This is a genomic window from Cellulomonas sp. P5_C5 (assembly GCF_054049655.1).
In genome coordinates this window covers 1-45,154 of record NZ_JBFULY010000038.1, presented here as the reverse complement: position 1 = coordinate 45,154, position 45,154 = coordinate 1, and the positions used below count along the sequence as shown (strand labels likewise).

At 72.9% G+C, this 45,154-nt stretch carries 51 protein-coding genes; 29 read left to right on the top strand and 22 right to left on the bottom strand.

All coding sequences use genetic code 11. The annotated features are described in order from the left end of the window. Both ACXJKF_RS20550 and ACXJKF_RS20545 read right to left on the bottom strand, forming a co-directional pair. Window positions 1–792: cytochrome ubiquinol oxidase subunit I (locus ACXJKF_RS20550; RefSeq protein ID WP_456789584.1), on the bottom strand; the 792-nt coding region annotated here is incomplete at its 3' end. 121 nt (window positions 793–913) lie between these two features. Then, window positions 914–1,816: a bile acid:sodium symporter gene (locus tag ACXJKF_RS20545; protein WP_456789583.1), complete on the bottom strand. Its 903-nt coding sequence runs from the start codon at window positions 1,814–1,816 to the stop codon at window positions 914–916. Window positions 1,817–1,947: 131 nt separating this feature from the next. On the opposite strand from ACXJKF_RS20545, the gene ACXJKF_RS20540 reads away from it, so the two are divergent. After that, window positions 1,948–3,141, top strand: a complete 1,194-nt coding sequence (locus ACXJKF_RS20540; protein WP_456789582.1) for an MFS transporter — start codon at window positions 1,948–1,950, stop codon at window positions 3,139–3,141. Between the two features lie 9 nt (window positions 3,142–3,150). Here the strand turns inward: ACXJKF_RS20540 and ACXJKF_RS20535 are convergent, their stop codons facing one another. Genes ACXJKF_RS20535 through ACXJKF_RS20525 form a run of 3 tightly spaced genes read right to left on the bottom strand, consistent with a single transcriptional unit; the run spans window position 3,151 to window position 4,789 of the window. Continuing rightward, window positions 3,151–3,942: a pentapeptide repeat-containing protein gene (locus ACXJKF_RS20535; protein WP_456789581.1), complete on the bottom strand. Its 792-nt coding sequence runs from the start codon at window positions 3,940–3,942 to the stop codon at window positions 3,151–3,153. Window positions 3,943–3,965: 23 nt separating this feature from the next. Beyond that, on the bottom strand, window positions 3,966–4,253 hold the full coding sequence (locus ACXJKF_RS20530; RefSeq protein WP_456789580.1) for a transcriptional regulator: 288 nt from the start codon (window positions 4,251–4,253) through the stop codon (window positions 3,966–3,968). Continuing rightward, window positions 4,253–4,789 (bottom strand): hypothetical protein, encoded by a 537-nt coding sequence (locus ACXJKF_RS20525; protein ID WP_456789579.1) that lies wholly within the window; start codon window positions 4,787–4,789, stop codon window positions 4,253–4,255. The genes ACXJKF_RS20530 and ACXJKF_RS20525 overlap by 1 nt, the downstream gene beginning before the upstream one ends. 137 nt (window positions 4,790–4,926) lie before the next feature. Between ACXJKF_RS20525 and ACXJKF_RS20520 the strand changes: the two genes are divergently transcribed. Together ACXJKF_RS20520 and ACXJKF_RS20515 are read left to right on the top strand one after the other, a co-directional pair. After that, window positions 4,927–5,535: a ClpP family protease gene (locus ACXJKF_RS20520; RefSeq protein WP_456789578.1), complete on the top strand. Its 609-nt coding sequence runs from the start codon at window positions 4,927–4,929 to the stop codon at window positions 5,533–5,535. Continuing rightward, a complete protein-coding gene (locus ACXJKF_RS20515; RefSeq protein ID WP_456789577.1) occupies window positions 5,535–6,158 on the top strand; it encodes a ClpP family protease in 624 nt (207 codons plus the stop codon). The genes ACXJKF_RS20520 and ACXJKF_RS20515 overlap by 1 nt, the downstream gene beginning before the upstream one ends. Before the next feature lie 69 nt (window positions 6,159–6,227). Here the strand turns inward: ACXJKF_RS20515 and ACXJKF_RS20510 are convergent, their stop codons facing one another. The 4 genes from ACXJKF_RS20510 to ACXJKF_RS20495 all read right to left on the bottom strand — a co-directional run bounded on the left by ACXJKF_RS20510 (window position 6,228) and on the right by ACXJKF_RS20495 (window position 9,847). After that, the gene (locus ACXJKF_RS20510; RefSeq protein WP_456789576.1) at window positions 6,228–6,605 is read right to left on the bottom strand and encodes a helix-turn-helix domain-containing protein; all 378 of its coding nucleotides are present in this window, start codon (window positions 6,603–6,605) and stop codon (window positions 6,228–6,230) included. 179 nt (window positions 6,606–6,784) lie between these two features. Then, complete coding sequence (locus tag ACXJKF_RS20505; RefSeq protein ID WP_456789575.1) at window positions 6,785–7,636, bottom strand: ABC transporter permease; 852 nt, start codon at window positions 7,634–7,636, stop codon at window positions 6,785–6,787. Further along, the gene (locus ACXJKF_RS20500) at window positions 7,623–8,609 is read right to left on the bottom strand and encodes an ABC transporter ATP-binding protein (protein ID WP_456789574.1); all 987 of its coding nucleotides are present in this window, start codon (window positions 8,607–8,609) and stop codon (window positions 7,623–7,625) included. The genes ACXJKF_RS20505 and ACXJKF_RS20500 overlap by 14 nt, the downstream gene beginning before the upstream one ends. Beyond that, on the bottom strand, window positions 8,606–9,847 hold the full coding sequence (locus ACXJKF_RS20495; RefSeq protein WP_456789573.1) for a LolA family protein: 1,242 nt from the start codon (window positions 9,845–9,847) through the stop codon (window positions 8,606–8,608). Before ACXJKF_RS20495 ends, ACXJKF_RS20500 begins: the two co-directional genes overlap by 4 nt. Before the next feature lie 83 nt (window positions 9,848–9,930). On the opposite strand from ACXJKF_RS20495, the gene ACXJKF_RS20490 reads away from it, so the two are divergent. Genes ACXJKF_RS20490 through ACXJKF_RS20480 form a run of 3 tightly spaced genes read left to right on the top strand, consistent with a single transcriptional unit; the run spans window position 9,931 to window position 12,446 of the window. After that, a complete protein-coding gene (locus ACXJKF_RS20490) occupies window positions 9,931–10,584 on the top strand; it encodes a response regulator transcription factor (protein WP_456789572.1) in 654 nt (217 codons plus the stop codon). A gap of 49 nt (window positions 10,585–10,633) precedes the next feature. Next, entirely contained in the window at window positions 10,634–11,875 is a 1,242-nt protein-coding gene (locus ACXJKF_RS20485) for an ATP-binding protein (protein ID WP_456789571.1), read from the top strand. 31 nt (window positions 11,876–11,906) lie between these two features. Then, a complete protein-coding gene (locus ACXJKF_RS20480) occupies window positions 11,907–12,446 on the top strand; it encodes a DnaJ family domain-containing protein (protein WP_456789570.1) in 540 nt (179 codons plus the stop codon). A gap of 2 nt (window positions 12,447–12,448) precedes the next feature. Here the strand turns inward: ACXJKF_RS20480 and ACXJKF_RS20475 are convergent, their stop codons facing one another. The 4 genes from ACXJKF_RS20475 to ACXJKF_RS20460 form a co-directional block, all read right to left on the bottom strand. After that, a complete protein-coding gene (locus ACXJKF_RS20475) occupies window positions 12,449–12,679 on the bottom strand; it encodes a hypothetical protein (RefSeq protein ID WP_456789569.1) in 231 nt (76 codons plus the stop codon). A 66-nt stretch (window positions 12,680–12,745) separates the two neighbouring features. Further along, the gene (locus tag ACXJKF_RS20470) at window positions 12,746–14,233 is read right to left on the bottom strand and encodes an MDR family MFS transporter (RefSeq protein WP_456789568.1); all 1,488 of its coding nucleotides are present in this window, start codon (window positions 14,231–14,233) and stop codon (window positions 12,746–12,748) included. A 126-nt stretch (window positions 14,234–14,359) separates the two neighbouring features. Continuing rightward, window positions 14,360–14,695, bottom strand: coding sequence for a YciI family protein (locus ACXJKF_RS20465; RefSeq protein ID WP_456789567.1), 336 nt, complete (start codon window positions 14,693–14,695; stop codon window positions 14,360–14,362). An 83-nt stretch (window positions 14,696–14,778) separates the two neighbouring features. Continuing rightward, window positions 14,779–15,714, bottom strand: coding sequence for a DNA-3-methyladenine glycosylase family protein (locus ACXJKF_RS20460; protein ID WP_456789566.1), 936 nt, complete (start codon window positions 15,712–15,714; stop codon window positions 14,779–14,781). A 38-nt stretch (window positions 15,715–15,752) separates the two neighbouring features. On the opposite strand from ACXJKF_RS20460, the gene ACXJKF_RS20455 reads away from it, so the two are divergent. Beyond that, window positions 15,753–16,628 (top strand): DUF72 domain-containing protein, encoded by an 876-nt coding sequence (locus ACXJKF_RS20455; protein WP_456789565.1) that lies wholly within the window; start codon window positions 15,753–15,755, stop codon window positions 16,626–16,628. Here ACXJKF_RS20455 and ACXJKF_RS20450 read toward each other — a convergent pair whose 3' ends face one another. Next, complete coding sequence (locus ACXJKF_RS20450; protein WP_456789564.1) at window positions 16,629–16,997, bottom strand: RNA-binding S4 domain-containing protein; 369 nt, start codon at window positions 16,995–16,997, stop codon at window positions 16,629–16,631. 197 nt (window positions 16,998–17,194) lie between these two features. Here ACXJKF_RS20450 and ACXJKF_RS20445 point away from each other — a divergent pair, with 197 nt between their 5' ends. Continuing rightward, the gene (locus ACXJKF_RS20445; RefSeq protein ID WP_456789563.1) at window positions 17,195–18,373 is read left to right on the top strand and encodes a cellulose binding domain-containing protein; all 1,179 of its coding nucleotides are present in this window, start codon (window positions 17,195–17,197) and stop codon (window positions 18,371–18,373) included. A gap of 140 nt (window positions 18,374–18,513) precedes the next feature. Here ACXJKF_RS20445 and pgi read toward each other — a convergent pair whose 3' ends face one another. Beyond that, window positions 18,514–20,184 (bottom strand): glucose-6-phosphate isomerase, encoded by a 1,671-nt coding sequence (gene pgi, locus ACXJKF_RS20440; RefSeq protein WP_456789562.1) that lies wholly within the window; start codon window positions 20,182–20,184, stop codon window positions 18,514–18,516. Window positions 20,185–20,247: 63 nt separating this feature from the next. Here pgi and ACXJKF_RS20435 point away from each other — a divergent pair, with 63 nt between their 5' ends. The 4 genes from ACXJKF_RS20435 (at window position 20,248) to ACXJKF_RS20420 (ending at window position 23,281) form a co-directional block, all read left to right on the top strand. Then, on the top strand, window positions 20,248–20,562 hold the full coding sequence (locus tag ACXJKF_RS20435; RefSeq protein WP_456789561.1) for a hypothetical protein: 315 nt from the start codon (window positions 20,248–20,250) through the stop codon (window positions 20,560–20,562). After that, window positions 20,559–21,428 carry a PfkB family carbohydrate kinase gene (locus ACXJKF_RS20430; protein WP_456789560.1) on the top strand — a complete coding sequence of 290 codons (870 nt, stop codon included), beginning with the start codon at window positions 20,559–20,561 and terminating at the stop codon, window positions 21,426–21,428. Before ACXJKF_RS20435 ends, ACXJKF_RS20430 begins: the two co-directional genes overlap by 4 nt. A gap of 66 nt (window positions 21,429–21,494) precedes the next feature. Further along, on the top strand, window positions 21,495–22,631 hold the full coding sequence (locus tag ACXJKF_RS20425) for a sensor histidine kinase (protein WP_456789559.1): 1,137 nt from the start codon (window positions 21,495–21,497) through the stop codon (window positions 22,629–22,631). After that, a complete protein-coding gene (locus tag ACXJKF_RS20420; RefSeq protein ID WP_456789558.1) occupies window positions 22,628–23,281 on the top strand; it encodes a response regulator transcription factor in 654 nt (217 codons plus the stop codon). The genes ACXJKF_RS20425 and ACXJKF_RS20420 overlap by 4 nt, the downstream gene beginning before the upstream one ends. On the opposite strand, the gene ACXJKF_RS20415 is transcribed toward ACXJKF_RS20420, so the two are convergent. After that, the gene (locus tag ACXJKF_RS20415; RefSeq protein WP_456789557.1) at window positions 23,278–24,276 is read right to left on the bottom strand and encodes an LLM class flavin-dependent oxidoreductase; all 999 of its coding nucleotides are present in this window, start codon (window positions 24,274–24,276) and stop codon (window positions 23,278–23,280) included. The genes ACXJKF_RS20420 and ACXJKF_RS20415 overlap by 4 nt on opposite strands. Window positions 24,277–24,471: 195 nt before the next feature. Here ACXJKF_RS20415 and ACXJKF_RS20410 point away from each other — a divergent pair, with 195 nt between their 5' ends. The 6 genes from ACXJKF_RS20410 to nagB all read left to right on the top strand — a co-directional run bounded on the left by ACXJKF_RS20410 (window position 24,472) and on the right by nagB (window position 30,858). Beyond that, window positions 24,472–25,647 carry an ROK family transcriptional regulator gene (locus ACXJKF_RS20410; protein ID WP_456789556.1) on the top strand — a complete coding sequence of 392 codons (1,176 nt, stop codon included), beginning with the start codon at window positions 24,472–24,474 and terminating at the stop codon, window positions 25,645–25,647. A gap of 86 nt (window positions 25,648–25,733) precedes the next feature. After that, window positions 25,734–27,059: an extracellular solute-binding protein gene (locus ACXJKF_RS20405; RefSeq protein ID WP_456789555.1), complete on the top strand. Its 1,326-nt coding sequence runs from the start codon at window positions 25,734–25,736 to the stop codon at window positions 27,057–27,059. Window positions 27,060–27,226: 167 nt separating this feature from the next. Next, a complete protein-coding gene (locus tag ACXJKF_RS20400) occupies window positions 27,227–28,165 on the top strand; it encodes a carbohydrate ABC transporter permease (protein WP_456789554.1) in 939 nt (312 codons plus the stop codon). Between the two features lie 47 nt (window positions 28,166–28,212). Further along, window positions 28,213–29,085: a carbohydrate ABC transporter permease gene (locus ACXJKF_RS20395; RefSeq protein ID WP_456789586.1), complete on the top strand. Its 873-nt coding sequence runs from the start codon at window positions 28,213–28,215 to the stop codon at window positions 29,083–29,085. Between the two features lies 1 nt (window position 29,086). Next, on the top strand, window positions 29,087–30,076 hold the full coding sequence (locus ACXJKF_RS20390; protein ID WP_456789553.1) for an ROK family protein: 990 nt from the start codon (window positions 29,087–29,089) through the stop codon (window positions 30,074–30,076). Then, window positions 30,076–30,858 carry a glucosamine-6-phosphate deaminase gene (nagB, locus tag ACXJKF_RS20385; RefSeq protein ID WP_456789552.1) on the top strand — a complete coding sequence of 261 codons (783 nt, stop codon included), beginning with the start codon at window positions 30,076–30,078 and terminating at the stop codon, window positions 30,856–30,858. The genes ACXJKF_RS20390 and nagB overlap by 1 nt, the downstream gene beginning before the upstream one ends. A gap of 9 nt (window positions 30,859–30,867) precedes the next feature. Here nagB and ACXJKF_RS20380 read toward each other — a convergent pair whose 3' ends face one another. Together ACXJKF_RS20380 and ACXJKF_RS20375 are read right to left on the bottom strand one after the other, a co-directional pair. Continuing rightward, complete coding sequence (locus ACXJKF_RS20380; protein ID WP_456789551.1) at window positions 30,868–31,629, bottom strand: hypothetical protein; 762 nt, start codon at window positions 31,627–31,629, stop codon at window positions 30,868–30,870. Then, complete coding sequence (locus ACXJKF_RS20375; RefSeq protein WP_456789550.1) at window positions 31,626–31,994, bottom strand: PadR family transcriptional regulator; 369 nt, start codon at window positions 31,992–31,994, stop codon at window positions 31,626–31,628. Before ACXJKF_RS20375 ends, ACXJKF_RS20380 begins: the two co-directional genes overlap by 4 nt. Before the next feature lie 98 nt (window positions 31,995–32,092). Here ACXJKF_RS20375 and ACXJKF_RS20370 point away from each other — a divergent pair, with 98 nt between their 5' ends. Both ACXJKF_RS20370 and ACXJKF_RS20365 read left to right on the top strand, forming a co-directional pair. Next, on the top strand, window positions 32,093–32,467 hold the full coding sequence (locus ACXJKF_RS20370) for a DUF3039 domain-containing protein (RefSeq protein WP_056021576.1): 375 nt from the start codon (window positions 32,093–32,095) through the stop codon (window positions 32,465–32,467). Continuing rightward, entirely contained in the window at window positions 32,464–34,287 is a 1,824-nt protein-coding gene (locus ACXJKF_RS20365; RefSeq protein WP_456789549.1) for a DEAD/DEAH box helicase, read from the top strand. The genes ACXJKF_RS20370 and ACXJKF_RS20365 overlap by 4 nt, the downstream gene beginning before the upstream one ends. A 367-nt stretch (window positions 34,288–34,654) precedes the next feature. Here ACXJKF_RS20365 and ACXJKF_RS20360 read toward each other — a convergent pair whose 3' ends face one another. Next, a complete protein-coding gene (locus ACXJKF_RS20360) occupies window positions 34,655–35,998 on the bottom strand; it encodes a nicotinate phosphoribosyltransferase (RefSeq protein WP_456789548.1) in 1,344 nt (447 codons plus the stop codon). A 76-nt stretch (window positions 35,999–36,074) separates the two neighbouring features. Here ACXJKF_RS20360 and clpS point away from each other — a divergent pair, with 76 nt between their 5' ends. From clpS to ACXJKF_RS20325, 7 genes are all read left to right on the top strand, one after another. Continuing rightward, window positions 36,075–36,368, top strand: coding sequence for an ATP-dependent Clp protease adapter ClpS (gene clpS, locus ACXJKF_RS20355; protein WP_082571012.1), 294 nt, complete (start codon window positions 36,075–36,077; stop codon window positions 36,366–36,368). Continuing rightward, window positions 36,368–37,018, top strand: coding sequence for a DUF2017 domain-containing protein (locus ACXJKF_RS20350; protein WP_456789547.1), 651 nt, complete (start codon window positions 36,368–36,370; stop codon window positions 37,016–37,018). Before clpS ends, ACXJKF_RS20350 begins: the two co-directional genes overlap by 1 nt. Before the next feature lie 25 nt (window positions 37,019–37,043). Beyond that, a complete protein-coding gene (gene murI, locus ACXJKF_RS20345) occupies window positions 37,044–37,859 on the top strand; it encodes a glutamate racemase (protein WP_456789546.1) in 816 nt (271 codons plus the stop codon). Next, window positions 37,856–38,644, top strand: coding sequence for an MBL fold metallo-hydrolase (locus ACXJKF_RS20340; RefSeq protein ID WP_456789545.1), 789 nt, complete (start codon window positions 37,856–37,858; stop codon window positions 38,642–38,644). The genes murI and ACXJKF_RS20340 overlap by 4 nt, the downstream gene beginning before the upstream one ends. A 159-nt stretch (window positions 38,645–38,803) precedes the next feature. Then, window positions 38,804–39,610 carry a ribonuclease PH gene (gene rph, locus ACXJKF_RS20335; RefSeq protein WP_456789544.1) on the top strand — a complete coding sequence of 269 codons (807 nt, stop codon included), beginning with the start codon at window positions 38,804–38,806 and terminating at the stop codon, window positions 39,608–39,610. Next, complete coding sequence (gene rdgB / locus ACXJKF_RS20330) at window positions 39,607–40,221, top strand: RdgB/HAM1 family non-canonical purine NTP pyrophosphatase (RefSeq protein WP_456789543.1); 615 nt, start codon at window positions 39,607–39,609, stop codon at window positions 40,219–40,221. Before rph ends, rdgB begins: the two co-directional genes overlap by 4 nt. A gap of 30 nt (window positions 40,222–40,251) precedes the next feature. Next, complete coding sequence (locus ACXJKF_RS20325; RefSeq protein ID WP_456789585.1) at window positions 40,252–41,898, top strand: ABC-F family ATP-binding cassette domain-containing protein; 1,647 nt, start codon at window positions 40,252–40,254, stop codon at window positions 41,896–41,898. Here ACXJKF_RS20325 and ACXJKF_RS20320 read toward each other — a convergent pair. Next, the gene (locus ACXJKF_RS20320) at window positions 41,888–42,532 is read right to left on the bottom strand and encodes a Pr6Pr family membrane protein (protein WP_456789542.1); all 645 of its coding nucleotides are present in this window, start codon (window positions 42,530–42,532) and stop codon (window positions 41,888–41,890) included. The two genes, ACXJKF_RS20325 and ACXJKF_RS20320, sit on opposite strands and share 11 nt — an antisense overlap. Next, window positions 42,529–43,083, bottom strand: coding sequence for an NUDIX hydrolase family protein (locus ACXJKF_RS20315; protein ID WP_055921398.1), 555 nt, complete (start codon window positions 43,081–43,083; stop codon window positions 42,529–42,531). Before ACXJKF_RS20315 ends, ACXJKF_RS20320 begins: the two co-directional genes overlap by 4 nt. A 145-nt stretch (window positions 43,084–43,228) precedes the next feature. On the opposite strand from ACXJKF_RS20315, the gene trxA reads away from it, so the two are divergent. Next, window positions 43,229–43,597: a thioredoxin gene (gene trxA, locus ACXJKF_RS20310; protein WP_056021551.1), complete on the top strand. Its 369-nt coding sequence runs from the start codon at window positions 43,229–43,231 to the stop codon at window positions 43,595–43,597. Between the two features lie 126 nt (window positions 43,598–43,723). After that, complete coding sequence (locus tag ACXJKF_RS20305) at window positions 43,724–44,863, top strand: alpha/beta hydrolase (RefSeq protein WP_456789541.1); 1,140 nt, start codon at window positions 43,724–43,726, stop codon at window positions 44,861–44,863. A gap of 66 nt (window positions 44,864–44,929) precedes the next feature. Here the strand turns inward: ACXJKF_RS20305 and ACXJKF_RS20300 are convergent. Next, the coding region (locus ACXJKF_RS20300) for a non-reducing end alpha-L-arabinofuranosidase family hydrolase (protein WP_456789540.1) at window positions 44,930–45,154 on the bottom strand (225 nt) is incomplete at its 5' end.

Below are 45,154 nucleotides of genomic sequence, written 5' to 3'. Positions count from 1 at the left end.
GGGCTGGCACGTCTCCCACTGCCCCTCMGCCGCGGAGATCTTCATCGGCTGGTACGTCGCCTCGATCACGCCGAGGTGGCTGCCGATGCCGAGCGCCAGGAAGATCGAGGGCAGCAGCACGGCGATCGACACCTTCGCCGAGCGGGTGAACACCTCCGCGTGCTTCCCGCGCCGCAGGTACCACGCCGACACGGCCAGCATGAGGACCGACCCCGTGACCAGCGATGCGGTCAGCACGTGGGCGTACCCCCACAGGAAGACGGGGTTGGTCATCACCGCGCCGATGTCCGACAGCTCCGGCCGCCCGGTCTCCTGGTCGACGGTGTACCCGACCGGGTTCTGCATCCAGGAGTTCGCCGCCATGATGAACGCCGCCGAGCCCGCGGCCCCCGCCGCGACCAGCCACACGGTGAGCAGGTGGATCCTCGGCGGCAGGACGTTCCAGCCGAACACCCACAGGCCGATGAACGTCGACTCGAGGAAGAACGCGGCCAGCCCTTCCATCGCCAGGGGGGCTCCGAACACGTCGCCGACGAACCGGGAGTACGCCGACCAGTTCATCCCGAACTGGAACTCCTGGATGAGGCCTGTCACCACGCCGACGGCCACGTTGATCAGCAGCAGCGTGCCGAAGAACTTCGTCAGCCGCTTGTGGTCGGGGTTGCCGGACCGGAACCACATCGTGTGCAGGACCGCCACGAGGAAGCCCAGGCCGATGGTGACCGGCACGAAGAGGAAGTGGTAGATGCTCGTCGAGGCGAACTGCAAGCGGGCCAGGTCGAGGTCGGTCACCGGCCCTCCCCAGGTCGACGGTGCGGCTGCGGTCGACGTCCGAGGAGGGCGTCGACCCGGTTCGAGCGTCCCCCGGCCACGACGACCGAGCATCATCCCGTCGGGATGAAACGAGCTCGGCTCAGGGGACGGCGACGGGCTCGTCTGCCGGGACAGAACGTCGCCACAGCAGGACGAACGTCACGACGACGATGATCCCGATGGTGTTGAGGATCGTGATCGACACCGTGACCAAGGGGTCGGACACGAACGGGAAGATCATCATCAGGAGCATCGGAGCGATGTTCCGGACTGCCGTGGTCACCTCGCTCGCGTGCCGGATGCCCACGTCCTTGACCCGCAGGACGGTGACGAGCAGGTAGCCGCACCCGAGGCCGATGAACGGTCCCGCGATGGCCGCGACGTAGCTCTCCGTGCCCCAGCTCTGCACGAGCAGGTCCCAGTACGCCACGAGCGTGAAGTTCAGGTTGAAGAGCAGGCAGAGGATGGCGACCCGGACCGTCCACCGTCTCAGGGGTGCCGTCAGGTCTGGCCACCAGACCCGGAACGCGCACCCGAGCGCCATCGGGAGCAGCAGGAAGAGCAGCAGCGGCCAGGCCACGTCCCACGCGCTGGTCGTCAGCTGCGCGTCGACCGCCTCGATGGCCAGGGGCAACCCCACCGGGAGGGCGATGACCGTCCCGAGGGTCAGGACCACCAGCAGGGTGGTCGCGATCCCGGCGTCCGCCTTGGCCAGCTTGGCGAGGATCGGGGCGAACGGCATGCCCGCACTCAGTGCCGCGATGCAGAACCCGACCTTGATCTCGCCCGGGACGTTCGAGGCGACCGTCAGCAGGTAGCCGACGAACAGCAGCGGGATGACGACGAAGTTGACCACCAGGACCGCCACGGTGATCTTCCAGTGTGCGACGGCCTGCGCCACCACCTTGCCGACCGGCAGCCGCAGCCCCAGCCCGAACGAGTTGAGGATCACGAAGAGCAGGCCGAACCCGTTGATGAGCACGCTCTGATCCGTCGGTGTCACGACTGTCCACCTCACCGGTCGACTCGATCGGCGGTCGACCTGCCTTGATGCGAGTCTTCGCGGCCACCCTGTCGAGCGCATCATCCCGAGAGGATGACGACGGCGCTTCCCGGCGGTGCTGGACTCGCGTGATGACGACCGTCGATGMCGTTCCGCGCGCCCGGTCCGTCCTCGTCTACGGGGCCGGGCTGGTCCAGGGTCTGGCGCTCGTCTCCTTCCCTGCCGCGAGCTCGATCCTGCTCAGCCCGACCGGCTACGACCTCAGCACCACCCAGTACGGGCTGATGTTCGTGCCGCAGGTCGTCCTGGCCATCACCGGGGCGGCGACGTCCCCGCTGCTGGCCGCGCGGTGGTCGCTCCAGCGCGTCCTGCAGCTCGGGCTCGTGTCGAACCTCGTCGCGATGCTCCTGCTGGTGCTGAGCCAGGCCGTGTCGACGTCGCCGGCCGCCTACCCGATCCTCCTGGGTGCGACGGGTGCGCTCGGCTTCGGCTTCGGCACCACGGTCCCGGCGCTGAACACGTTCGCCGCTCGGCTGAGACCGGCCGACCAGGACCGGTCGATCCTCACGCTCAACGCGCTGCTCGGCACGGGGACCGCGCTGGCGCCGCTGCTGATCGCGCTGTTCCTCGCGCTCGGCGCATGGTGGCTCCTGCCGGTCCTCGCCGCCGCCGGGCTCGTGATGTTCCTGGTCCTCGCCCTGCGGACCGCGCTCGACGCCGGTCCGGCACCGCAGCACACCGCCGGGCAGCGGCAGAAGCTGCCCACCCGGTTCTGGTGGTACGCCGCAGCGGCGGTCCTGTACGGCGTGTGCGAGACGCTCTTCGGCAACTGGTCGAGCGTGTACCTCACCGGCGAGCGTGCCCTGTCCGCGCAGACCGCGTCGTTGGCGCTGGCCGCGTTCTGGGCCTGCGTGACCCTCGGCCGGGTGATCGTCGCCGCGCTCACCACGCGGGTCGCCGCGACGGTCGTGTTCGTCGTGCTGCCGGTGCTCATCGCCGGGTCCAACCTGGCGGTGTCGGGATCGCACGGCGCGCTCGCCGCCGTCCTCGCCTTCGCCGCCGCGGGGTTCGCCTGCTCCGCGATGCTGCCCCTCACCCTGAGCCTCGCCGGGCAGGAGTTTCCCCGGCTCGGTGCGACGTCCTCCGGTGAGCTCATCGCCGCCTACCAGGTGGGCTACGGGTTCGCCGCGTTCGGCGTCGCACCGCTGGAGTCCGCGACGGGCATCGGTCTGGCCGGCGTGTACCTCGTCGGCGCCGGTGTGGCCGTCGGCTTGGCGGTGGTCGCGCGCATCATCACCGCGCGCACGCCCCGGGCAGCCACCTGAGCGCCGCGCTCACCAGTGCGCGGGTGCGGCCAGGCCGTCGGGCAGCCGGGTCGTCCGGTCGCCGCGTGCGGAGGCCACCTGGGGCGGCGTCAGGAAGAGGGCGTCGGTGAGGTCCGCACCGCCCAGGCGCGCACCGCGCAGGTCGGCGCCCAGCAGGTCGGCCCGTCGCACGTCGGCGCCGCGCAGGTCGGCGCCGATGAGCAGGGCGCCCCGCAGGTCGGCCCCGTGCAGGTCGGCGCCGCGCAGCATCGCCCCGGTCAGGTCGGCACCGCGGGACTGCCGACCGTGCAGACCGTCCCGGGCGAGCGCGCTCACGCGCCCGAGCAGCTCGCCGACCCGGGCCTGGGCGTCCGCTCCGTCGCCCGCGTCCCGCAGGTCGGCCACGTCGGCCCGCAGGCGGGCGACCTCGTCGTGCAGCGGTTCCGCGGCGTCGATGGACAGCGCCCCTGTCAGGTAGAAGAGCAGCTCGTGCAGCCCGCGCATCGTGCCGAACACCGCGAACATGTCGGCGGCGATCCCGGGGTCGTCGCGCCACGTGCGGCCGTCGAAGAGCTGCTGGGTGACGAACTGGCCGGCGCCGAAGCACTCGTACACCGTGCAGCCCGTGAACCCGCTGGTCCGCAGGTCCGCGTGGATGCTGCAGCGGAAGTCCTCCAGCAGGTTCCGGCACGGGGTGCCCGCCGGCTTGTCGTAGGCGAAGTCCGACGACCTCTGGAACGAGTGCGCGACGCAGCACAGCCCGGCGCACCGCGTGCAGTCCGAGCGCAGCTCCCGCAGCGGGATCGGGGCGTGGTCGGTCACGAGGTCGACACTAGGACCGGTCGTCACTCCACCGCGTCGATCAGCAGCCGCACCGCTGCCACGTGCTCGCGCAGCGCCTGCCGGCCGACCGGGGTCAGCCCGACCCACGTGGTCCGTCGTCCCGCGTGGACGCCCTTGCGGCTGTGCAGGTAGCCGGCCTCGACCAGCGCCGACACGTGCTTGGACAGCACCGAGTCGCTGACCTCGAGCGCCGTCCGCAACGTCGCGAACTCCGCCTCCGAGACGGCCGACAACGTCGTGACGAGCTGCAGCCGCGTCGGAGCGTGGATCAGCGGGTCCAGCCCGGCCATCAGGCGAGCACCAGCAGTGCCGCGCACCCCAGGCACGTGACCACCGCGAGCGCGGCGAGCGCGCGGGGGGAGGCGCCGTGCGTGTTCGCGGCCGGGTCGTGCCGGTAGGCGCGCCACCACCGGCGGGCGCCGAGCGCGCAGCCGGCTCCCGCAGCCACGGACGCCACGGCGACCAGCCACCAGCGGGCGTCGAAGGCGGCCACGATCCCCACGGCGAGCGCGCCGAGGTAGACGACCGAGGCACCCGCACCGGCCGCGAGCACGACCTGGCTGGCCAGACCGTCCACCCGCACCCCGTTGATCCGGCTGAACCGGTGCAGGATCAGGGCCGCCACGCCCAGGAAGACCGCGACCCCCGCCAGCGCGATGGCGACGCCGGTGACCGTCTGTGCGGCGATCCCGTAGGAGGCGGTGCCGACCTGGACCGCGATCCCGGCGCCGAGGGCAGGGGAGAAACCGGTGGGCAGTCGCAGGCCGGCCGTCAGTCGTCGGCGTGCGTCGTCGGCCGTCGTCAGAGGGTCTCGGTTGCTTTCCATGGTGGAAAGTATGGCTTGAACTTTCCAGACTGGCAAGTATGCGTCTGCCGTCGGCAGATCCGCCGACGGCAGACCAGGGGTCCGCGGGCGGTCGGCGCGTGTGACGGTCGAGGGACCAGCGACCCACGGAGGCACCCATGACCACCGCACCCCCGACAGTGCGCCCCTTCGACGACGACCTGTCCACCCGCCTCCTGCACCAGCGCATCGTCGTGCTGGGCCAGGAGGTCGACGACCCCATCGCCAACCGCGTCTGCGCGCAGCTGCTCCTGCTCTCGGCGGAGGACCCCCGGCGGGACATCGCGCTCTACATCAACTCGCCGGGCGGCTCCGTCAGCGCTGCCCTCGCGATGTACGACACGATGCGGCTCATCCCGAACGACGTCGCGACGCTGGCGATGGGGCTCGCCGCGAGCGCCGCCCAGTTCCTGCTCAGCGCCGGCACCCCCGGCAAGCGGTTCGCGCTGCGGCACTCGCGCGTCCTCATGCACCAGCCGTCCGGCGGCATCGGGGGGACCGCGATCGACATCGCGATCCAGGCGCAGAACATGGCGCACGTGAAGCGGACCATGCAGTCGCTCACGGCCGAGCACACCGGGCAGAGCGTCGAGACGATCGAGCGCGACGCCGACCGGGACGCGTGGTTCACCGCCGAGGAGGCGCTGGCGTACGGGTTCATCGACCGTGTGGTCGAGCACCTCGACGACGTGCGCCCGGACGCGTCGATGCGACGGGCGGGCCTGTGATGGCCGGCCAGTACACGATCCCCGTCGTCATCGAGCAGCGTCCGACGGGCGAGCGTGCGTCCGACGTCTACTCCCGGCTGCTCACCGACCGGATCATCTTCCTGGGCACCGAGATCGACGACGGCGTCGCCAACGTGGTCATCGCGCAGCTGCTGCACCTGCAGTCGGAGAGCCAGGACTCACCGATCCACCTGTACATCAACTCGCCCGGCGGCTCCATCACCGCGCTGCTGGCCGTCTACGACACCATCCAGTACATCAAGCCGACGGTCGCCACGTTCTGCCTCGGGCAGGCGGCGTCCGCGGCGGCGGTGCTGCTCGCGGCGGGGACGCCCGGCAACCGGCACGTGCTGGAGCACGCGCGCGTGCTGCTGCACCAGCCGTCCGGCGGGGGAGAGGGCACCGCGGCCGACCTGGAGATCCAGGCCCGGGAGATCGCCCGGCTGCGCGAGCAGGTGGACGAGATCCTGCACCGGCACACCGGTCAGCCGCTGGCCAAGCTGCGCACCGACACCGAGCGCGACCTCATCCTCACCGCGCAGCAGGCGGTCGACTACGGGCTGGCGGACCGGGTGGTGACGACGCTCAAGGAGCTGCCGGACCTGGCACGCAGCGCAGGGTGAGTGGCGCGGAGCGGCACCCGCCCGACGCGAGACGCGGCTCGTCGACAGGACGAGCGATCGGCTGACCGCTCAGGCGGCGAGGAGGACGGCGGTGCCGGCGTCGCGGGGGGTGAGCGTCGTGACGGTGGCGAGCTCCGGCCCCGCCGCCGGTGCCGTCAGGTCCACCACGACGCGGCCCTCGGCGAGCGCCAGCTGCGCGTGTGCGGTGCCGACCAGGTCGACCAGCCGCAGCCCGAGCGCCCGGCAGACCGCGGCGAGGACCTCCGACGACGCCTCCTTGCGGCCGCGCTCGACCTCGGACAGGTACGCGACGGACACCCGCGCGTCCTCGGCGACGTCGCGCAGGGTCCGCCGCTGACGCTCCCGCTGCTCGCGCAGGATCGACCCCACGAGCCGCCGGAGCAGCGGCTCGGTGCGGTGCTCGAGGTGCGTCAGGTGCGGCGTCATCGCGTCCTCCGGGGTCCTGTGGTGCTCCCCGCCACGCTAGCCCGCGACGCCCGCTCGTCGAGCTCGCGACGCTTCTGCCCTGAGCGGACGGGCCTGAGCACGACCTCACCGTCGACCGAGCCCTGAGTGACGTGTCGGGGCGTCGTCGCAGCACTCAGGGCTCGTTCGCCAGCGGGAGGTCAGCTCGACACGTCCGCCGTCGTGAAGCGGCTCCACGCCAGCGCGCCGAAGATCGCCACCCACGCCGCCTGCAGGGCCAGGCCCTGGCCGAGCACGCCCCAGTCGGGCTCGAGCCGGAGGAACTCCGCGAAGTCGAGCCAGTGGTGGGTCAGCAGTGCGGGTGCGATCGACGCCAGCTGCGGGAGCTGGTCGAGGACGCCGCAGACGATCGCGGTGACGACCGTGGCGGCCATCGCGCCGACGGGCACCTCCGTGAGCGTCGAGAAGAACAGCCCGACCGCCACGAGCCCGGTCATGGACAGCCCGACGTAGACGACGACCGCGGCGATGCGCAGGATGCCGTCGCCGAGCGGGACGGTGGTCCCGGACAGCAGGGTGATGCCGCGCAGACCGAAGAACATCGCCCCGGCGACGATCCCGACGACGGCGATCGCGGTCACGGCGGCGGCCGCGAACGTCAGGGCGCCGACGGCCTTGACCGCGAGCAGCCGGCCCCGCGCGACGGGCACAGTCAGCAGGTAGCGCAGGGTGCCGGCGGCCGCCTCGCCCGCGATGGCGTCACCCGACGCGATCCCGATGGTCAGCGGCAGCAGGAACGGCAGGCACAGGAACAGGGACGCGACGACGAGGAACAGCCCGTTGCTGGTGACCCGCCCGACGAACCCCGGTCCCTGGCCGTCCAGGGCGGTGTCCTGCGAGAGGAACAGCACCGTGCCCAGCAGCAGGGGGACCAGGGCGAGCCCGGTCAGCAGGACCAGGTTGCGGCGCCGGCCGAGGACGAGCCGCAGCTCGGAGCGGACCAGCCGGAGCAACGAGCCCCGGCGGGGGGCGGCGGTCTCAACGAGCGACATCGAAGCCCTCCCCGGTCAGCTCGACGAAGATCTGCTCTAGGTTCGGCCGCCGGACCTCGAGGCCCAGCAGGTCGACGCCCGCGTGCACGAGCGCGGCCGACACCTTCTCGGGCGGCACGGCACCCAGCAGCGCGGACACCGTGACCCCGGCGGTCTGCAGGTCGGTGAGGCCCAGCCCGGTCAGCACCTCCGCCGCGGCGCCGACGTGGTCGGCGGACGTCTGCACGGACAGCCGGGGCAGCCCGCGGGAGGTGAGCTCGGCGCGGTCGCCCTGGAGCAGCAGGTGGCCGCCGCTCATGATCCCGATGTGGCTGCACACCTGCTCGATCTCGGCCAGCAGGTGCGACGAGACCAGCACGGTGGTTCCGTTCTCGGCGAGCTCGCGCACCAGGTTGCGGACCTCGCGCGTGCCCTGCGGGTCGAGCCCGTTGGTCGGCTCGTCGAGCACGAGCAGCTCGCGGGGTCGCAGCAGGGCGGCTGCCAACCCGAGCCGCTGCTTCATGCCGAGCGAGTACTGCCGGTACGGCTTGCCGGCCGCGGCGCCCAGGCCGACCCGGTCGAGCGCCTCGTCGGCCCGCTGCCGGGCGGTGCGCGGGTCGGCCGTCGCGTCGCTGGCGTCCAGCCGCGCGAGGTTGGCCGAGCCGGTCAGGTACGGGTGGAAGGCCGGACCCTCGACGAGCGCGCCGACCCGCGGCAGCACGTCGGCACCCGCGCCGGGCATCTCGCCCCCCAGCAGGAACGCCCGCCCGCTCGTCGGGCGCACCAGCCCGAGCAGCATCCGGATGGTCGTCGTCTTGCCGGAGCCGTTGGGCCCGATGAACCCGTAGACGGCCCCGCGCGGCACCTCCAGGTCGATGCCGGCGACCGCGACCTGTCCGGAGCGGAACCGCTTGGTGAGTCCCTCGGTCGAGATGGCGAGTGGCGCGGCGGAAGCCGCACCCGTAGGTGCGGCTCCCGTCGTCGGGTCCGTCACTGGGCCGCCAGGGCCTGGAGCGTGGCGCCGGGCACCGCACCGACCAGCACGCGGCCGTCGTCGGTGACCAGCACCGACAGCAGGGCGGAGGACAGCAGCCGTCCCTCGGGCACCTCGGTCGTCAGCGTGTCGTACAGCGCGGTGGTGTCCAGGTCACCCATCGGCGAGCCGGAACCCTCCTCCGGGACGAACTCCGAGTACAGGTCCGCGGCACCCTGCGAGCCGAACGTCTTGTCGACGCCGGGCAGGCTGGCCGCGGCCGACGGGTCGCCGGCGACCAGGGCCGCCACGTCGAGCCCGGAGGCCTCCACGACGGCGTCCCAGCCTGTCCCGGTGACGGTCACGCCCTCGGGCAGCTCCTGGTCCGGCGTCATGGTTGCTGCCTCGGCAGGCACGTCCGGCAGCGGCACGACGACCTCGCGGGTCGACGCACCCGCGGGCGCCGAGAACGTCAGGACCGAGTCCGCCGGCGTCGCGAACGACACGTCGGTGAAGCCGATCTCCAGCGCGGGCGTCTCCGCGTCCGACGTGCTCCACACCTGCACGCGCAGCGGGGTCGAGGTCTCGGCGTCCACAGCCACCACGATCCTGGCGACCAGGGTCGTGTCGCTGGTCGGCGTCACCACCAGCTGGTAGGCGGGCCGCCCGGCGACCTCGGTCTGCGCGTCGAGCGTCACGCTCGAGGAGAGCCTCGCCATCCCGACCGCCTGGCGACCGGCCTCCTCGGGCGTCGGCAGGTCGCCCTGCACGGGCAGGTCGCCGGCCTCGGCCTGCGCCGTGAGCTCGTCGTACCGGGCGGCGTCGGCGGCGTCCAGGCTGTAGTGCACGACGGCGTCGTCGGTGCTGGAGTACGTCCACGCCTCCGGACCGTGCTGCACCACCGAGTACTCCGACGTGGGCCCCAGCAGCGCGACGCGCGACCGGTCCCCGCCGTCCGACCAGACGCGCATCGTCGAGCTGCCGCCGAGCAGCGCCACCGGGTTGGCCCCGCCGACGTCGCCGAAGGGCAGCTCCGGGAGCCCGAGGCGCGCGGTGTAGACGACCGTGCCGGACAGCGGCGACGGCTCGGCGCCGGCCACCTGCGCGGCGAGCTCCTCCGGGCTGATGGTCGGCAGGCCGGTGTCGTCGGCGGACGCGAACAGCGGGGGAGCGGCGAACGCCAGACCCACCGCGACGGCGGCGACGACGGGGACTGCCCACCGGGTGCGGGGGCTCAGGGTGCGACGAGGCTCGTTCATGGCTCCACTGTGCGTCATGCCTGCTGAGGGCACCCTGAGAGGACCACGACGTCGGCGCGGGCACAGGATGGGATGCTCAGGACATGCGGGTGCTGGTGGTGGATGACGAGCGCGGGCTCGTGCGCGCCCTGCACCGCGGCCTGACCGCCGAGGGCTTCGCCGTCGACGTCGCGTTCGACGGGGAGCGCGGGCTCGAGCTCGCGTCGCAGGACGGGTACGACGTCATCGTGCTCGACGTGATGCTCCCGCGGCGCAACGGCTACGACGTGGTCACCGAGCTGCGCGCCCGGGACGTGTGGACGCCCGTCCTCATGCTCAGCGCCAAGGACGGGGAGTACGACGTGGCCGACGGGCTGGACGTCGGGGCCGACGACTACCTCACCAAGCCGTTCGCGTTCGTCGTGCTGGTCTCGCGGCTGCGCGCCCTGCTGCGGCGTCAGGGCCAGGTGCGCCCGCCGGTGCTGACCGCGGGGGACCTGGTCCTCGACCCGGCGACCCGGCGCGTGACCCGGTCCGGCGAGACCGTCGCGCTGACCACCCGCGAGCTCGCCCTGCTGGAGTACCTGATGCACCACGCCGACCGCGTCGTCGGCAAGGTCGAGCTTCGCGACCACGTGTGGGACGGCACCGGCGAGGACGTCAACGTGGTCGAGGTCTACGTCGGCTACCTGCGGCGCAAGCTCGGCCGGGAGGTTGTCGAGACCGTCCGCGGCGCCGGGTACCGCGTGGCGGGCTGACGTGTCCTTACGGCTACGGCTGACCCTGCTCGCATCTGGGGCGCTGTGCGTGGCGCTCGTCGTCGGCGCGATCGCCCTCACGACCGTCCTGCGCAGCACCCGCATCGACGCCCTCGACCAGGTGGTCCGCGACCGTGCCGCCACGGTCGCGTCGCTCGCGTCCGACGACCGCCTGCCCGAGACGCTGCCGGTCGCGGAGCCGGGGGAGATCGTGCAGCTGATCGACGCCGACGGTGCCGTGCTCGCCACCTCCCCGAACGCGAGCAGGACGCTGCCCGTGCTGCCGCAGGACGTCCTGGCGGGCCTGAGCGGCGTCTCGACGACGGACGCGAGCGCGTACGACGACGTCGCCCGCGTGGCCGTGCAGGCCACGACCTCGCAGGGTGAGCCGGCCACCGTCGTCGCGACCGTCCCGCTGACCGAGGTCCAGGGCGTGCTCGACGCTCTCCGGGTCGCGCTCGCGGTGGTGGTCCCGCTGCTCACCGTGGCGCTCGGGGCGGTCGTCTGGCTGATCCTCGGGCGGGCGCTGCGGCCGGTGGAGGAGCTGCGGCGCGGTGCGGCCCTCGTCGCGTCGTCGGGCGGTCCGGGATCCCTGCCCGTTCCGGCGCGGGACGACGAGCTCGGTGCGCTGGCCCGCACGCTCAACTCGATGCTCGACCGGCTGGAGGCCGGTGCCGCGCGGCAGCGGGCGTTCGTCGCGGACGCCGCGCACGAGCTGCGCTCGCCCCTGGCCGCGCTGCGCACCAGCATCGAGGTCGCGCGGGCGCACCCGGGGTCCTACCGGCCGGACGAGCTCGCGGCGGAGCTCGAGGGCGAGGTGCTGCGGATGCAGGCGCTGGTGGACGACCTGCTGCTGCTCGCGCGGGTGGGGTCGACGCCCATGGCGCTCGAGGACCTGGACCTCGGCGCGGTCGCGCGCGACGTGGTGCGGCCGACCGAGCCGGTGACGGTCACCGGCGACGGGCGCGCCCGGGGGGACTCCGCGGCGGTCGGGCGCGTGCTGCGCAACCTCGTCGACAACGCCGTGCGGCACGCCGGGTCCCGGGTCGTCGTGGTCGTCGCCGACGGGTCGGTGCAGGTCGACGACGACGGTGCGGGGGTCGACCCGACGGACCGTGAGCGGGTGTTCGAGCGGTTCGTGCGGCTCGACGAGGCACGTCAGCGCGACGAGGGCGGCAGCGGTCTGGGGCTGGCGATCGCCCGTGAGATCGCGCGGGAGCAGGGCGGCGACGTGGTGCTCGGGTCGGCCGACCTGGGCGGGCTGCGGGCCGAGCTGCGGCTGCCGTCGTAGTTTGGTGGCACGAGCCCCGGAGGTGACGACGATGCCCGATCACGACCCGGTGCGCGACGCGGCCCGGTACCGCGTGGAGCGCGACTCGGCGGGTGAGCACGCCGAGAACGAGCCCGCTGCGATGCCGCGCGGCCGGATGGAGAACCGGCACCAGTGGGTCGACGTCGTCATCGACCAGGCGATCGCTCGCGGCGAGTTCGACGACCTGCCGCTGGCCGGCAAGCCGATCCCCGGGATCACGCGGCACGACCCGGACTGGTGGCTCAAGGCGCTGATCGAGCGGGAGCAGATCTCGGGCGTCCTGCCGGAGGCGATCCAGCTGCGCAAGGACGACGCGGTCCTGGCGGAGCGGCTGGACGCGCTGCACACCGAGGACGACGTGCGGGCCGCCGTCGACGAGTTCAACGCGCGGATCGTGTCCGCACGGCGTCAGCTGATGGGCGGTCCGCCGGTGGTCACCCCGCTGCGCGACGTCGACCGCGAGGTGCAGGCGTGGGCGGAGCGACACCGACCGCCGGAGCCGTCACCGGAGCCCGCGCCGACGCGCCGTCGGTGGGGCCGCCGAGCCTGACGTCAGGCTCGGTCCTCCAGTGCCGGGAGGATCGTCGTGGGGATCGCGAACGACAGCGAGACGGCGATGATGCCGCCGGCGAAGACCCACGGGCCCCAGTCGCCGACGTTGAACGCCACCGTGAACAGGGCGAGGCCCAGCAGGAAGAGGATGGCGGGGAACACGACGCTGAGCATGCGACCGGGCGTGCCCGACCCGTCGTCCTCGCGACGCTCGATCACCGGGTAGCTCATGGGTCGTCCTCCAGGGAGTGCTGTGCTGGGGCCCCCGGTGTCGTTCCACCGAGGACCCCAGCGTAGTCAGTGCGCGAGCGCCGGTGCCGCGTCGTCGACCGATGCGCCGTGCGCGGACGGAGCGGCCTTGACGAAGAACGCCGCGGGGATCGCGGCGAGCGAGATCACCGCACCCACCAGGAACGCGGCGTGGATGCCGCCCGCGGTCGCGTCGACCACTCCGGAGCCCGCGGCGGCGAGCGTGGCGCTCTGCGCCGTGAGCACCGTGACGAACAGCGCCGTGCCGGCCGCACCGGCCACCTGCTGCACGGTGCCGACCATCGCGCTGCCGTGCGAGTACAGGTGCATCGGCAGCGAGCCCAGCGCCGAGGTGAACAGCGGCGTGAACATCAGCGCGAGTCCCGCGCTGAGCGTGACGTGGCACGCGAGCATGAGCCACGGTGAGCTGTTCGCACCCAGCAGCGTGAAGCCCCACGCGCTGGCGCTCACGATGATCGCGCCGGGCACCAGCAGCGGCCGCGGACCGAACCGGTCGTAGGCGCGTCCGACGCTCGGCGCCAGCAGACCCATGATCAGCCCGCCGGGCAGCAGCAGAAGCCCGGTCTGCAGCGCCTCGAGCCCGAGCACCGTCTGCGCGTACAGCGGCACCAGGATCAGCGTCCCGAACAGCGACATCATGCTGATCGCCATCACGCCCACCGAGATGGTGAACGTGGACGACGAGAACGTGCGCAGGTCCAGGAGCGCGTCGTCGACCTTCTGCAGCTGCAGCTGGCGCAGCACGAAGACCACCAGAGCGACCGCGCCGGCGCCGAGCGACACCCAGGTCGCCGTGGTGATGCCGGTCGTCGCGACGGCGCCGAGGCCGCTCAGGCCGTACACGATCCCGCCGAACGCGACGGCGGACAGGATCACCGAGCCGATGTCGACGCGGGCGGTCCGGGTCTCGGTGAGGTTCGGCAGACGGACCGCGCCGAGCGCCAGCGCACCGAGCGCGATCGGCAGCACCAGCGCGAACAGCCAGCGCCAGTCGAGCACGCTCAGCACCAGACCCGAGATGGTCGGGCCGATCGCCGGGGCGACCGAGATGACGATGGAGATGTTGCCCATCGTGCGGCCGCGGCTCTCCGGCGGGGTCACGGTCATGACGGTGGTCATGAGCAGCGGGAGCATGATCGCCGTGCCGCACGCCTGGACCACGCGGCCGACGATGAGCGCGTCGAACCCGGGCGCCAGCGCGCAGATCGCGGTACCCAGGCTGAACAGGGTCATCGCCGCCAGGAACACGGAGCGCGTGGTGAACCGCTGGATCACGAAGCCGGTCACGGGGATGACGATCGCCATCGTCAGCATGAACGCCGTGGTGACCCACTGGGCGGTGCTCGCCGGGATGTCCAGGTCGCTCATCAGCCGGGGGAGGGCGACGCCCATGATCGTCTCGTTGAGGATGACGACGAACGTCGAGATCAGCAGCAGCCGGACGGCCAGACGGTCGCGCACGCCGGTCCCCGCATCGGCGGGTGGATGGTTGGTGGTCAGGGTGTCGTCGGTCACGGGGGTACCTCGGGTGTGGGAGGGGAAAGTGTGTGGCGCTGCCGGTGGGGATCGGCGCGGCGGTGTGCACAGTCTGTGCGGTGCGGCCCGGAGGGGTCGACGCTTTTCGCTGTCAGGAGACGGTCGTCACAGGACCATCGGCCAGAAGGGTCGGACCTCGACGCGGCCGAACCGGGCCATCGGGTGCGCCGCCGCCCGTTCGAGGGCCTCGTCGAGGTCCGCACACTCGAGCACGTCGAACCCGGCGATGGACTCCTGCGTCTCCGCAAACGGCCCGTCGGTGACCAGCAGCTGTCCCGAGCGGACCCGCACCGTGCGGGCGTCCTCGGCCGGTCGCAGCCGGTCCCCGATGACGCTGAGCCTGCGACGGTCGTTCTCGCCCACCCAGTCGGCGATGGTGTCGTCCTCGGGGCGGTACGTCTCGGCGGTCGGGTCGTCGCAGATCAGGAGCAGGAACCGCATGAGTCCTCCAGGTGGGTGGTCGAGCCTTCATCTGATGGACGATCCTGCGGGCGGCGGATCGACACGATCGGGCGAGCAGTTTTCTAGCGGAGCGGCCGTGCCCGTGGCATGCGGGGTCCGAACCGGGGTGCCCGGCCGGTCTGGGTGATCTCGATGAGCCGGATCACGCGTTGCCGATGGCCCGCCCAGGGCTCCAGCAGGCGCAGCATCCCCGCGTCGTCGGTGCGGCTCCCCGTCAGCGCCCAGCCGACCAGGTGCGCCAGGTGGTAGTCGCCGACGGAGACCGCGTCGGCGTCGCCCAGCGCGCGCGACGTGACCTCCGCGACCGTCCACGGACCGATGCCCCGCACGGTCAGCAGACGGCGGCGTGCTTCCTCGATCGGCAGGTCCGCGCCCTCCTGCAGCCGGTGCGCCACGACGGCAGCGCGCAGGACCGTGCCGGCCCGAGCCTCCTCGACGCCGGCCAGGCGCCAGTCCCACACCGGGACCTCGCGCCAGGCCGCGGCGGTCGGCGGCACCCGCATCGTGCGCGGCGCCGGACCGGGCGCGGGGGTGCCGTGCTGGAGCACGAGCCGTCGCCACGCCGCCTTGGCGTCCAGCCCGACCACCTTCTGCTCGAGGACCGCCGGGACGAGTGCCTCGAACACGTTGCCGGACCGTGGGATCCGCAGCGTCGTCCGGCTGCGGTAGGCGTCGCGGACGACCGGGTGCAGCGACGCGTCGAACCCGCTCGGGTCGTCGCGCGCACCCAGCAGGTCGGGGACGCCGGCCAGCGCACGCTCCGCCCCGGGACCCCACGCGGTGGCGTGGACCCCGTCGCTCCGCACGACCAGGCGCCGGGTGGCCGGACCGTCCGGCGTCGACGTCGCCTGCCAGACCGACCCGTCCGGGGCGAACCACCACGCCGGGTCGCCACCGCCGCGCCGCAGCGGACCGAGGGTGAGCCGGACGTCGACGCGATCGCGCGGACGGTAGACGGACGCCAGACCCGCCTGCTCGTCGGTCGGCACGGTGGTCACGCCTCCACTATGCGCCGGACCGCCGACACACTGGGCCCATGACCATCCGCACGGGGATCTCCGGCTGGCGCTACGCACCGTGGCGCTCCGTGTTCTACCCCGCCGGGCTGCCGCAGCGCCGCGAGCTCGAGTTCGCCTCGCGGCAGCTCACCTCGATCGAGATCAACGGCTCGTTCTACGCGCTCCAGAAGCCGGAGAGCTACGTCGCGTGGGTGGCCGAGACGCCCGACGACTTCGTGTTCTCGATCAAGGGTCCGCGCTTCGTGACGCACCTGAAGAAGCTGGCCGACGTGCGGGTGCCCGTCGCCAACTTCTTCGCCAGCGGCGTGCTCGCGCTGGGGCCGAAGCTGGGACCGGTGCTGTGGCAGCTGCCCCCGAACCTCGGCTTCCACCCCGACCGGCTCGCCGCGTTCTTCGACCTCCTGCCGCGCACCACGGCCGCCGCCGCCCGGCTGGCCACCGAGCACGACGAGCGCCTCGACGACCGGGCGTGGACCACCACCGACGTCGACCGCCCCCTGCGGCACGTGCTGGAGGTCCGGCACGCGAGCTTCGAGGACCCCGCCTTCGTGGAGCTGCTGCGGGCCCACGGGATCGGGCTGGTCGTCGCCGACGCCGCCGGACGGTGGCCGGTGATCGAGGACGTGACGAGCGATCTGGTGTACGTGCGGCTGCACGGGGAGACCGAGCTCTACGCCAGCGGCTACGACGACGACGCGCTCGACCGCTGGGCGACGAAGATCCGCGCCTGGGCGTCGGGCGGCGAGCCGGAGGGTGCGCGCACGCTGACCGGTCCGGCCGGGCCGGCGCCCGAGCGCGACGTCTTCGTCTACTTCGACAACGACCTGAAGGTCCGCGCCCCGTACGACTCGATGGCCCTGGCGGCTCGGCTCGGACTCACGCCCGGCCAGTAGTCAGCGGCCCTTGAGGCGCTGGATCAGGCGGCGGTCGCGCTTGGTCGGGCGGCCCGCGCCCCGGTCGCGCTCACCGGGGACCACGTGCTCCTTCGGGAGCGGTGCGGGGGAGCGGTCCAGGTAGCAGGCGACCGCGACCGGGGCGCCGACGCGCTTGATGACGGTGCGCTGCACGACGACGATCCGCTCGCGCTCACCGCCGCGGACGTGCACCTCGTCGCCGGGCACCACCGTCGTCGCGGGCTTGGCGCGGTCGCCGTTCACGCGGACGTGCCCCGCGCGGCACGCTGCCGCGGCGGCGGACCGGGTCGGGAACAGCCGCACCGCCCACGTCCACGCGTCCACGCGCGCCCGCGTCACCTCAGCCACCGCACGAGCCTCTCACGGGCCTCCGGGTGCGCCGCCGACCTGCTGGGACGTGGTCCCCGGCCGCATCGAACCGCTTCCGCGACGAAACGATTAGCGCCGCTGACCGCCGGGCGGATGCACAGCACGCTGCACCCTGGCGGGCACGTGCCCGCCCCGCCCCGGCATCGTGGCCGTGGGCGGACGCGGACGGAGGACCCATGACGACCACGCTCGTGCGCCGACTGGCCGGCGCTCTCGCCGCCCTGGCGCTGCTCGTGACCGGCGCTGTGGCTGGTKGGGTGGCCCTCGCCGGCCCGACCGCCGCGGCAGACCCGGTACGGATCATGACGCTCGGCGACTCGATCACCGGGTCGCCCGGCTGTTGGCGGGCGCTGCTGTGGCAGAAGCTGCAGCAGACCGGCTACACGAACATCGACATGGTCGGCACCCTCCCCGCGCAGGGCTGCGGGATCACGTACGACGGCGACAACGAGGGCCACGGCGGGTACCTGGTGACCAACGTCGCGGCGCAGAACCAGCTGGTCGGCTGGCTGTCGGCGACGCACCCGGACATCGTCGTCATGCACTTCGCCACCAACGACGTGTGGAGCAACAAGAGCCCGCAGGAGATCCTCGCGGCGTGGACGACGCTCGTGCAGCAGATGCGGGCGAGCAAGCCGACGATGAAGATCCTCGTCGCGCAGATCATCCCGGTGGCACCGTCGAGCTGCAGCGACTGCCCGCAGCGCACCGTCAACCTGAACGCGGCGATCCCGGCGTGGGCGGCCGGACTGAGCACGTCGGCGTCCCCGATCACGGTCGTCGACCAGTGGAYCGGCTGGAACGCCGCCACGGACACCTCCGACGGCGTGCACCCGAACGAGACCGGCATCGTGAAGCTGGCCGACCGGTGGTACCCGGCGCTGACCGCCGCGCTGAACGGCACCACCCCGACGGCCACGCCCACCCCGACGGCCACGCCCACCCCGACGCCGACGGTCACGCCGACCCCGACCCCGACCCCGACCCCGACCCCGACCCCGACGGTCACCCCGACACCCACCGTCTCGCCGTCGCCGAGCCCGACCTTCACGATGCCCCCGGCGGACGGCTGCACGGCCACGTACACGGTCGCGAGCCAGTGGCCGGGCGGCTTCGTCGCCAACGTCCGGGTCACCGCACGGGCGGTCGCGCTCACGGGCTGGAAGGTCGCCGTCACGCTGCCGAACGGCGCCGTGGCCAACGCGTGGAGCTCGCAGCCGACCACCTCGGGCACCACGACGACGTTCGCGGCGGCGCCGTGGAACGGGAACATCCCGTCCGGTGGCTACATCGAGTTCGGCTTCCAGGGCACGGGCAGCCCGACCACGTCGTCGGTCACCTGCGCGCGCGCCTGACACGCGAGCTCGGCGGGGTGTCGTGACGGTGCATCGCCACGACACCTCGTCGGCCGCCGAGCCCAGCGGCCCTGACAGCCAGAAGACTTCGTCGCACCCTCCGCGACGAAGTCTTCTGGTTGTCCGGCGACGGTGCTGCGTCAGGCGCGCAGCTCCAGGTAGCGGGTGATCAGCGCGCGCGTCGACGGGTCCTGGGCCGCCAGGGCCGCCGCGTCGCCCTGGACCGCCGGGGCGATCTCGAGCGCGAGCTTCTTGCCCAGCTCGACACCCCACTGGTCGAACGAGTCGATGCCCCACACGACGCCCTGGACGAACGTGATGTGCTCGTACAGCGCGATGAGCTGCCCGAGCACGCCCGGCGTGAGCGACGCGGCCAGGATCGAGGTGGTCGGCCGGTTCCCGGAGAAGACCCGTGCAGGCACGATGTCCTCCGCCGTGCCCTCGGCGCGCACCTCGTCGGCGGTCTTGCCGAAGGCCAGTGCCTTGGTCTGCGCGAAGAAGTTGGCCAGGAACAGCCCGTGCACGTCGACTCCGTCGTCCGCGAGGGGGTGCGCCGGGTTGGCGACCGCGATGAAGTCCGCCGGGATGAGCCGCGTGCCCTGGTGGATGAGCTGGTAGAACGCGTGCTGGCCGTTGGTACCGGGCTCGCCCCAGAACACCTCACCGGTCAGCGTGGTGACGGGGCTGCCGTCCCAGCGGACCGACTTGCCGTTGGACTCCATGGTCAGCTGCTGCAGGTACGCCGCGAACCGGTGCAGGTACTGGGCGTAGGGGAGCACCGCGTGCGTGTGCGCGCCGAGGAAGTTGACGTACCAGACGTTCAGCAGGCCCATGAGGACGGGCACGTTCTGCGCGAACGGGGTCGTCGCGACGTGCTCGTCGACCGCGTGGAACCCGGCGAGGAACTCCCGGAACGCGTCGGGGCCGACGGCGATGGCCAGCGAGGTGCCGATCGTGGAGTCCACGGAGTAGCGGCCGCCCACCCAGTCCCAGAAGCCGAACGCGTTGGTCGGGTCGATGCCGAACGCCGCGACCTTGTCCAGGGCGGTGGACACCGCGACGAAGTGCCTGGCGACGGCGGCGTTGCGCGACTCGTCGTCGTCGGCCGTGCCCAGCTGCTCCCAGAGCCACGTCCGGGCCAGGCGCGCGTTGGTGAGTGTCTCCAGGGTGCCGAACGTCTTGGACGCGACGATGAACAGCGTGGTCGTCGGGTCGAGGCCCTTGACCGTCTCCGCGAGGTCGCTGGGGTCGATGTTGGAGACGAACCGCACCTCGAGGCCGTCCTGCACGTACGGCTTGAGGGCCTCGTACGCCATCACGGGCCCGAGGTCGGAGCCGCCGATGCCGATGTTGACGACGGTGGCGACGCGCGCGCCGGTCACGCCCGTCCACTCGCCCGAGCGCACCTTGTCCGCGAACGCGAACATCTTGGTCAGCTCGGCCTGCACGTCGGTGTCGATGTCCTGCCCGTCGACGACGAGCGGCGGCTGCGCGCCCGCCGGCCGGCGCAGGGCGGTGTGCAGGACCGCGCGGTCCTCGGTGACGTTGATGTGGTCGCCGCGCAGCTGCGCCTGCAGACGGTCGGTGAGGCCGACCTCGTCGGCGAGCCGGACGAGCAGCGCGAGCGTCTCGTCGGTGACCAGGTTCTTGGACAGGTCGACCGTGAGGTCCGCCAGCGGGAGGGTCAGGCGCGTGGCGCGCTCGGGGTCGTCGGCGAACCAGCCGCGCAGGTCGGGCGTGAGCGTCGACTCGTGGACGCTGAGCTCCTGCCAGGCAGCGGTGGACGTGGCATCGATCGGCGAGAGGGGCATGGGACCACCGTATTGCTCGGGCGTGGCCCGTCGCACGGGCGTCCGCGTCCTACCGTGGTCCTCATGTCACGCGTCCCCACCGCCGTCATCGCCGCGCTCACCCTGGTGGTGGGCTTCGCCGTCGCCGACCTCACCGGCGTGCGCGCCCTGGGCGGGGTCGTGCTGGTCGCCGGGGTGGTGTGGTGCGCGGTGCGGGCCCGGTCGGCGGGCTGGTGGCGCGTCGCGGCGGTCGTGCTGGTCGGGGCCGTGTGCTTCGCGTTCTCGCACCCGCTCGGCGGCGTGATCGGGGCCTGGCCGGCCGTCGCCGTCGCGGCCCTCGCGCTCGGCGCCGCGACGTTCGCCCTGGTGGACGCGCCGCAACCCGCCCGCGTCGCGTGACGGCGCTGCTGGTCTGCTGCGGCCTGGCGACGCTCGACGTCGTGCAGGTGGTCGACCGGCTGCCCGCCGCCGACGAGAAGATCGTCGCCCACAGCCTGGACGTCACGTTCGGTGGCCCGGCGGCGAACGCGGCGGCGACCGCGGCCGCGCTCGGGGTCCGCACGGTGCTCGTGACGGCGCTCGGGGCGGGACCGGTCGCGGACCTGGTGCGCGCCGGGCTCGCCGCGGCCGGGGTCGAGGTCGTGGACCTGCTCGACGGGCCGGGGACCCCGGCCGTGTCGACGGTGCTGGTGACCCGCGGGACGGGGGAGCGGGCCGTGGTCTCGGTCAACGCCGTCGGCGTGCGTGACCTGAGCGAGGCTGCGCGCCGCCTCGACGTGCTCGACGGTGCGACGGCCCTCCTCGCCGACGGCCACCACCTCGGGGCCGCCCAGGTGCTGGCCGCGTCCGCGCGGGGCATCCCCGTGCTCCTCGACGGCGGCAGCTGGAAGCCCGGGCTGGACGGCCTGCTCGCGCACGTCGACCACGCGGTGCTCTCCGCGGACTTCCGGCTCCCGGACGGCGGCGGCGACCTGCTCGACCGCGTGGCCGACCTCGGGCCGCGGTTCGTCGCGCAGTCGGCGGGAGCGGGTCCGGTCCGGATCCGGACGGTCGACGCCGACGGTCGCCGGACGTCGTCGGTCCTGGACCCRCCGGCGGTCGCGGCCGCGGACGTCGTCGACACACTCGGCGCGGGCGACGTGCTGCACGGTGCGACCGCCGCCTCGCTGGCGACCGGCCACGACGTGCTGACGGCACTGGCCGACGGGGTGGCCCGGGCGAGCGAGTCCGTGCGTCATCCGGGTGCGCTGGGCTGGGTGCCCTGACGGACGACGTGGCACTCGACCGATCGGACGAGCCGCGTGCGAGCTGGCGTCCCTAGGCTGCAGACCGTGATCCCCGACGCCCTCCGTCCCCTCTGGACGGCCCCCCGAGCGCCCGGCGCACCCGCGCGGGTGTGGCGGGACTGGGTGCTCGTCGCCCTGCTGCTCCCCACCGCGGTGCTGGAGGGCGTGCTGCGGCCGGACGTGACGTGGCGGCCGGTCGCGCTCGTCCTGGCGCTCGTGGTGGTGCTGGCGCTGCTCTGGCGCCGGACCCACCCCCTGGGCGCGGTCCTCGCGGTGTTCGGCACCCTCATCGTGGTCGACACGGCCGCCCTGCTGGGCGGGGTGGCCGAGCTGGGGCTCTACACGACCGCCTGCGTCCTCCTGCTGCCGTACGCGCTGTGCCGGTGGGGGAGCGGCCGCGAGGTCGTGCTGGGACTGGCGGCGATCCTGCTGGCCACCGTGCTCGGGATCGCCGGGGACTACGCGGGGATCGCGGAGGCCGTGCTCGGCGTCGTGTTCATCCTGACGCCCGCGGGGATCGGCGCGTGGGTCCGGCTCGCCTCGACGTCACGGCTGCGCGAGCGCGACCAGGTGCGGCTGCGGGAGCGGGAGCAGCTGGCCCGGGAGCTGCACGACACCGTGGCGCACCACGTCTCCGCCATCGCGGTGCGCGCGCAGGCCGGGCGCGTGGTGGGTGCGTCGGACCCGCAAGCCGCCCTCGACGCCCTCGTCGTGATCGAGGGGGAGGCGTCGCGCGCGCTGACGGAGATGCGGCTGATGGTCAGCGCGCTGCGCGACGACGACACCGCGGAGCTGACGCCGCAGCGTGGCGTCGCGGACATCGAGCGGCTCGCGACCGGCGGACCACCGCAGGTCGACGTCGCGCTCGGCGGCGACCTCGACGGTCTCCGGCCGGCCGTCGGGGCCGCGCTGTACCGGCTCGCGCAGGAGTCGGTGACCAACGCGCTGCGGCACGCCCGGGACGCGTCGGCGGTCCGGGTCGAGGTGACGGCGGACGAGGCGTCGGTCCGGCTCACGGTCGTCGACGACGGTGAGCTCCAGGGGCGGGTCGGGACGGGGTACGGGCTGGTGGGCATGACCGAGCGGGCGTCGTTGCTGGGCGGCACGCTCGACGCCGGACCGGGTCCGGAGGGCGGTTGGACCGTGGTCGCGGTGCTGCCGAGGACCGGGGCAGCGGCATGACGATCCGGGTGCTCGTGGCCGACGACCAGGAGCTGGTCCGCACCGGCCTGTCGATGATCCTCGACGCGCAGCCGGGGATCGAGGTGGTGGGTCAGGCCGCGGACGGCCGGCAGGCGGTGTCGAAGGCCCGGGAGCTGCGTCCCGACGTGTGCCTGTTCGACATCCGGATGCCGGAGCTGGACGGCATCGAGGCGACGCGACGGCTGGCGGGGCCCGACGTGGCGGACCCGCTCGCGGTGGTCGTGATCACGACGTTCGACCTGGACGAGTACGTGCACGGCGCCCTGCAGGCGGGTGCGCGCGGCTTCCTGCTCAAGGACGCCGGCCCGGAGCTGCTGGTCCAGGCCGTGCACGCCGCCGCCGCCGGCGACGCGCTGATCGCGCCGAACGTGACGGTGCGGCTGCTCGCGGCGTTCGCCGCCACCGGGCGGCGCAGCCGGGTCCTGCCGCCGGTGGTGCCTCTGACCKGGCGGGAGGAGGAGGTGCTGCTGACGGTGGCCCGCGGACGGACGAACGTCGAGATCGCGGACGAGCTGCACATCAGCCTGAGCACCGTGAAGACGCACCTGGGCAGCCTCATGGACAAGCTCGGCGCCCGGAACCGCGTCGAGCTGGCGATGTGGGCGTACGAGTCGGGCCGGATGGACTAGCCGAGAGCCTCACGCACGAGGGGCGCGACCTCGGTGCCCAGCAGCTCGATGGACCGCAGCGACTCCGCCTGCGGCACGCCGGACAGGTCCATCTGGAACGCCTGCCGGTCGTGCTGCAGCACGCCGTGCAGGGCGACGATGCGCTCGGCGACCTGCTCGGGCTCCCCGACGAAGTACGCGCCGCCGCGTGCCGCCTGCGACTCGAAGGAGATCCGGTTGGGCATCGGGAACCCGCGTTCCGACGAGATCCGGCGCATCGACTCCAGCCAGTACGGGTAGAAGAAGTCCCGGGCAGCCTTGCCGTCGTCGGCGAGGAAGCCCATCCCGGCGACGGACACGAACGGCGCCGCCACCGGGTTCTCGGCCTGCGCGTGCGCGCGGCGGTAGAGGTCCACGAGCGGTGCGAACTGGGCCGGCTGGCCGCCGATGATCGCGTAGCTGACGGGCAGCCCGAGCAGCCCGGCACGCACCGACGACTGCGGGTTGCCGCCCGTCGCGACGGCGATGCGCAGGTGCTCGCCGTGCGGGCGGGGGAGGACCAGGGCGTCGTCGAGGGCGGGCCGGAACCGCCCCTGCCAGGTGGTGCGCTCGGCCGCGTCGAGCTGCAGCAGCAGCCGGATCTTCTCGTCGTAGAGCTCGTCGTAGTCCTCCAGCGACGCCCCGAACAGAGGGTAGGACTCGATGAACGAGCCGCGTCCGGCGAGGAGCTCCACGCGACCCTGCGAGAGGAGGTCCATGGTGGTGAACTGCTGGTAGACCCGGACAGGGTCCTCGGTGGACAGCACGGTCACGGCGCTGCCGACCGTGATCCGCGAGGTCTGCGCCAGGGCGGCCGCGATGACCGTCGACGGGGACGAGATCGCGTAGTCGGGGCGGTGGTGCTCGCCGATCCCGACGTAGTCGAGGCCGACCTCCTCGGCCAGCCTGACGCGTTCGAGGACGTCCCGGATGCGCTGGCCGGGGGAGGCGTCCCCGACGTCGCCGAACGTGTACATGCCGAGCTCCATACCGAGGCGAACGCATGGACAGCACGGACTGTTCCCGGTGTTCCCGCAGGTGAGGGGCGTGCGGGTTGAATCGTTTCCGGACATGTCATCCCATGAGTCGGTCCGGTGAACGTCGGATCACGATGTGGTCACGGTCACAGAAGAGAGTTGACATGGATTTGTAAGGAAGGTCTACTAACAAACGTGACAGCGACGACGCAGCCCCTCGCGGCAGCCCACGGAGTCGGTCGGGCCCTGCGCCCGACAGGCAAGGTGCTGCCCGAGCACGCCCGTGCGCACAACCGCTCGCTGGTGYTCGCCCACCTGTTCCACATCGGCCACTCGTCCCGCGCCGACATCGCCCGCAGCACCGGCCTGACCCGGGTGACCGTGTCCGGTCTGGTGGCCGCGCTGATCGCCGAGGGGCTCGTCGAGGAGCTCGGCGTCCGCGTCGAGGGGAAGGTCGGCAAGCCGGCCACGCTCGTCGGGATGCGGACCGAGGCGTTCCAGATCGTCGCGGTGGACCTCACGGACGACGCCCACCTGCTCGGCGCGGTGATGACCCTGGTCGGCGCGGTCGTCGTCCGACGGTCCGTCGCCCTCGAGGGGCGCACCGGGCAGGCGGCGGCCGACCTGGTGGAGAGCCTGTGCCGGGACCTGCTCACGGACGCGACCCGTCCGGTCATCGGCATCGGCATCGCGTCCCCGGGCGTCATCGACCTCGACGGCACCGTCGTCCAGGCGCCGAACCGGGGCTGGTACGACCTGCCGCTGGCGGCGAGCCTCACGGAGAGCCTGGGCGTCCCGGTGCACGTCGCCAACGACGCCAACACCCGTGCGCTCGGCGAGTTCACCTACGGCTCCGCGGCCGGGTCCGGCTGCATGGTCGTGACGATCGGGGAGGGCGTGGGCGCCGGCATCGTCGTCGACGGCGCCCTCGTGCTCGGTCGGCACCACGCGGCCGGCGAGATCGGGCACGTCACGGTCGTCGACGGCGACGTGCGCGACGAGCCCCCGCTCGACTGCGCGTGCGGCCGCTCCGGCTGCCTCGAGACCGTGCTGAGCGTCCCGGCCCTGCGCCGCCGGACCGCCGGTCTGTCCACCGAAGACTCCGACGCCGCCCTGGCGTCGGTCGGACGGTTGCTGGGCATCGCCCTCGCACCCGTCGTCAGTGCGCTCGACCTCGCAGAGGTCCTGCTCTCCGGCCCCCCGGAGCTGCTGGACGGCGCTCTGCGCGAGTCGGCGCTCGCCACTGTCCGCGCACGGACGATGCCCGTCATCGGGCACGGACTGGCACTGCGGATGGGATCCCTCGACGAGGACGGGGCGCTCGCTGGTGCGGCTGTCCTCGTCCTGTCAGGCCAGCTGGGGGTCTCGTGACGACCCCCAGCCGGCCCACTGCAGGTCGGAAGTACCACCCGGCGGCGCCGTCCGGCGCGCGCCTCGCTCACGGGAGGAACCCCAACGTGAAGATCCTACGTTTCGCGGCCGTCGGCGTGGCGGCCGCGCTCACGCTCACGGCGTGCGGCAACGGCGACGACGCCGCTGACTCGCCCACCGAGGCCGGCACGCCCGAGGCCGCCACGATCAAGCTGTGGCTCAATGGCACCGACACCCCGGACGCCCTGCGTGAGTACCTGACGACGACGTTCGAGTCGGAGAACCCCGGCTCGAAGCTCGTCATCGAGGAGCAGGACTGGAGCGGCCTCGTGCCGCGCCTCCAGACCGCGCTGGGCTCGGCCGACCAGACGCCCGACGTCGTGGAGATCGGCAACACGCAGTCGCCGACCTTCACCTACGCCGGCGCCTTCGCCGACATCTCGGACCTGTACGAGGAGCTGGGCGGCGACAGCCTGCTCCCCGGCTTCGTCGACGCGGGCAGCGCGGACGGCAAGTTCTACGCCGCTCCGTACTACTCCGGCGCTCGTGCCGTGTTCTACAACAAGGACGCGTTCGCCGCGGCCGGTGTCGAGGTCCCCACGACGCTCGCCGAGTTCACCGAGGCCGCCAAGAAGCTCCAGACGGACACGCAGTCCGGCTTCTGGTTCCCCGGCCAGGACTGGTACAACGGCGCCGCCTGGATCTACACCAACGGCGGTGACCTCGCGGTCCAGGAAGGCGACACCTGGAAGGGTGCGCTCTCCTCGGCCGAGTCGGTCAAGGGCCTCGAGGAGGTCCAGGACCTGTTCGCCAACGCGACCAACGCGCCGGCCGACAGCGACTCCAACGAGCCGTGGGTCCCGTTCAACGCCGGCCAGTCGGCCATGTTCTCCGCCCCCACCTGGGCGCGGTGGAGCATCGACCTGCCGCAGTGCAACAAGGCCGTCGACCCGGACGACACGTCCGAGGAGGCCAAGACGCTGCGCGGCGAGCAGCAGGCCTGCAACGAGGAGCACACCGGTGTCTTCCCGCTGCCGGGTCTGACCGAGGGCTCCTACGCCAACGGCTTCGCGGGCGGCTCGAACATCGCCGTCGCGGCGAAGTCCAAGCACCCCGAGCTGGCCAAGAGCCTCCTGAAGATCATGTTCACGGAGGAGTTCCAGAACATGCTCGGCGAGAACGGCCTGATCCCGGGCAACACGGAGTACGCCGCCTCGATGGGTGACGACGTGTACGCCAAGGCAGCCGTCGCCGCCGCGCTCAACGCCAAGCTCACGCCGGCGGCCGAGAAGTGGGCCGACGTCGAGGGTGACCGCATCCTGGAGGACTTCTTCCAGCAGCTCGCCACCGGTGCGGACGTCAAGGAGGCTGCCGCGTCGACGGACAAGCTCCTCGAGGAAGCACTGAACTGACCGCCACCCTGGCCGGCCGGATGCACCCGGCCGGCCGGGGCAGGTGATCCCCGAACCACCGGTCCAGCTGCCGCGTCGACCGACGAGGCAGCCGACCACCTGATCCGGGCACGACCGGGCCTGCCGACGCAGGCCGGCCCGGTCGTGCCACCAGACAGGAGCTCCACATGGCAGCCACTGCCCMCGCGCTGCAGCAGGACGACACGGTCGTCTTCCCGCGTCGCCGCCGCCGCAAGCTCGGCGTCTACGGCCTGCTCGTCCCCGCCGCGATCCTCATGGGCGTCGCGCTCGGCTACCCGCTCGTGCGCCAGTTCGTCATCTCCTTCCAGGAGTACGGCCTGCGCCAGCAGTTCGGCCAGCCCGCCGAGTGGGTCGGCCTGCAGAACTACACCGACCTGCTGACCGACCCCTACGTGTGGACGGTCATCGGGCGCTCGATCGCCTTCTGCCTGGTCAACGCCGCGGCGACGATGCTCGTCGGCGTCGCGTTCGCGGTCCTCATGTCCCGGATCGGGAAGCCCTCCCGCATCACGCTGCAGGTGGCGCTGCTCCTTGCCTGGGGCACGCCGGTCCTCGCGTCGATGACGGTCTGGCAGTGGCTGTTCGACTCGCAGTACGGCGTCATCAACTGGGTCCTGGCCAACGTGTTCGGGCTCGAGGACATGGCCGGCCACTCGTGGATCATCGAGCCGCTGTCCTTCTACTTCGTCGCGACGGTCATCGTCGTGTGGATGTCCGTGCCGTTCGTCGCGTTCTCGGTCTACGCGGGCCTGCTCCAGGTGCCCGAGGAGACGATGGAGGCCGCACAGCTGGACGGTGCCTCCGCCCGGCAGCGGTTCTGGAACATCACGATGCCGATGGTCCGCCCGGTCCTGTCGATCGTCCTGCTGCTGCAGGTGATCTGGGACTTCAAGGTGTTCACGCAGATCTACGTGCTCCAGCGCGCGGGCGCCCCGACCCGGGAGACCAACCTCCTGGGCACCCTCATCTACTCCTACGCCGACGAGTTCTCGCTCGCCGGTGCGCTCGCCACGATCATGCTGGTCATCACGCTCGCCCTCACCGGGTTCTACATCCGGAAGATGCTGAAGGAKGACGAGCTGTGAGCGCCGTCTCGGTCCCGGCACCCGCCCCGCAGGCCACGCCGCAGGAGATCCCGCTCCGCAAGGTGACGCGGTCGTCGGAGGCCGGTCGTGCCCAGTCGAAGGTCGGCCGCCGAGCGCTCGGCGTCCTCGCCGTCGTGCTGGCCGCCATGTGGGTCTTCCCCATCTACTGGATGATCAACAGCGCCTTCCTGCCGGTGAACAAGCTCCAGACGCCGGAGCCCACCTTCTTCCCGACGAGCGGCACGCTCTCGAACTTCCGCCGCGTGCTCGACGACCCGACGTTCTGGGCCGCGATGCGCATCTCGCTGGCGGTCGTCGTCGTCGTCCTCGTCGCCGCGCTGCTGTTCGCCTTCCTCGCCGCGCTGGCCGTCAGCCGGTTCCGGTTCCGCGGTCGCAAGGGCTTCATCCTCACGATCCTGGTCGTGCAGATGATCCCGGCCGAGGGCCTGTTCATCTCGCAGTACCAGATGCTCGACGGCTGGAACCTGGTGAACAAGATCGCCGGGCTCTCCCTGGTCTACACCGCGGCGATCCTGCCGTTCACGATCTGGATGCTGCGCGGGTTCGTCGCGGGCGTGCCGATCGAGCTCGAGGAGGCCGGGATGGTCGACGGGCTCTCCCGGACCGCCGCCTTCTTCCGCATCACGTTCCCCCTGCTGGCCCCCGGGCTCGTCGCGGCCGGTGTCTACGGGTTCCTGCAGGCGTGGAACGAGTACACCCTCGCGCTCGTCGTGATGACCGACCCGGCCCAGCGGACGCTCCCGCTCTGGTTGCAGGGCCTCGTCGAGTCCAACCGGGCCACCGACTGGGGTGTCGTCATGGCCGGGTCCGCCCTCATCGCGATCCCCGTCATCGTCTTCTTCCTGTTCGTCCAGAACAAGATGACGTCCGGGCTCGTCGCGGGTGCGGTGAAGGGCTGACGTGAACGCGCAGGGGATCCCGACGCCGCACTGGGCGCCGGTCGGGAGTCAGTGGTCGGTCGGGCTCGACGTCGGGGGCACCAAGGTGCTCGGCGTGCTGCTCGACGCCGACGGCGTGGTCCGGCACCAGCTGCGGTCGGCCACGGTCGGCGGAGCAGCCGGTGTGGTGGAGACCGCGGTGTCGGTGGTCGAGGAGCTGTGCGCGGGCGCCGGCATCCCGGTCGACGAGCTGGCCGGCGTCGGGATCGGCCTGCCCGGTGTGGTCGACCCGTCCGACGGCACCGTCGAGCACGCGGTCAACCTCGGCATCGAGGAGCGCACCCCGCTCGGCGCGCTCGTCGCCGAGCGGCTCGGCGTGCGGGTGCGCGTCGAGAACGACCTCACGGTCGCCGTCGTCGGCGCCGCCCACACGGTCGACGGCGGGCACGCCTCGACCCAGGACGCCGTGGTGCACGACCTCGCCTTCCTCGCTCTGGGGACCGGTCTTGCGGCGGGTCTTCTGCTGGAGGGGCGCCTGCGACGCGGGTCGACCGGTGGGGCCGGGGAGATCGGGCACCTGACGCTCGTCCCCGACGGGCTGCCGTGCAAGTGCGGTCAGCTGGGCTGCCTCGAGCAGTACGCCTCGGGCTCGGCGCTCGACACGGCCTGGCCCAGCAGGTACGGGCGCCCGGCGCCCGAGGAGCTGTTCGCCGCGGCCGAGGCCGGCGACGCCCGTGCGACCGAGATCCGGGACAAGTTCGCCTGGGCGGTCGCCGCCGCGGTGCGGATCCTGGTGCTGACCTGCGACGTCGAGCGGATCGTCATCGGAGGCGGCGTGAGCGCCCTCGGCCAGCCGCTGCTGCGCGCGGTCACCACAGAGCTCGACCGCGAGGCGCAGGCCTCGCCGTTCCTTGCGACCATGGGACTGGCGCGTCGCGTGAGCCTCGCGCCCGCGGACGTGCCGGTCGGCGCGGTCGGCGCCGCCCTGCTCGGCAGAGGGGAGTACGTCTGATGGAGGTCGTCATCGCACCGGGCCCCGAGCTGGGCCGGCTCGCCGCCGCGGCGATCGAGCAGCTGGTGCGGGACCAGCCCGACTCCGTCCTGGGGCTGGCCACGGGATCGAGCCCGCTCGCGGTCTACGACGAGCTGGCCCGCCGGCACGCCGAGCACGACCTGTCCTTCGCCCGCGTCCGCGCCTTCATGCTCGACGAGTACGTCGGCCTCGCCGCGGACCACCCGGAGCGCTACCGCAACGTCATCGACAAGGAGATCGCGTCGCGCGTGGACTTCGCGCCCGGTGCGGTGCAGGGGCCGGACGGCCTCGCCGAGGACCTGGTGGGCGCGTGCCGGGCCTACGAGGAGGCGATCGCGTCGGTCGGGGGAGTCGACCTGCAGCTGCTCGGCATCGGCACCGACGGGCACATCGCCTTCAACGAGCCCGGCTCGTCGCTCGCGTCCCGGACCCGCATCAAGACGCTCACGCGCCAGACGCGCGAGGACAACGCGCGCTTCTTCGACGGCGACATCGACCAGGTGCCGCAGCACTGCCTGACCCAGGGGCTCGCGACGATCATGTCCGCCCGGCACCTGGTGCTCCTGGCCACCGGCCGGGGCAAGGCCGAGGCCGTGCACCAGCTGGTCGAAGGGCCGGTCAGCGCGATGTGGCCCGCGACGATCCTGCAGCACCACCCGCACGTCACGGTGCTCGTCGACGACGCCGCCGCCAGCCGCCTCCAGCTGGCCGACTACTACCGCGAGACCTTCGCGGCGAAGCCGGACTGGCAGGGCCTCTGACGCCTCGGGTCAGGCCACGAGGGCGAGCAGCGCGTCCAGGCCCAGCAGGACCGCGACACCGACCACCGCGAAGCCGGGCAGCAGCCAGGCGGCGAGCGTGTCGGCGCGGACGTTGCGACGGCGCACCTCGGCAGGGTCGGCGCCGGGCTCCGTCACCAGGTCGGCCGTCGGGCGACGGCGCGCCCGCACGGTGCCGACGACGGCATCCCCGACCAGCAGCGTGATCCCCACCGCCGCCGCGACGCCGTCCGGCACGGTGGCGACGGTGGTGTCGAGGACGATCCCGAGGGTGACGGCTCCCGCCAGGCTCACGGCGACGACGAGGGCGGTCGCGGCACGGGCGACCCGGCCGCCCCGTTCGGCGGTCCACCCGACCGTCCGCACGGTCGCGACGGCGGCCACCAGCAGGAGCGGCAGGGCCAGGAGCCAGCCGGCGGTGACCACGAGGTCGGGCCCGTCCGTGCCGACCGACCCGAGCACGACCATGAGGCCGACGAAGCCGACGACGACGCGGCCGGCGGTGCGCAGGTCGTCGACGAGACCGGGGCCGGTCGGAGCTGCTCCCGCGGTGACGCTCCGGGCGTACTCGTGCGGGCCTCCGAAGGCGGTCGGGGCGTCGAGGCCGCTGTCCGTGCAGTACTCCTGGACCTCCGCGAGGATGTCGCCGATACGGGCGCCCGGCACGTCGCGCAGGCGCAGCGCGAGCACGAGGTCGTCGCGCCAGGCGGTGGGGACGAGGTCGGCCGGGTGTGCGGACGTCTGCTCGGTCATCGGTCGGTCCTCCTGGTCGTGGCCGGCTGGGCGTGCGCCGGATCGACGATGTCGCTGGTCAGGGCGGCGAACGACCGCCAGGCGTCGCCGCGGCGCACGAGCTCGTCGCGACCGGCGGCGGTGAGGGCGAAGTACTTGCGGCCGGGTCCACCGACGCCGGGCTGCCACTGCGTGGTCACCAGGTCCGCCTGCTCGAGCCGCGCGAGCAGGGGGTAGAGCGTCCCGCCCTTGACGGCGCCGAGCCCCAGCTGGTCGAGCCGAGCCGTGATCGCGTACCCGTAGGTGGTGCCCTCGGCCAGGACGGCCAGGACGCAGACGTCAAGGACGCCACGCAGCCACTCGCCGGGCCAGGGGTCGGTGCTCACGGACTAGACAGTACGACTGACTAGTCCGTCTGTCTATGTAGTCGACGACACCCGGACGTACCCGGGTCGTGTCCGCCCTCCGACGTACACTTCACGCCATGAGCGAGCCCCTGCCTCCGAGCACCGGACCCGACGACCCGTTCTCCTCGGACCCGGGCACGTCGACCAGCGTGCTGGAGCGCGAGGAGACCACCGAGCAGGTCGAGCCGGGGGACCACGAGCGCTTCGCGCACTACGTGCGCAAGGAGAAGATCCTCGACTCCGCCATCAGCGGCAAGCCGGTGATCGCGCTCTGCGGCAAGGTCTGGGTGCCGGGCCGGGACCCGAACAAGTTCCCCGTCTGCCCCGTCTGCAAGGAGATCTACGAGGGGCTGCGCGAGCCGCAGGACGGCGACAAGAACGAGGGCGGCAAGGGCTCCGGCGGGGGCCGGAAGTGGGGCTTCGGCCGCAACCCCGGCAGCGGCGGCGCGTGACGGCCGCCCCGCGCCCGTCCTCCCTCCCCTCGACCCACGCGTCCTCCTCGGCGGCCTCCCAGCTGCCGCCGGCGTTCCCCGCGCGTGCGCCCTGGGGCACGGCAGGCAAGCTGCGCGCCTGGCAGGCGGAGGCGATCGAGCACTACCGGACGTCGAACCCGCGCGACTTCCTCGCGGTGGCCACGCCCGGTGCCGGCAAGACGACGTTCGCGCTGCGCATCGCCACGGAGCTGCTGGAGGCCAAGGTGGTGCGCCGCGTGACCGTCGTCGCGCCGACGGAGCACCTCAAGCGCCAGTGGGCCGACGCGGCCGCCCGGGTGGGCATCACGCTCGACCCGAACTTCAGCAACGCCCAGGGCCGGCACGGCCACGGGTTCGACGGCGTCGCCGTGACCTATGCACAGGTGGCCAGCAAGCCCGCGCTGCACGCCGCCCGGACCGCCGCCGCGCCCACGCTGGTCATCCTCGACGAGGTGCACCACGGCGGTGACGCGCTGTCCTGGGGGGACGCCGTCCGGGAGGCCTTCGAGGGCGCCACCCGTCGGCTGGCGCTGACGGGCACCCCGTTCCGGTCGGACACGGCGGCGATCCCGTTCGTGCGGTACGACCGCGGCGGCGACGGCATCCGGCGCAGCGTCGCCGACTACACGTACGGCTACGGGGACGCGCTGCGTGACCACGTCGTGCGCCCGGTGATCTTCCTGTCCTACAGCGGCTCGATGCGCTGGCGCACCAAGGCGGGCGACGAGATCAGCGCCCGGCTGGGGGAGCCGCTGACCAAGGACATCACCGCGCAGGCGTGGCGGACCGCCCTCGACCCGAACGGCGAGTGGATCCCGAGCGTGCTCGCGGCCGCCGACCGCCGGCTGTCCGAGGTGCGTCGGGCCATCCCGGACGCGGGTGCGATGGTCATCGCCACGGACCAGACGGACGCCCGGGCGTACGCGGGGCACCTAGCGCGCATCACCGGGAAGTCCCCGACGATCGTGCTGTCCGACGACGACGGGGCGAGCGACCGGATCGACGAGTTCTCTGCGGGCGACTCGCGCTGGCTGGTCGCGGTCCGGATGGTCTCGGAGGGCGTCGACGTGCCACGGCTCGCGGTCGGCGTCTACGCCACCAGCACCGCGACGCCGCTGTTCTTCGCGCAGGCCGTCGGCCGGTTCGTGCGCGCACGGCGACGCGGCGAGACCGCGTCGGTGTTCCTGCCGAGCGTCCCGCAGCTGCTCGCTCTGGCGAACACCCTCGAGCTGGAGCGCGACCACGCGCTGGACCGCCCGAAGACGCTCGAGGAGCAGGGCGTCGACGTCGGCCTCGACGACGGGCTGCTCGACGAGGCCAACCGTGAGCGCAACGGTGCCGACGAGATCGGTCCGGACGGCAAGCAGGGCGCGTTCGAGGCGCTGGAGGCGCAGGCGTCGTTCGACCGCGTGCTGTTCGACGGCGGTGAGTTCGGCACGGGTGCCGAGATGGGGTCCGACGAGGAGCTCGACTTCCTGGGGCTGCCCGGGCTGCTGGACGTCGACCAGGTCTCCGCGCTGCTCCGGCAGCGGCAGGCGGACCAGATCAGCGGGCGGAACAGATCGGCCGCAGCGTCACAGCAGGCCCTGGCGGAGATGGACCACCGCAAGCAGGCGGAGCTCCGCAAGGAGCTGTCGCAGCTGGTGGGGGCGTGGGCGCGCAAGAGCGGGCAGCCGCACGGGTCGGTGCACAACGAGCTGCGGCGGCGGTGCGGCGGGCCGGAGGTCGCGCTGGCGGACCCGGACCAGCTCACGGCGCGCGTGGCGATGGTGCGCGGGTGGTTCGTCGGCAAGAAGTAGCCGCCGGCTCAATGAGCATCGCGCGATTACATCAAGCACAGGTAAAGTCGCAAGGCCCGTCTCACGATGCGGACAGCCTCATGCGACGGTAAACCTGCAGGTCACAGCCTTGGACACGTGACCACATAGCAGTCCGCGTGCCCCGCGCAACTTTTCTCTCGACGTGCCGACGCCCTCCAGCCCTGCCACATTTGTCCTGTGACACACGGCCCCGGGTACCCCCGGGTGCCGGATCGGTGACCACAGAACGAAAGGGTCAACCATGCCTAGCTGGCTCATCCTCATCCTCGTCGGTGTTGTCCTCGTCATCCTTGGCGTCGCGACGAACATCGGCCAGTTCCTCATCTGGATCGGCGTGATCGTGCTCTCAGTCCCCGAGCCGCAGCGCCACGGTCGGCACMGCTGCCTCGTCGTCCGACAGCMGTCGCGCCCCGCGCGGMAGCTCGTCACGCGAGGCGCGGTGCCGTTCTGCTGCCCGGGTCACCGCGTCCGCGCCGACCCACCGAGGATCGACCTCCCCGTCGGTCACCAGGGGCACGTGCAGCGCGCGCAGCGACTCGTCGGAGGACGTCCAGGCCCGGACCTCCTCGTCGGGACCCGAGACCAGCACCTCCTCGACGGCCCGCCCGTCGGCCCCCAGCCGTCGCGCTGCCGCCTTGCGCCCCCCGACGCTCGTCTTGCCCCGGGCGGCCTTCGCCACCGGCGCGAGCACCCCGTCGGCACCCTCACGGGCGACCAGCTTGTAGACCATGCCGCACGTCGGCGCCCCGGACCCCGTCACCACCGACGTGCCCACGCCGTACGTGTCGACGGGCGCCACCGCGAGCGACGCGATCGCGTACTCGTCCAGGTCCGACGTGACCGTGATCTTCGTGCCCGGGGCGCCGGCCTCGTCCAGCTGCGCCCGGACCTCGTGCGCGAGGACCCCCAGGTCGCCGGAGTCGAGCCGCACCGCCCCGAGCTCCGTCCCCGCGGCCGCGAGCGCGAGCTCCACCCCGCGGCGGACGTCGTAGGTGTCGACCAGGAGCGTCGTGCCGGCGCCCAGCGACGCCACCTGCGCCGCGAACGCGGACGCCTCGTCGTCGTGCAGGAGCGTGAACGCGTGCGCGGCCGTCCCGATCGTCGCCAGCCCGTACCGGCGCCCTGCCTCCAGGTTCGACGTCCCCACGAAGCCCGCGACCACCGCCGCCCGGGCTGCCGCGACGGCGGCCTCCTCGTGCGCGCGCCGCGACCCCATCTCCAGGCAGGGGCGGTCGACCGCCGCACTCGTCATGCGCGACGCCGCCGACGCCACCGCCGAGTCGTAGTTGAGGATCGACAGGACCAGCGTCTCCAGCAGGACCGCCTCCGCGAACGTTCCCTCGACCACCATGACCGGCGACGACGGGAAGAACGCCTCGCCCTCCGCGTACCCGACGACCGACCCCGTGAATCGGTAGTCCGCCAGGAACGCGAGCGTCGCGTCGTCGACCACACGTTCGTCGGCCAGCCAGTCGAGCTCCGCCGCGTCGAACCGGAAGCGCGGCAGCGACTCCAGCACCCGGCCGGTGCCCGCCAGCACCCCGTACCGCCGGCCTGCGGGGAGTCGGCGCGTGAACACCTCGAAGACGCAGCGCCGGTGCGCGGTCCCGTCGGCGAGCGCCGCCTGGAGCATGGTCAGCTCGTACCGGTCGGTGAGGAGCGCCGCGCTGGGCGGCTGCGGGGCGGTCATGGGCCCAACGTAGGGCGCGCGACTGCTCCGGACCTGGTGAGCGGTCCTGACTGTCGTGAGACCTACAGTGGGCGACGTGCCTGTACAGACCCTCCCCGACGCCGACGTGGCGCAGGAGGAGAAGACCGCGGTCGCCGACCCGTGGGTGACGATCGTCTGGAACGACCCCGTGAACCTCATGAGCTACGTGACGTACGTGTTCGAGTCGTACTTCGGCCACCCGCGCCAGAAGGCCGAGCGGCTCATGAAGCAGGTGCACGAGCAGGGGCGGGCGGTCGTGTCGACCGGGTCCCTCGAGGCCATGGAGGTCGACGTCCAGGCCATGCACGGGTTCGGGCTCTGGGCGACGCTCCAGCGCAGCGGTCAGTGATGCGCGCCTTCAAGCGTCGTCGCGGGATGTACGCGGCCCGGCTGGACACCGACGAGCGGGACGTCATCGCCGCGCTCGTCGCGGACGTCGCCGAGCTGCTCGGTGCCGGGCGCCTGGAGGCGCGGGACCCGGAGGTCGTGGTCGCCGGGGACGGCGACCCGCGGATGCGGCTGGAGCCGCTCCCGCCGCCGTCGGACCCCGCGGTGCGCCGGCTGCTGCCCGACGCGTCCCGCGACGACCCGGAGATCGCCGCGGAGTTCCGCCGGCTCACCGAGGACGACCTGCGCGCGGGCAAGGTCGCGCGCCTGACCAGGCTCTGGGACGCCCTGACGACGCCGGCCGAGGGCTGGYGGGCGGACGCGTTCGTCGTGGCGCCGCAGGACGCGCAGGACGTCGCCGCCGCGATCACCGACCTGCGCCTCGTGCTCGCGGAGCGCCTCGGGATCCGCACGGACGAGCAGGCCGAGCGGTTGTACGACGCGCTGGTGGACTCGCCACATGCCGACGTCGAGGGGGTCGACGAGGCGCTCGACCCGGCCGCGAGGCGGTACCTGGTCGCCGTGTACGGCGCACTGAGCTGGCTGCAGGAGTCGCTGGTCGACCTCCTGCTGCACGACCTGCGCGCCCCGGGGCGCCCGGCGGCCCCGTGAGCCGCCAGCGGTTAGGCTCGTCCGCGTGAACGACGCCCCCCTCGGCATCTTCGACTCCGGCGTCGGCGGGCTCACCGTGGCCCGGTCGATCCTCGACCAGCTGCCCCAGGAGTCCACCCTCTACATCGGGGACACCCTCAACACGCCGTACGGCTCCAAGCCGCTCGCCGCGGTGCGCGCGCACGCGCTGGAGGTCATGGACGACCTCGTCGACGCGGGCGTGAAGCTGCTGGTCATCGCGTGCAACACGGCGTCGTCGGCGATGCTGCGCGACGCCCGCGAGCGGTACACGCTGCGCCGCGGGATCCCGGTGGTCGAGGTGATCCTGCCGGCCGCCCGGCGCGCGGTAGCCGCCACCCGGACGGGGAAGATCGGCGTGATCGCGACCAAGTCCACGGTCGAGTCGCGCTCCTACGACGACGCCTTCGCCGTGGCGCCCGGGGTCGAGCTGACGACGCAGGCGTGCCCCGAGTTCGTGCGGCTGGTCGAGGCGGGCATCACGTCCGGCCCCGAGGTCCTGGCGTTCGCGCACGAGTACCTCGACCCCGTCCGGCGGGCGGGCGTCGACACGCTGGTGCTCGGCTGCACGCACTACCCGCTGCTCACCGGCGCGATCTCGTACGTCATGKGGGAGGAGGTCACCCTGGTGTCGAGCGCCGAGGAGACCGCCAAGGACGTCTACCGGACGCTCGTCGCGCACGACCTGGAGCGCGACCCGGCGGCGGGACCACCCGTGCACCGCTTCCTGGCCACGGGTGACCCGGACCAGTTCCGCGTCCTGGCGCGCCGGTTCCTCGGCCCCGAGGTCGAGGTCGTCGAGCCCAGCGCGGCCCTGCGGTGAGGCTCACCGTCCTGGGGTGCGCGGGCTCGTTCCCGAGCCCTGACTCGGCGGCATCCGGGTACCTGGTGCAGGCCGACGACGCCACCGGTCGCACGTGGACGGTCCTGCTCGACCTGGGGAACGGCGCCCTGAGCGCCCTGCAGCGGTTCGGCGACCCCACCCGGCTCGACGCGATCGCCGTGTCCCACCTGCACTCCGACCACATGGCCGACCTGGTGGTGCTCAACGTCCTGCGGCGGTACCACCCGGAAGGCCCGTGCGACCCCGTGCCGGTGCACGGTCCGACCGGGACCGCGGACCGGCTCGCGCAGATGTCCGGCAAGKACCCCGCGACCAGCACCGATGGTCAGTTCGACGTCGTCGAGTGGCAGGAGGGTGAGCCGGTGACCGTCGGCCCGCTCGTCCTCGTGCCGGTGCCCGTCGAGCACCCGGTCCCCGCGTTCGGGATCCGGGTGTCCGGACCGAGCGACGCCGACCCGTCGCAGACCGTGACGCTGGCGTACACGGGCGACACCGACGAGTGCCCGGGCCTCGGCACGCTCGCCGCGGGCGTCGACCTCCTGCTGTCGGAGGCGGCGTACCTCGAAGGGCGCGACGACGCCCTGCGCGGCGTGCATCTGACGGGCCGCCGCGCGGGCGAGGCGGCCGCCCGTGGGGGAGCCGGCCAGCTCGTCCTCACGCACATCCCCGCCTGGAACGACCCCGCCGTGACGCTGGCCGAGGCCGCAGGGGTGTACGACGGCCCGATCGCCCTGGCCCACCCGGGCGCGGTCCACGTCGTCTAGTCGCGACGTCGAGACCCCGCAACGTCCCCACCCGCCGGCGTACGGACATCCTCCGCGTGGGCCCGGCGACGTCCGCACAGGCGCGGGTTCCCGTCAGCCGGAGTGCGGACGCTGCGTCGGCGTCCAAGGGTGTCCGGGGGCGCCGTTAGGCTCGTCCGCATGACTTCTGCTGCCACCACCACGTCCGCCGCCGGGAGCCCGGTGCGCGTCCGCGCCGACGGCCGTGCGCCCGACCAGCTGCGTCCCGTGACCCTGACCCGCGGGTTCCTCGAGGCGGGGGAGGGCAGCGTGCTCGTCGAGTACGGGGGCACCAAGGTGCTCTGCGTGGCGTCGTTCACCCCGGGGGTGCCGCGCTGGAAGAAGGGCTCCGGCGAGGGCTGGGTCACCGCCGAGTACTCGATGCTGCCGCGCGCCACGTCCAGCCGGTCCGACCGGGAGTCGGTCAAGGGCCGCGTCGGGGGTCGCACGCACGAGATCTCGCGGCTGATCGGACGGTCGCTGCGCGCGATCATCGACGTCTCGGCCCTCGGCGAGAACACGATCGTGCTCGACTGCGACGTCCTGCAGGCCGACGGCGGGACCCGGACCGCGTCGATCACGGGCGCGTACGTCGCGCTGGCCGACGCGGTCGCGTGGGCCGTCGAGAACAAGCACGTCCCCGCGAACAAGGTCGTCCTGCGCGACTCGGTCGCCGCCGTGAGCGTCGGCATCGTCGACGGCGTGCCGGTGCTCGACCTGCCGTACGTCGAGGACGTGCGCGCGGAGACGGACATGAACGTCGTGGTCACGGGGTCCGGCTCGTTCGTCGAGGTGCAGGGCACCGCGGAGCACGCCCCGTTCGACCGTGCCGAGCTCGACGCGCTGCTCGACCTGGCGGTGGCCGGCACCGCGCAGCTGACGGCCCTGCAGGTCGCCGCGCTGTCGTCGGCACCCGGGGACGGCTCGGCCACGCGGCTGGTCCGGTGAGCGCGCGCCTCGTCCTCGCCACGCACAACGCCCACAAGGTCGGTGAGCTGCGCGCGATCCTCGCGCCCGTGCTGCCGGGGCTGGACCCGGAGTCGGTCGTCGGCGCGCGGGACGTCGGCGCTCCCGAGCCCGTCGAGGACGGCGTGACCTTCGTCGAGAACGCGCTGATCAAGGCACGCGCGCTGGCGGCGTTCACCGGGCTGCCGGCGGTCGCCGACGACTCCGGGCTGAGCGTCGACGTGCTGGGCGGGTCGCCCGGGATCTTCTCCGCGCGCTGGGCAGGCAAGCACGGGGACGACGCCGCCAACCTCGCGCTCCTGCTCGCGCAGCTGGAGGACATCGCCGAGCCGCACCGCGGTGCCCGGTTCGTGTGCGCGGCCGCGCTGGTCACCCCGGACGGCTTCGAGCACGTGGAGACGGGCACGCTCGAGGGTGTGCTCGCCGCCGCGCCGCGAGGGGCCGGCGGCTTCGGGTACGACCCGATCCTGGTGCCGACGGGCGAGACCCGCTCGTGTGCGGAGCTCACCCCCGAGGAGAAGAACGCGATCAGCCACCGGGGAACGGCGTTCCGCGCGCTCGTCCCGACGCTCGTGCGGGTGCTCGGCGGATGACCTGTCGTGACTGAGAGCCCCACGGGCGACGTGCAGCTCGTCGCCGACGCCGTCACGTACGGCCACCCGGGGCACCCCGTGCTGGATCGCGTGGACCTCGCGGTCAGCGCCGGGGACCGGGTGGGGGTCGTCGGCGAGAACGGTGCCGGCAAGACCACGCTGCTGCGGGTCCTCGCCGGTGAGCTGGCGCCGCAGTCCGGGGCCGTGCGGCGCAGCGGCACGCTGGCGTCGGTCGAGCAGGAGCTCGACGCTCCMGGCGGCGCGACCATCGGGACCTACGTCGCGGAGGCACTCGGCGAGGTCCGTGCGGCGGCCGCCGAGCTGGAGGCCGCGATCGACGGGTTCGACCACGAGACCGGTGACCTCGCGCGCCTGACCGCGGCGGTGGCCCGCTACGAGCACCTGGCCGCCTGGGATGCGGACCGCAGGGTCGACGAGGCGCTCACGCGGTTCGGGGCGCCACGGGACCCGGGCCGACGGCTCGACCGGCTGAGCGTCGGCGAGCGGTACCGGGTGCGCCTCGCGTGCCGGATCGGGGAGCGCGCGGACCTGCTGCTGCTCGACGAGCCCACCAACCACCTCGACGCGGCCGGCATCGACTACCTGACGGCCCGCCTGCGGGAGTGGCCGGGCGCGGTCGTCATCGTCACGCACGACCGGCGCCTGCTGGACGACGTGATGACGGCGATCCTCGACCTGGACCCCGCGATGGACGGCCGCCCCGCTCTGTACGGCGCGACGCGGTACTCGGACTACCGGTTCCTCAAGAGCCAGATGGTCCGCCGCTGGCAGGCGCGGTACCGGGCGGAGCGCAAGCGCGCGCTGGCGCTCGCGGAGCGGCTCGACTCGACGTACGAGAACCTCTCCGACGAGTGGCGCCCGCCCAAGGGCTCGCAGAAGCACCGTCGGGCGACGCGGGCGCGCGGGCACGTGAAGGCCGCCGACCGGCTCATCCAGAAGCTCGACGCCGAGGCCGTCGAGGTGCCCACCCCGCCGCTCGTCCTGACGTTCCCCGACCTGCCGTCGCTGCCCCCGGAGCCGCAGCCCGGCCCGCTGCTGGACCTGCGCGCACCCCTCGTGCGGGACCGGCTCGACCTCGCGGGGGTGCGGATCGAGGTCCCGCCGTGCGGGCGGCTCCTCGTCACGGGACCGAACGGCTCGGGCAAGTCGACGTTGCTCGCGGCGCTGGCCGGGTCGATCGCGCTCGACCGCGGGGTCCGCGCGATCGCGCCGGGCGTCCGGCTCGGGGTGCTCGCGCAGGAGGGGCCGACGGAGCATGCCGCGGCAGTCGTCGCCCACCCGCGTGCCGCCGGCACCGCCGAGCAGCTGTCGGGGTTCGACGCCTACGCCCGGCACGCGCTCACGCTCCTGGAGGCGCGCCTGCTCGACCCGGACCAGCTGGTCCCGGTCGCGGCGCTCGGCCTGCTGACCGAGGAGGACCTGGAGCGACCGCTGCGTGAGCTGTCCGTCGGTCAGCGCCGACGGTTCGACCTGGCGTGCGCGCTCCTCGCGGCCCCGCACGTGCTCATCCTCGACGAGCCCACCAACCACCTGTCCGTCGGGCTCGTCGACGAGCTCACGGCGGCGCTGCGGGCCACGTCGGCCGCCGTCGTCGTCGCCACCCACGACCGCCGGATGCGCGCGGACCTGGCGGACTGGCCCGAGCTCAGTCTCTGACGGGCCTCGGTGCGGGCGGCAGGACMTTCTCGAGGCCCAGGACCGCGAACGCCAGCACGAGGAAGATGACCGCCACGACTCCCGTGCGCACCAGCGCTGACTGGAGACCGATCTCGGAGACGTCGAGGAACGGGTACGGGTACCAGTCGACGACCGCGCCCCGCAGGAACGTGTAGGCGATCCAGCCGAGCGGGTAGACCAGCGACCACCCGACGACGGCGGGGGACAGCCGAGGACGCGGTCCGACGACGAACCACGCGACCACGGTCCCGACCGGGACGACGGTGTGCAGCAGGAGGTTCGAGAGCGCCCCGGCGGCCGTGAGGTCCTGGAGCCCGGAGAGCACCGCGTGGTAGACGATCCCGGTCACGGCGATGCAGAGCAGCGCGTCGAGCCGCAGGACCGCGAACACCCGGCCGCGGCGGTCCGGTCGCCACAGGAGCATCCCTGCTGCGACGGCCGCGAGGATGTTCGACTGGATGGTGAAGTAGCTGAACAGCCGCACCAGCCGCGTGCCGATGTCGTCGGACGTCAGCGCCCGGGCCAGCTCCATCGAGAGGCCCACGACCGCGGCGACGAAGACGACGCCGTGCAGGGTGCGAGCCAGCAGGTAGCGCGGCGTGGTGTCCGTCACGGCAGCCGGCCGACGTGCCCCATCGCCTGCCGCAGGAGCAGGCCCTGGCCGCCGTTCATCTCGAACTGGATCTGCTGCGCGCACGCCTCCTCGGGCGTCATCCACGCGAGGTCGATCGCGTCCTGCTGCGGCCGGCAGTCCCCGAGGACGGGCACCACGTACGCGAGGGACACGGCGTGCTGGCGGGGGTCGTGGTACGGCGTGACCCCCGGCGTCGGGAAGTACTCCGCGACCGTGAACGGCTGCGGCGACGCGGGGATCTGCGGCAGGGCGACGGGCCCGAGGTCCTTCTCGATGTGCCGCAGCAGCGCGTCGCGCACCCGCTCGTGGTACATCACGCGGCCACTGACCAGCGCGCGGGACATGACACCCTCCTGCGTGACCCGCAGCAGCAGACCGACCTGGACGACGTCGCCCGAGTCGTCCACGCGCACCGGGATGGCGTCGACGTAGAGGATGGGCAGCTGGGTGCGGGCGCTGGCGATCTCGTCGGGGCTCAACCAGCCGGCGGGACGCTCGGGGCCGCGGGGGAACTCGGCAGATGCGGTCACTGACCATGTCTACCGCCCCGCCGGGGCCGACGTCGGCCCCGGCGCGCGGATCACCCCCCGCCGAGGTGTGCGTCGCGACACCCTCGGGAATAGTCGTCGGTGGCTGCGCGCTCTATCTGGCGGTAACCGAGCACTGGAGGAACTCATGGCGACGACTGAGCTGACCGGCAGCACGATCGGCCAGACCATCAAGGACAACGAGATCGTCCTTGTCGACTTCTGGGCGGAGTGGTGCGGCCCGTGCAAGCGCTTCGGCCCGGTCTTCGAGGACTCCTCGGAGAACCACCCGGACGTCGTGCACGCGAAGGTCGACACGGAGGCCGAGCAGGAGCTGGCAGCCGAGCTGCAGATCTTCTCGATCCCCACGCTGATGGCTTTCCGCGACGGGATCCTGGTGTTCAACCAGGCCGGCGCGCTGCCTGCTCCCGCGCTGGAGCAGGTGGTCGAGGCCGTGAAGGCGCTCGACATGGACGAGGTCCGCGAGAAGATCGCCGCGGCCGCGACACAGGCCTGACCCACCGGGAGGACCGGTCCCCACAGCAGGGGACCGGTCCTTTCTGCGTGGGATGCCGGGTTGCGAATGCGCAACGGAAGTCCCGTTCGCGGCACGGCACGTGGTGGCGCCCGCTAGCGTCCGGCCGTGCCCACACCCCTGAACGCCCGATGGTCGCGTCGAGCGGTCGCCCTCACCGTGCTCGTCCTCGCGGCGGGCGGGTGCTCGTCGGACCCCGCGAGCACGCCTGCCTCGGAGGCGACGGCCGAGGCGGTGGACCTTCCCGTCCAACCGCTCAACCTGCGCGAGGTCCCCGCACCGTCGCTCGAGGGGAACCTGCTCGGTGACCCGACCGAGCGTGAGGTGTGGGTCTACCTGCCGCCGCAGTACTTCGCGTCCGAGGATCCGCTGCCCGTCGTGTACTACCTGCCCGGGTTCGGTGAGGAGCTCGTCGTCGGGGTGGACATGCCCGCCGACCTGGACGAGGCGTTCGCGTCGATCGACCCGATGATCGTGGTGGTGGTCCCGGGGGTGACCTCCGTCGGGKGCAGCTTCTACGTGGACTCCCCGGCGAACKGGGACTGGGAGTCGTTCGTCACGCAGGACGTCGTGGAGTACGTCGACGCGAGCTTCCGCACCCTGGCGGACGCCGGGTCGCGAGGCATCGCGGGGTTCTCGATGGGCGGCTTCGGCGCGCTCAACCTGGGCATGCGCCACCCCGAGGTCTTCGGTGCGGTGTACGCCACGGCGCCCGGCCTGCTGGACGAGGGCGGCCTCACGGAGATGGACCTCTTCGCGTTCGACAACCAGATCGGCGCCACCCTGGACACCCTGGAGGCCGCCGAGTCGCTGGAGGGCGCGGCACTGGGCGAGGCGCTCGGGTCCTCGCCGCGGCAGTTCGACCTCGCGTACGGGCTCGCCTTCGCCCCTGCGACGGAGCCGCCCTACCTCGTCTACCCCTTCACGCGGACGGGAGACGTCCTCACCAGGGACGACGACGTGTGGGCGACCTGGGAGGCCGGGTTCGGCGACTGGGACCTCAAGGTCGCCGAGTTCGAGGACAACCTCGCCGGACTGTCGGGCCTCGGGTTCGACTGCGCCGGCGACGACGACTACGAGTGGATCCCCGACGGCTGCGCCCGTCTCGACGCCCAGCTCACGGCCGCGGAGATCGACCACCAGTACACGGTCACCTCCGGAGGCCACGAAGGCGGGTCCGGTCCGCAGATCGTCGGCGCGCTCCTGCCGTTCATGGCAGACCACCTCGTCGACGAGCCCACCGGGTAGTCACACGTCAGAAGGACCGGCCCCCGTGCAGGGGCCGGTCCTTCTGCGTGCGTCCGGAACCTCCCTCTACCGCTGGAGGGTCAGCAGGCCCGGGCGGTAGGGCAGCAGGCCGTAGTCCCCGCCCGAGCTGGGCGAGCGACCCTGGTAGAGCAGCTGCAGGTTGCAGGGGTCGATCGTCATCGTCTGGTCGGCGCTGGTGCGGATGAGCTCACCGTGGCTGATGTCGTTGGTCCACGTCGCACCGCTGTTGGCCTTGCCCGCGAACGGGTTGCTCTCGCTGGCGGCCTGCGG

Excerpts from the sequence above, each read along its gene's own strand:
- ACXJKF_RS20435 (WP_456789561.1), top strand. The coding sequence starts at position 20,248 with ATGTCACGCGTCCCCACCGCCGTCATCGCCGCGCTCACCCTGGTGGTG.
- ACXJKF_RS20480 (WP_456789570.1), top strand. The coding sequence starts at position 11,907 with ATGCCCGATCACGACCCGGTGCGCGACGCGGCCCGGTACCGCGTGGAG.
- ACXJKF_RS20415 (WP_456789557.1), bottom strand. The coding sequence starts at position 24,276 with ATGTACACGTTCGGCGACGTCGGGGACGCCTCCCCCGGCCAGCGCATC.
- pgi (WP_456789562.1), bottom strand. The coding sequence starts at position 20,184 with ATGCCCCTCTCGCCGATCGATGCCACGTCCACCGCTGCCTGGCAGGAG.
- ACXJKF_RS20495 (WP_456789573.1), bottom strand. The coding sequence starts at position 9,847 with ATGAACGAGCCTCGTCGCACCCTGAGCCCCCGCACCCGGTGGGCAGTC.
- ACXJKF_RS20465 (WP_456789567.1), bottom strand. The coding sequence starts at position 14,695 with ATGCGGTTCCTGCTCCTGATCTGCGACGACCCGACCGCCGAGACGTAC.
- ACXJKF_RS20370 (WP_056021576.1), top strand. The coding sequence starts at position 32,093 with ATGAGCGAGCCCCTGCCTCCGAGCACCGGACCCGACGACCCGTTCTCC.
- ACXJKF_RS20520 (WP_456789578.1), top strand. The coding sequence starts at position 4,927 with ATGACCACCGCACCCCCGACAGTGCGCCCCTTCGACGACGACCTGTCC.
- nagB (WP_456789552.1), top strand. The coding sequence starts at position 30,076 with ATGGAGGTCGTCATCGCACCGGGCCCCGAGCTGGGCCGGCTCGCCGCC.
- ACXJKF_RS20515 (WP_456789577.1), top strand. The coding sequence starts at position 5,535 with ATGGCCGGCCAGTACACGATCCCCGTCGTCATCGAGCAGCGTCCGACG.
- ACXJKF_RS20490 (WP_456789572.1), top strand. The coding sequence starts at position 9,931 with ATGCGGGTGCTGGTGGTGGATGACGAGCGCGGGCTCGTGCGCGCCCTG.
- ACXJKF_RS20525 (WP_456789579.1), bottom strand. The coding sequence starts at position 4,789 with ATGGAAAGCAACCGAGACCCTCTGACGACGGCCGACGACGCACGCCGA.
- ACXJKF_RS20380 (WP_456789551.1), bottom strand. The coding sequence starts at position 31,629 with ATGACCGAGCAGACGTCCGCACACCCGGCCGACCTCGTCCCCACCGCC.
- ACXJKF_RS20530 (WP_456789580.1), bottom strand. The coding sequence starts at position 4,253 with ATGGCCGGGCTGGACCCGCTGATCCACGCTCCGACGCGGCTGCAGCTC.
- ACXJKF_RS20510 (WP_456789576.1), bottom strand. The coding sequence starts at position 6,605 with ATGACGCCGCACCTGACGCACCTCGAGCACCGCACCGAGCCGCTGCTC.
- ACXJKF_RS20505 (WP_456789575.1), bottom strand. The coding sequence starts at position 7,636 with ATGTCGCTCGTTGAGACCGCCGCCCCCCGCCGGGGCTCGTTGCTCCGG.
- ACXJKF_RS20475 (WP_456789569.1), bottom strand. The coding sequence starts at position 12,679 with ATGAGCTACCCGGTGATCGAGCGTCGCGAGGACGACGGGTCGGGCACG.
- rph (WP_456789544.1), top strand. The coding sequence starts at position 38,804 with ATGACTTCTGCTGCCACCACCACGTCCGCCGCCGGGAGCCCGGTGCGC.
- trxA (WP_056021551.1), top strand. The coding sequence starts at position 43,229 with ATGGCGACGACTGAGCTGACCGGCAGCACGATCGGCCAGACCATCAAG.
- ACXJKF_RS20455 (WP_456789565.1), top strand. The coding sequence starts at position 15,753 with ATGACCATCCGCACGGGGATCTCCGGCTGGCGCTACGCACCGTGGCGC.